Source organism: Halobacillus seohaensis (genome assembly GCF_042663045.1).
GTDB lineage: Bacteria > Bacillota > Bacilli > Bacillales > Halobacillaceae > Halobacillus_A > Halobacillus_A seohaensis.
Map to the genome: position 1 here is coordinate 57,672 of NZ_JBHSZV010000020.1, position 57,671 is coordinate 115,342.

At 38.3% G+C, this 57,671-nt stretch carries 60 protein-coding genes, 1 riboswitch and 1 other annotated feature (2 of these 62 cut by a window edge); of the genes, 14 read left to right on the top strand and 46 right to left on the bottom strand.

The features are described from left to right. From ACFQIC_RS08680 to ACFQIC_RS08735, 12 genes are all read right to left on the bottom strand, one after another. A protein-coding gene (locus ACFQIC_RS08680; RefSeq protein ID WP_204709849.1) for a coiled-coil domain-containing protein crosses the window boundary here: on the bottom strand, window positions 1-2,150 show its 5' portion. The gene continues 175 nt to the left of window position 1, outside the view; only the first 2,150 of its 2,325 coding nucleotides appear in the window; it begins with the start codon at window positions 2,148-2,150; the stop codon falls past the left edge of the window. Between the two features lie 310 nt (window positions 2,151-2,460). Next, window positions 2,461-3,435 (bottom strand): quinone oxidoreductase family protein, encoded by a 975-nt coding sequence (locus ACFQIC_RS08685; protein ID WP_204709847.1) that lies wholly within the window; start codon window positions 3,433-3,435, stop codon window positions 2,461-2,463. A 13-nt stretch (window positions 3,436-3,448) separates the two neighbouring features. Next, a complete protein-coding gene (locus ACFQIC_RS08690; RefSeq protein ID WP_204709845.1) occupies window positions 3,449-4,240 on the bottom strand; it encodes an enoyl-CoA hydratase/isomerase family protein in 792 nt (263 codons plus the stop codon). Window positions 4,241-4,257: 17 nt separating this feature from the next. After that, complete coding sequence (locus tag ACFQIC_RS08695) at window positions 4,258-6,030, bottom strand: acyl-CoA dehydrogenase family protein (RefSeq protein ID WP_204709843.1); 1,773 nt, start codon at window positions 6,028-6,030, stop codon at window positions 4,258-4,260. After that, the gene (locus ACFQIC_RS08700; RefSeq protein ID WP_204709834.1) at window positions 6,031-6,759 is read right to left on the bottom strand and encodes a 2-phosphosulfolactate phosphatase; all 729 of its coding nucleotides are present in this window, start codon (window positions 6,757-6,759) and stop codon (window positions 6,031-6,033) included. A gap of 2 nt (window positions 6,760-6,761) precedes the next feature. Beyond that, window positions 6,762-7,817 (bottom strand): phosphotransferase family protein, encoded by a 1,056-nt coding sequence (locus tag ACFQIC_RS08705; RefSeq protein WP_204709832.1) that lies wholly within the window; start codon window positions 7,815-7,817, stop codon window positions 6,762-6,764. Between the two features lie 12 nt (window positions 7,818-7,829). Then, window positions 7,830-8,228 carry an acyl-CoA thioesterase gene (locus ACFQIC_RS08710; protein WP_204709830.1) on the bottom strand — a complete coding sequence of 133 codons (399 nt, stop codon included), beginning with the start codon at window positions 8,226-8,228 and terminating at the stop codon, window positions 7,830-7,832. Between the two features lie 13 nt (window positions 8,229-8,241). Next, a complete protein-coding gene (locus ACFQIC_RS08715) occupies window positions 8,242-9,114 on the bottom strand; it encodes a 3-hydroxyacyl-CoA dehydrogenase family protein (protein ID WP_204709828.1) in 873 nt (290 codons plus the stop codon). Window positions 9,115-9,176: 62 nt separating this feature from the next. Beyond that, window positions 9,177-9,956, bottom strand: a complete 780-nt coding sequence (locus tag ACFQIC_RS08720; protein WP_204709826.1) for an SDR family oxidoreductase — start codon at window positions 9,954-9,956, stop codon at window positions 9,177-9,179. A 5-nt stretch (window positions 9,957-9,961) separates the two neighbouring features. Continuing rightward, a complete protein-coding gene (locus ACFQIC_RS08725) occupies window positions 9,962-11,173 on the bottom strand; it encodes an acyl-CoA dehydrogenase family protein (protein ID WP_204709824.1) in 1,212 nt (403 codons plus the stop codon). A gap of 218 nt (window positions 11,174-11,391) precedes the next feature. Then, window positions 11,392-11,649 carry a DUF4190 domain-containing protein gene (locus tag ACFQIC_RS08730; protein WP_204709815.1) on the bottom strand — a complete coding sequence of 86 codons (258 nt, stop codon included), beginning with the start codon at window positions 11,647-11,649 and terminating at the stop codon, window positions 11,392-11,394. A 153-nt stretch (window positions 11,650-11,802) separates the two neighbouring features. Then, entirely contained in the window at window positions 11,803-13,278 is a 1,476-nt protein-coding gene (locus ACFQIC_RS08735) for a catalase (protein WP_204709813.1), read from the bottom strand. 271 nt (window positions 13,279-13,549) lie between these two features. Here ACFQIC_RS08735 and ACFQIC_RS08740 point away from each other — a divergent pair, with 271 nt between their 5' ends. After that, the gene (locus ACFQIC_RS08740; protein ID WP_204709811.1) at window positions 13,550-14,650 is read left to right on the top strand and encodes an NADH-dependent flavin oxidoreductase; all 1,101 of its coding nucleotides are present in this window, start codon (window positions 13,550-13,552) and stop codon (window positions 14,648-14,650) included. Between the two features lie 19 nt (window positions 14,651-14,669). Here the strand turns inward: ACFQIC_RS08740 and ACFQIC_RS08745 are convergent, their stop codons facing one another. After that, a complete protein-coding gene (locus ACFQIC_RS08745; RefSeq protein WP_204709809.1) occupies window positions 14,670-14,990 on the bottom strand; it encodes a DUF3817 domain-containing protein in 321 nt (106 codons plus the stop codon). Window positions 14,991-15,134: 144 nt separating this feature from the next. Between ACFQIC_RS08745 and ACFQIC_RS08750 the strand changes: the two genes are divergently transcribed. After that, window positions 15,135-16,094, top strand: coding sequence for a nuclease-related domain-containing protein (locus ACFQIC_RS08750; protein WP_204709807.1), 960 nt, complete (start codon window positions 15,135-15,137; stop codon window positions 16,092-16,094). A gap of 194 nt (window positions 16,095-16,288) precedes the next feature. On the opposite strand, the gene ACFQIC_RS08755 is transcribed toward ACFQIC_RS08750, so the two are convergent. The 4 genes from ACFQIC_RS08755 to ACFQIC_RS08770 form a co-directional block, all read right to left on the bottom strand. Continuing rightward, the gene (locus ACFQIC_RS08755; protein ID WP_204709805.1) at window positions 16,289-17,551 is read right to left on the bottom strand and encodes a glutamate-5-semialdehyde dehydrogenase; all 1,263 of its coding nucleotides are present in this window, start codon (window positions 17,549-17,551) and stop codon (window positions 16,289-16,291) included. A 93-nt stretch (window positions 17,552-17,644) separates the two neighbouring features. Continuing rightward, window positions 17,645-18,778, bottom strand: a complete 1,134-nt coding sequence (gene proB / locus ACFQIC_RS08760; RefSeq protein ID WP_204709803.1) for a glutamate 5-kinase — start codon at window positions 18,776-18,778, stop codon at window positions 17,645-17,647. A gap of 124 nt (window positions 18,779-18,902) precedes the next feature. Beyond that, window positions 18,903-19,745: a pyrroline-5-carboxylate reductase gene (proC, locus tag ACFQIC_RS08765; RefSeq protein ID WP_204709801.1), complete on the bottom strand. Its 843-nt coding sequence runs from the start codon at window positions 19,743-19,745 to the stop codon at window positions 18,903-18,905. A gap of 316 nt (window positions 19,746-20,061) precedes the next feature. Further along, on the bottom strand, window positions 20,062-20,406 hold the full coding sequence (locus ACFQIC_RS08770) for a thioredoxin family protein (protein ID WP_390217038.1): 345 nt from the start codon (window positions 20,404-20,406) through the stop codon (window positions 20,062-20,064). A 75-nt stretch (window positions 20,407-20,481) separates the two neighbouring features. Between ACFQIC_RS08770 and ACFQIC_RS08775 the strand changes: the two genes are divergently transcribed. Next, window positions 20,482-21,015: a hypothetical protein gene (locus ACFQIC_RS08775; protein ID WP_204709797.1), complete on the top strand. Its 534-nt coding sequence runs from the start codon at window positions 20,482-20,484 to the stop codon at window positions 21,013-21,015. A 70-nt stretch (window positions 21,016-21,085) separates the two neighbouring features. On the opposite strand, the gene ACFQIC_RS08780 is transcribed toward ACFQIC_RS08775, so the two are convergent. Then, complete coding sequence (locus ACFQIC_RS08780) at window positions 21,086-21,703, bottom strand: DUF421 domain-containing protein (RefSeq protein ID WP_204709795.1); 618 nt, start codon at window positions 21,701-21,703, stop codon at window positions 21,086-21,088. Window positions 21,704-21,804: 101 nt separating this feature from the next. Continuing rightward, window positions 21,805-22,017 (top strand) — a binding site (T-box leader). Window positions 22,018-22,057: 40 nt separating this feature from the next. Between ACFQIC_RS08780 and argS the strand changes: the two genes are divergently transcribed. The 5 genes from argS (at window position 22,058) to ACFQIC_RS08805 (ending at window position 26,988) form a co-directional block, all read left to right on the top strand. After that, entirely contained in the window at window positions 22,058-23,743 is a 1,686-nt protein-coding gene (gene argS / locus ACFQIC_RS08785; RefSeq protein WP_204709793.1) for an arginine--tRNA ligase, read from the top strand. Beyond that, window positions 23,721-23,939, top strand: a complete 219-nt coding sequence (locus tag ACFQIC_RS08790) for a hypothetical protein (RefSeq protein WP_390217039.1) — start codon at window positions 23,721-23,723, stop codon at window positions 23,937-23,939. Before argS ends, ACFQIC_RS08790 begins: the two co-directional genes overlap by 23 nt. A 399-nt stretch (window positions 23,940-24,338) precedes the next feature. Beyond that, window positions 24,339-25,820, top strand: a complete 1,482-nt coding sequence (locus ACFQIC_RS08795) for an MDR family MFS transporter (RefSeq protein ID WP_204709791.1) — start codon at window positions 24,339-24,341, stop codon at window positions 25,818-25,820. A 298-nt stretch (window positions 25,821-26,118) separates the two neighbouring features. Then, a complete protein-coding gene (locus tag ACFQIC_RS08800; protein WP_204709789.1) occupies window positions 26,119-26,355 on the top strand; it encodes a hypothetical protein in 237 nt (78 codons plus the stop codon). 111 nt (window positions 26,356-26,466) lie between these two features. Next, the gene (locus ACFQIC_RS08805; protein ID WP_204709787.1) at window positions 26,467-26,988 is read left to right on the top strand and encodes a ribonuclease H-like YkuK family protein; all 522 of its coding nucleotides are present in this window, start codon (window positions 26,467-26,469) and stop codon (window positions 26,986-26,988) included. Window positions 26,989-26,999: 11 nt separating this feature from the next. Here the strand turns inward: ACFQIC_RS08805 and ACFQIC_RS08810 are convergent, their stop codons facing one another. The 5 genes from ACFQIC_RS08810 to ACFQIC_RS08830 all read right to left on the bottom strand — a co-directional run bounded on the left by ACFQIC_RS08810 (window position 27,000) and on the right by ACFQIC_RS08830 (window position 31,516). Next, window positions 27,000-27,896: a DMT family transporter gene (locus tag ACFQIC_RS08810; protein ID WP_204709785.1), complete on the bottom strand. Its 897-nt coding sequence runs from the start codon at window positions 27,894-27,896 to the stop codon at window positions 27,000-27,002. A gap of 65 nt (window positions 27,897-27,961) precedes the next feature. Continuing rightward, on the bottom strand, window positions 27,962-28,600 hold the full coding sequence (locus tag ACFQIC_RS08815; protein WP_390217040.1) for a peroxiredoxin-like family protein: 639 nt from the start codon (window positions 28,598-28,600) through the stop codon (window positions 27,962-27,964). An 89-nt stretch (window positions 28,601-28,689) separates the two neighbouring features. Next, window positions 28,690-29,766 carry an ethanolamine utilization protein EutH gene (gene eutH / locus ACFQIC_RS08820; protein WP_204709781.1) on the bottom strand — a complete coding sequence of 359 codons (1,077 nt, stop codon included), beginning with the start codon at window positions 29,764-29,766 and terminating at the stop codon, window positions 28,690-28,692. Window positions 29,767-29,785: 19 nt separating this feature from the next. Beyond that, window positions 29,786-30,304, bottom strand: a complete 519-nt coding sequence (locus ACFQIC_RS08825; protein ID WP_204709779.1) for a DinB family protein — start codon at window positions 30,302-30,304, stop codon at window positions 29,786-29,788. A 951-nt stretch (window positions 30,305-31,255) separates the two neighbouring features. After that, window positions 31,256-31,516, bottom strand: a complete 261-nt coding sequence (locus ACFQIC_RS08830) for a hypothetical protein (protein ID WP_390217041.1) — start codon at window positions 31,514-31,516, stop codon at window positions 31,256-31,258. Window positions 31,517-31,634: 118 nt separating this feature from the next. Between ACFQIC_RS08830 and ACFQIC_RS08835 the strand changes: the two genes are divergently transcribed. The 3 genes from ACFQIC_RS08835 to ACFQIC_RS08845 all read left to right on the top strand — a co-directional run bounded on the left by ACFQIC_RS08835 (window position 31,635) and on the right by ACFQIC_RS08845 (window position 33,827). Then, window positions 31,635-32,189, top strand: coding sequence for a GNAT family N-acetyltransferase (locus ACFQIC_RS08835; protein ID WP_204709776.1), 555 nt, complete (start codon window positions 31,635-31,637; stop codon window positions 32,187-32,189). Window positions 32,190-32,281: 92 nt separating this feature from the next. Then, on the top strand, window positions 32,282-33,277 hold the full coding sequence (gene sppA, locus ACFQIC_RS08840; protein ID WP_204709774.1) for a signal peptide peptidase SppA: 996 nt from the start codon (window positions 32,282-32,284) through the stop codon (window positions 33,275-33,277). Window positions 33,278-33,290: 13 nt separating this feature from the next. Further along, on the top strand, window positions 33,291-33,827 hold the full coding sequence (locus ACFQIC_RS08845) for an RDD family protein (RefSeq protein WP_204709772.1): 537 nt from the start codon (window positions 33,291-33,293) through the stop codon (window positions 33,825-33,827). A 123-nt stretch (window positions 33,828-33,950) separates the two neighbouring features. On the opposite strand, the gene msrA is transcribed toward ACFQIC_RS08845, so the two are convergent. From msrA to nikB, 10 genes are all read right to left on the bottom strand, one after another. Then, a complete protein-coding gene (gene msrA, locus ACFQIC_RS08850) occupies window positions 33,951-34,424 on the bottom strand; it encodes a peptide-methionine (S)-S-oxide reductase MsrA (protein WP_204709770.1) in 474 nt (157 codons plus the stop codon). 120 nt (window positions 34,425-34,544) lie between these two features. After that, window positions 34,545-34,669: riboswitch (SAM riboswitch) on the bottom strand. A 98-nt stretch (window positions 34,670-34,767) separates the two neighbouring features. Beyond that, window positions 34,768-35,457 (bottom strand): AIM24 family protein, encoded by a 690-nt coding sequence (locus tag ACFQIC_RS08855; RefSeq protein ID WP_204709768.1) that lies wholly within the window; start codon window positions 35,455-35,457, stop codon window positions 34,768-34,770. Window positions 35,458-35,524: 67 nt separating this feature from the next. Continuing rightward, window positions 35,525-36,058, bottom strand: a complete 534-nt coding sequence (locus ACFQIC_RS08860) for a chromate transporter (RefSeq protein ID WP_204709766.1) — start codon at window positions 36,056-36,058, stop codon at window positions 35,525-35,527. Further along, window positions 36,055-36,627, bottom strand: a complete 573-nt coding sequence (locus ACFQIC_RS08865; RefSeq protein WP_204709764.1) for a chromate transporter — start codon at window positions 36,625-36,627, stop codon at window positions 36,055-36,057. The genes ACFQIC_RS08860 and ACFQIC_RS08865 overlap by 4 nt, the downstream gene beginning before the upstream one ends. Before the next feature lie 37 nt (window positions 36,628-36,664). Next, window positions 36,665-38,278, bottom strand: coding sequence for a gamma-glutamyltransferase family protein (locus tag ACFQIC_RS08870; RefSeq protein WP_204709762.1), 1,614 nt, complete (start codon window positions 38,276-38,278; stop codon window positions 36,665-36,667). A gap of 93 nt (window positions 38,279-38,371) precedes the next feature. Further along, window positions 38,372-39,346 carry an ABC transporter ATP-binding protein gene (locus ACFQIC_RS08875; RefSeq protein ID WP_204709760.1) on the bottom strand — a complete coding sequence of 325 codons (975 nt, stop codon included), beginning with the start codon at window positions 39,344-39,346 and terminating at the stop codon, window positions 38,372-38,374. Beyond that, window positions 39,318-40,325, bottom strand: a complete 1,008-nt coding sequence (locus ACFQIC_RS08880) for an ABC transporter ATP-binding protein (RefSeq protein WP_204709758.1) — start codon at window positions 40,323-40,325, stop codon at window positions 39,318-39,320. The genes ACFQIC_RS08875 and ACFQIC_RS08880 overlap by 29 nt, the downstream gene beginning before the upstream one ends. Before the next feature lie 9 nt (window positions 40,326-40,334). Continuing rightward, window positions 40,335-41,870 (bottom strand): ABC transporter substrate-binding protein, encoded by a 1,536-nt coding sequence (locus ACFQIC_RS08885; protein WP_204709756.1) that lies wholly within the window; start codon window positions 41,868-41,870, stop codon window positions 40,335-40,337. Between the two features lie 16 nt (window positions 41,871-41,886). After that, a complete protein-coding gene (locus ACFQIC_RS08890; protein WP_204709755.1) occupies window positions 41,887-42,795 on the bottom strand; it encodes an ABC transporter permease in 909 nt (302 codons plus the stop codon). 15 nt (window positions 42,796-42,810) lie between these two features. Beyond that, window positions 42,811-43,752, bottom strand: coding sequence for a nickel ABC transporter permease (nikB, locus tag ACFQIC_RS08895; RefSeq protein ID WP_204709754.1), 942 nt, complete (start codon window positions 43,750-43,752; stop codon window positions 42,811-42,813). A gap of 339 nt (window positions 43,753-44,091) precedes the next feature. Here nikB and ACFQIC_RS08900 point away from each other — a divergent pair, with 339 nt between their 5' ends. Beyond that, a complete protein-coding gene (locus ACFQIC_RS08900; protein WP_390217044.1) occupies window positions 44,092-44,541 on the top strand; it encodes an Lrp/AsnC family transcriptional regulator in 450 nt (149 codons plus the stop codon). Window positions 44,542-44,631: 90 nt separating this feature from the next. On the opposite strand, the gene ACFQIC_RS08905 is transcribed toward ACFQIC_RS08900, so the two are convergent. The 4 genes from ACFQIC_RS08905 to ACFQIC_RS08920 form a co-directional block, all read right to left on the bottom strand. Continuing rightward, a complete protein-coding gene (locus tag ACFQIC_RS08905; protein WP_204709752.1) occupies window positions 44,632-45,081 on the bottom strand; it encodes an NUDIX hydrolase in 450 nt (149 codons plus the stop codon). A gap of 27 nt (window positions 45,082-45,108) precedes the next feature. Then, window positions 45,109-45,534 (bottom strand): GNAT family N-acetyltransferase, encoded by a 426-nt coding sequence (locus ACFQIC_RS08910; RefSeq protein ID WP_204709751.1) that lies wholly within the window; start codon window positions 45,532-45,534, stop codon window positions 45,109-45,111. A 184-nt stretch (window positions 45,535-45,718) separates the two neighbouring features. Next, a complete protein-coding gene (locus tag ACFQIC_RS08915; protein WP_390217042.1) occupies window positions 45,719-46,123 on the bottom strand; it encodes an HIT family protein in 405 nt (134 codons plus the stop codon). Window positions 46,124-46,148: 25 nt separating this feature from the next. Next, the gene (locus ACFQIC_RS08920; protein WP_204709750.1) at window positions 46,149-46,577 is read right to left on the bottom strand and encodes a GNAT family N-acetyltransferase; all 429 of its coding nucleotides are present in this window, start codon (window positions 46,575-46,577) and stop codon (window positions 46,149-46,151) included. A gap of 212 nt (window positions 46,578-46,789) precedes the next feature. On the opposite strand from ACFQIC_RS08920, the gene ACFQIC_RS08925 reads away from it, so the two are divergent. After that, the gene (locus ACFQIC_RS08925; RefSeq protein WP_204709749.1) at window positions 46,790-48,580 is read left to right on the top strand and encodes a M3 family oligoendopeptidase; all 1,791 of its coding nucleotides are present in this window, start codon (window positions 46,790-46,792) and stop codon (window positions 48,578-48,580) included. 45 nt (window positions 48,581-48,625) lie between these two features. Here ACFQIC_RS08925 and ACFQIC_RS08930 read toward each other — a convergent pair whose 3' ends face one another. The 3 genes from ACFQIC_RS08930 to ACFQIC_RS08940 all read right to left on the bottom strand — a co-directional run bounded on the left by ACFQIC_RS08930 (window position 48,626) and on the right by ACFQIC_RS08940 (window position 51,315). Continuing rightward, complete coding sequence (locus tag ACFQIC_RS08930) at window positions 48,626-49,198, bottom strand: hypothetical protein (RefSeq protein ID WP_204709747.1); 573 nt, start codon at window positions 49,196-49,198, stop codon at window positions 48,626-48,628. Between the two features lie 66 nt (window positions 49,199-49,264). After that, entirely contained in the window at window positions 49,265-49,546 is a 282-nt protein-coding gene (locus ACFQIC_RS08935) for a hypothetical protein (protein ID WP_204709745.1), read from the bottom strand. Between the two features lie 1,499 nt (window positions 49,547-51,045). Further along, the gene (locus tag ACFQIC_RS08940) at window positions 51,046-51,315 is read right to left on the bottom strand and encodes a hypothetical protein (protein ID WP_204709743.1); all 270 of its coding nucleotides are present in this window, start codon (window positions 51,313-51,315) and stop codon (window positions 51,046-51,048) included. A 171-nt stretch (window positions 51,316-51,486) separates the two neighbouring features. Between ACFQIC_RS08940 and ACFQIC_RS08945 the strand changes: the two genes are divergently transcribed. Beyond that, window positions 51,487-52,449 carry a bile acid:sodium symporter family protein gene (locus tag ACFQIC_RS08945; protein WP_204709741.1) on the top strand — a complete coding sequence of 321 codons (963 nt, stop codon included), beginning with the start codon at window positions 51,487-51,489 and terminating at the stop codon, window positions 52,447-52,449. 35 nt (window positions 52,450-52,484) lie between these two features. Here ACFQIC_RS08945 and ACFQIC_RS08950 read toward each other — a convergent pair whose 3' ends face one another. From ACFQIC_RS08950 to ACFQIC_RS08975, 6 genes are all read right to left on the bottom strand, one after another. Continuing rightward, window positions 52,485-53,174: a YqcI/YcgG family protein gene (locus tag ACFQIC_RS08950; RefSeq protein WP_204709963.1), complete on the bottom strand. Its 690-nt coding sequence runs from the start codon at window positions 53,172-53,174 to the stop codon at window positions 52,485-52,487. Window positions 53,175-53,312: 138 nt separating this feature from the next. Then, window positions 53,313-54,554 carry a dicarboxylate/amino acid:cation symporter gene (locus ACFQIC_RS08955; RefSeq protein ID WP_204709739.1) on the bottom strand — a complete coding sequence of 414 codons (1,242 nt, stop codon included), beginning with the start codon at window positions 54,552-54,554 and terminating at the stop codon, window positions 53,313-53,315. A gap of 252 nt (window positions 54,555-54,806) precedes the next feature. Further along, complete coding sequence (locus tag ACFQIC_RS08960) at window positions 54,807-55,880, bottom strand: sensor histidine kinase (RefSeq protein ID WP_204709737.1); 1,074 nt, start codon at window positions 55,878-55,880, stop codon at window positions 54,807-54,809. Next, the gene (locus tag ACFQIC_RS08965) at window positions 55,870-56,553 is read right to left on the bottom strand and encodes a response regulator transcription factor (RefSeq protein ID WP_204709961.1); all 684 of its coding nucleotides are present in this window, start codon (window positions 56,551-56,553) and stop codon (window positions 55,870-55,872) included. Before ACFQIC_RS08965 ends, ACFQIC_RS08960 begins: the two co-directional genes overlap by 11 nt. A gap of 16 nt (window positions 56,554-56,569) precedes the next feature. After that, window positions 56,570-57,154, bottom strand: coding sequence for a redoxin domain-containing protein (locus ACFQIC_RS08970; protein WP_204709735.1), 585 nt, complete (start codon window positions 57,152-57,154; stop codon window positions 56,570-56,572). 18 nt (window positions 57,155-57,172) lie between these two features. Further along, a protein-coding gene (locus ACFQIC_RS08975; protein ID WP_204709733.1) for a cytochrome c biogenesis CcdA family protein crosses the window boundary here: on the bottom strand, window positions 57,173-57,671 show its 3' portion. Its footprint extends 248 nt past the window's final position; only the last 499 of its 747 coding nucleotides appear in the window; its start codon lies off the right edge, out of view; it ends in the stop codon at window positions 57,173-57,175.

The following is a 57,671-nucleotide window of genomic DNA, read 5'->3' on the forward strand; positions in this document are numbered from 1 at the left end:
TCTTCAAGTTGAGATATAAAGTCTAGTTCTCCACCCTCTTCTGTCACTTCAGCAAAAATCTCCTTTTCCGCTTCTAGTAACTGATTAACCCTTTTATTTAGCGTTTCATTGTTCTCTTGTAGTAATGTGTTGTTTCCTGTTAACTCTTCTATCGTTTCTTCATAAGCACTCTCATTTTCTTTACTTTTATGAATTTCTTGATCCTTTTCTTCTATTTCTAAAAGCACTTGTTTTTCTTTTTCTAATAACTGATTTAGCTTATCATTTAAGTTTTCGTTATAATCATGTAGTAGTGTATTTTCTCCAGTTAACTCCTTGATCGTTTTTTCATATGCATTCTCATTCTCTTTTATTTCTCGAATCTCCTGCTCTTTTTCTTCAACTACCTTAAATGCCTGACTCTTTGCAGCTACTAACTGTGTTATATCTTCATTTAACTTGTCATTGTGCTCTTGTAATAATGTGTTCTCTCCTGTTAACTCTTCTATCGTTTCTTCATATGCATTTTCATTCTCTTTTATTTCTCGAATCTTCTGCTCTTTTTCCTCCATAATTGATCTTACTTGGTCTTCTTTTTCTTCAACTACCTTAAATGCCTGACTCTTTGCAGCTACTAACTGTGTTATATCTTCATTTAACCTATCATTGTGCTCTTGTAGTACTGTGTTCTCTCCTGTTAACTCTTCTATCGTTTCTTCATATGCTTTCTCATTCTCTTTTATTTCCCGAATTTCCTGCTCTTTTTCCTCCATAATTGATCTTACTTGGTCTTCTTTTTCTTCAACTACCTTAAGTGCCTGATTCTTCGCAACTACTAACTGTGTTACATCTTCATTTAACTTGTCATTGTGCTCTTGTAATAATGTGTTCTCTCCTGTTAACTCTTCAATCGTTTTTTCATATACTTTCTCATTCTCTTTTATTTCCAGAATTTCCTGCTCTTTTTCCTCCATAATTGATCTTACTTGGTCTTCTTTTTCCTCGACTACCTTAAATGCCTGACTCTTTGCAGCTACTAACTGTTTTATATCTTCATTTAACTTGTCATTGTGCTCTTGTAATACTGTGTTCTCTCCTGTTAACTCTTCAATCGTTTCTTCATATGCATTTTCATTCTCTTTTATTTCTCGAATCTCCTGCTCCTTTTCCTCGACTACCTTAAATGCCTGATTCTTCGCAGTTACTAACTGTGTTATATCTTCATTTAACTTGCCATTGTGCTCTTGTAATAATGTGTTCTCTCCTGTTAACTCTTCTATCGTTTCTTCATATGCATTTTCATTCTCTTTTATTTCCCGAATTTCCTGCTCTTTTTCCTCGACTACCTTAAATGCCTGACTCTTTGCAGCTACTAACTGTGTTACATCTTTATTTAACTTGTCATTGTGCTCTTGTAATAATGTGTTCTCTCCTGTTAACTCTTCTATCGTTTTTACATATGCTTTCTCATTCTCTTTTATTTCCCGAATTTCCTGCTCTTTTTCCTCCAGACTGGATTCTGTTTGTCTCCTCATTTCCTCTTGTTCTAAGATAATTTGATCTAAGTCACTAATGTGTTCCTTCAACCCTAGTATTTCTTTCTTGTATGCCGTTGTACTTTCATCAGTCTGACTGTTTACTTCATTTAGTTCCTCTTTTAGTTTTTCTACCTGTTCATAAGCATTCACTTTTGCTATTTTTTCTGTTTCATAATATTTTTTCTGATCCTCAAAGTTCTTTTGTAAATGAATATAACTTGCTTGTAATAACGCCGTATCACTTTGCTGTTGAGCTAATCGTTTACGATTTAGGGTCAATTCCTTTTCTATAGTCTTGATCTCACTAAATAAGCTCTGTTTTTGATTTGTTAAATTTGAAATCTTTTCTTCAAGTGAACCTTTTTCTTTTTTTAACCTCTCTTGTGCTTCCTTATAAACGGTAAACTGTTTATCATTCCCCCTTAATCGTTTGTCTAATTCTCCTTTCGCTGCATTGACTTGAATGACTAAATCTTCTTTTTCCTGTATCAAATATTCGTTTTCTGTTTTAAGCTTTTCTAGCAAGGAGTAGTGATAGTTATCCTGATAATCTTTGACTTTATCCTTGTATTTATCTAATTCAGCTTTAAAGTAAATTAGTCTTTGTTGCATTTGTATAGGATCACTTTTCATACCGTTAACCTCCGATAAATACTTTACTTTTCCTAGGCGAATACATACATTATCTGTATGTTTGAACATAGAGATTGTTACTTATAGAAAACCCATATAAAAAGAACTGCCCCATAGCAGTCCTCGACTAATCCTATTCAATATATCTCTTATAAATTCCTATGAACCTCTAATATTGTTGATTTCTTATACATATTCCCTACGATTACAATGTTATCGTTCTTGAAGCATCCTTCTCTGTAACCTAAAGTGTTTATGTCTCGTGAAGTTATTGCTAAAAGGAAAAGCCGCCCAATAAGGACGGCCACTTCTATGGTTTTAAAATTAATTTACCTTTTGTTTTTCTTCCCTGCAATAATTCATGAACACGAGCAGCATCTTCCAAATCGTAAACACCGCCAACCGTTAATTTTAATTTACCTTGATTAACGAGAGATAAAAGTTCTCCCAAACTTTTTTCAAATAAGACCGGTTTTTTCATAATTTGTGGTAGGAAAAAGCCAATAACCGATAAATTACGGTTCATTAATCCAGATGGATACATTTCTGCTGGATTCCCGCTTGCGACTCCGTAAATAACGACTCGTCCAAATGATCGCATACACTTGATCGTTTCGTGAAAAATATCGCCGCCTACCATTTCTAAGGCGATATCGACTCCTTTTCCTCCTGTAGCATCCATGACGATTTCTCGCCAATTTGGGTTTGTATAATTAACAACATGATCTGCTCCTAATTCTTTAGCTAAGGCTAATTTCTCTTCCGTACTCGCTGTTGCAATCACGTTTCCCGCACCAAAATGCTTAGCTAGCTGAACAGCTAAAGACCCAACTCCACCAGCTGCCGCATGCACTAGTACGGTTTCTCCTTGTTCAATCCTCCCCATGGTCGTCAGCAAGTGATAAGCTGTTAATCCTTGCAACGGGAGAGATACAGCAGTTTCATCATCTAACCCATCAGGTAGAGGAATTAACGTATTTGCTTGCGTCGTAACAAACTCAGCATAACCTCCTGATCCCACTAATGTAACAACACGGTCTCCTTTAGAAAACTGATCAACATACTCCCCCACTTCTTCTACTATTCCCGCAACTTCTGCACCAGGAGTAAATGGTAGAGGCGTGGGTATCACATACTCCCCTTGTCGTCTTGCTGTATCCGCGTAATTAACACCTATCGCAGTAACTTTAACTAAAACTTCACCTTGCTTAGGAACCGGACGTTCTACCTGGTTTGTTTGTAGTACATCAGGTCCGCCATATTCCTTAAATTGAACAGCTTTCATAAATGACCCCTCCTTACTTCCCTAAAAATTCAGGCTTGCGTTTTTCTTTGAAAGCTTGAACACCTTCTTTGTGATCATCACTAGACACCATCATTGTTTGAGTTATTCTCTCTTGTTCAAGAATCGTAGCCAGGTCTGAACGTTCTGATTGATCCACTATTTTTTTCATCATCCCTAGAGCTCTACCTGGTCCCTTCGACAACTTCACTGCATAGTTCAATGCCTCTGTTTCAAGATCAGCAAGTGGCACGACACGATTCACTAACCCCCATTCTCGAGCTGTTTCTACAGAAATCGGCTCAGCATTAAACAGTAATTCCTTCGTACGGTAAGGGCCTAAGATCCTTGATAAGAAATAGTGACCTCCTCCATCTGACACTAGACCCACTTGAGCAAAACTTAAAACAAATTTTGTCTCTTCACCAGCAATGATTTGATCACAAGCTAAAGCCAAGTTAAAAGCTGCTCCTGCAGCATAACCATGAACGACAGCCACAACGGGTTTACTTAGATCCTTTATCATAAGAATTAGCTTATTTAACTCCCCAACGTGATCGTATAAATCACTTGCTGTGGATTCCCCACCCATGGTTTTAACATCACCACCAGCTGAGAAAGCGCGTCCAGCACCAGACAACACCACAACTTTAATTTCATTATTATGTTCAGCTTCTAAAATTGCATCTTGAAGCCCTAAAATCATATGGTCTGAAAAAGCATTCAAACGATCCGGCCGATTCAATGTACAAGAAAGCACAGGTCCGTTTACACTTACACTTAAATGATCATTACCTAATTTACCCATTTCTCTCCACTCCCTATTTAAGAAATATAGTGTTTTTCTTCAATCATCACATCTGCAATTGCACGATTACGTTCAATGGAGTCTTCCCATTGATATTCACTTAATAATACAGCGACACTACGCATAGTCCTTATACGTTCTTCTCCTTTCAGTAAACTAGACAATAAAGTGGTAATGGTTTGTTGTACGTTAAGAGTCTTATTTTCAAGAACGGTATATGAAAGCTTAGTCTTGAGTTCAGCCTCAGGATCAGATGATTGAATAGCCTTAATTGTGCGAAGAACAGTAGATTCACTCTCATAAATCGCAATGGCCAAGTCGGCCAAATTCATTAGTATTTCCTGCTCTGTTTGGATAGCGTTTCCGTATATTCGAAAAGCAGCGCCAGCACAAACCAAGTAGAGGTCTTTAAATAAGCGGACGGCCTCTTGCAATTTTTCCAAAGGACCTTCAACGTTTTTATATGTGCCGTTCTTCAAGGATTGTTCTGCTTTTTCCATTAGCGTTTGGGCATCGAATTGATTTTTTGCTGCTTTTTTGAAAAAGGTTCCGGGGATCAACAGTCGATTGATTTCGTTCGTACCTTCAAAGATACGATTGATGCGCGAGTCGCGATACGCTTGCTCAATCGGATATTCTTTAATGAATCCAGCGCCGCCGTGAAGTTGTAATGATTCGTCGGCGATTTCATCTAAAGTCTCTGATCCGGTGATCTTACATATTGCAGATTCTAGGGCATGTTCATTCATAGCCTTTGCGATTGCCTTATGATCGGTTGAATCGTAATAATCACCCAATGCGGATTCAATGTGCCCTGCTGTACGGTACAGTAGTGATTCGGTAGCATACAGTCGTGCAGACATATGGGCAATTTTTTGTTTGGTGGCATTAAATTCAGCAATGGTGTGACCGAATTGCTTACGTTCGGTTATATGTTCTAACGCTAATTGCAAGCAATATTTGGCTGCTCCTGTAGTGGCGAATCCGAGGTTGAATCGCCCTAAGTTTAAGACGTTCAGTGCAATTAAATGACCTTTACCTACTTCACCGAGCAAATTCTCTTTAGGCACTTCACAATCTTCTAATATAACCGAGCAGGTAGAAGAGCCTTTGATACCCATTTTATTTTCTTCAGGACCTATTGATAATCCTCTGAAATTTCGCTCAACGATGAATGCGCTGAAATGTTGACCATCTACTTTTGCGTAGACGATAAAGGTATCTGAGAATGAGGCATTGGTAATGTAAAGTTTGGTTCCATTTAAAATGTAGTGAGTCCCTTCTTTGTTAAGGGTTGCTTTGGTTTTAGATGATAAAGCATCTGAACCTGCGTCTGGTTCTGTTAGGCAATAGGCTCCAATATATTCGCCACTGGCTAACTTAGGTAAATATTTTTCCTTTTGCTGAATTGTACCAAAGTAAGTAATGGGTAAAGTTGCAATACAAGTGTGATTGGAATGAGCCACACTATAGCCACTGGCGTTTCCTAATGCTTCACCTACGATAGCTTTACTAATTTTATCTAGCCCCAAACCGCCATATTGTTCAGGAATACTGTGCCCTAGTAACCCTAACTCTCCAGCATGCTTCATTTTATTTGAGACTAAATTAAAATCTCCTGCTTCTATTTCCTTGCGATATGGATGTATTTCCTGGGAAATAAACTGTCGAGCCGTGTCGGCTATCATTTTATGTTCTTGTGTTCGATCTTCTGGAGTGAAAATGACTTCTGGAAGCACTTCAGATATTAAAAAGTCTCCTCCTTTAACTACACTTTCTACAGGATTCATCTATTCAACCTCCTTAATTTGCCTAGTGGATGGGTCATACTTTCCAATTGTGTGGAGCACACCTTCTTGTGCCACAAACTTAATCTCCTGTTCATCCAACCCAGCTTTAACTAAAACTTCACCAATCCGTGTTGAACGAAGAAGTTGAAACGGTGAGATGGACAGCCCGTTATAAAAAAGAAGGGCAGTTTGCGCTGCGTCAGAGAGTTCAAAGTTTCCCTTTTCTACTAAGTAAGAGATGAGGCTCCCTGCTCCATAAAAATCCTCCATCGTGTAATGACCACTGCTACCTGAACAGACAAGTACGACCGTATCGTCATTGTGATTCTCAATTAAGTGCTTAGCCATTTCTCTATTATTCAATAAAGAAGAGGTGTAAAGGTGATCTGCCTGGCTTGATCGGTTAATGGCAACTGTTCCATTTGTCGTAGAAAGAATTAGATGTTTCCCTTTAACAATCGGGTTTAAATGGGTCCGAAGAGGGTGATGAAACCCTTCGATAGTACGACCTTGATCCTCTCCTGCTAATACATAAGGTTCCTCAAGCGATTTTGCTTTTTCACGAGCTTGAGATTGATCATATACAGCTATTACTGAACTTGCTCCATCAGCTAATGCTGCTGTTATCGTGGAAGTCGCAAAAAGCACATCAAATACTACAGCTACTTTCCCCTTCATTTGTTCTGGCTGAATATCTTCTTTTTTGAAGATGAGTTGAATTTTCCCCATGATTATAGACCCGCCGTTTCTTCTGCATGTTTGATTAAGTTATTTACAAATACATTCATTTGAGCGAATCGCGGATCATTCGTTTGTCCTTTTTTGTAACGGTAGTAGATCTGTTGTATGATGCCAGCTAGCTTGAAATAGGCAAAGGTGACATAGACGTGGATCTGTTCTAAATCACGACCGCTTTTTTCGGCATACTTCTCAAGAAACTCATCCCGAGTATAAAAACCTTCTTGAGCGGTAAGTGGAACTTTACCAAGTCCTGTTTTCAATAATTCAGGGTCGCCACTTTCAATCCAGTAACTCATTGCAGCTCCAACATCTGCTAGAGGATCGCCAACTGTTGTCATTTCCCAGTCAAACAGCCCAACCATGTCAGCTTGTTCATTGAACATGGCATTATTGAGCTTATAGTCATAATGAATAATTGAAGCTTCCATTGAAGACGGGATATTACTTTTAAGCCAATCTTTTAAACGGTCACCTGTGACAACATCATCTGTTCTCGCCTGATCATATCGCTTAATCCAACCATGAATTTGCCTTTCCATAAACCCTTCTGGCTTCACCATATGTTGGAGCTCTGTTTTTTTATAATCAATAGAATGCAGCTCTACCAATCGATCAACCATGGATTCTGAAAGTCGTTTCCCTAGTTCAGGTGATGCTGCTACCTCTTCAGGAAACTTTGTATCAAAGACGAGACCATGCCTTCGTTCCATAATGAAGAATGGTTTCCCTAGTACCTTTCCAGAATCGAATGCATAAGGTTCAGGGGCTAACGGAAATACAGGGTGAAGCGCTTTCAATATTTTGTACTCACGCTCCATGTCATGGGCTTTAGGAGCAACTGGACCCATTGGCGGTCTGCGTAGTACAGCTTCCCAATCTCCAACTTTTAATTGATAAGTTAGATTGGAATGACCTGTACCAAATTGACGGACTTGAAGTGGCGCTTTCGGGAGATTAGAAATATGTTGATGTAAAAAAGTCTCAACCTTCTCAAGGTCCAACTCTTCTCCTTTTCTTACCTCACGTGTATCCTTCGTTTGTTCCATGGTTAGACCTCCTTAATTTGCTGCCATTTGATGAATTTCTAACTGTTTTCTCATAGTAGCGGTCAATGGTTTACTCGCTTGCTTGTCGAAGTCAAACTGAACAATAACCGAGGTGCCTTTTGCTACGAGTTCACCAGAACGTTCCTCATAAATGTCTTGTTCAATGTGGAAGCTTGAGTTCCCCATCTTAATGACCCCACTTTTAATAAGAAGATTCTGACCATAATAGACTTGACGAACAAAGTCACATTTAATGGAAGCTAATATAAAATTCCAATCGTCATCAACAAGTTGAAGATCATTAAAAAATTGAATTCTTGCATCTTCCATATAAATAAAAAAATTATTGTTATTTACATGTCCGAGCAGGTCTGTTTCACAAAACCGCACTGAAATTTGTGTATCGTGCATAGCTTCCCACCCTTTACCTTTTTGCTTTTGAGTTATAACTATAGAAGCCTTTTCCAGTCTTTCGACCGAACTCTCCTGCTTCTACTTTATCGATGATCGTCTGGGACGGCTTATCATTAGGGTCTCCTGACTCTGCATATTTCTGTTGCATTACATAGTAACCAATATCAATTCCTGATAAATCCATTAATTCGAAAGGGCCAATTGGATGGCGAAGCGCTTTTCTGGTAATTTTATCAATATCTTTAAAGTCAGCATAGCCACCTTCATACAAGGACATCGCTTCTTTTTGAATAGCAAAAAGAATACGATTGGCAATAAACCCTGAGATCTCTTTCTGCAAAAGAACAGCCGTCCGGTTCATTTGTTCACATACACCCATTGCAAGTTGAGCAGATTCGTCGGAAGTGTGCTCTCCTTTAACGACCTCAACACAATCCATCACAAGGGGCGGAAAGAAAAAGTGCATATTACAAACATTACCTGGTCGGCTAGTAGCGTCAGCTAAGAGTGAGCTTACGATTGTTGATGAATTTGTAGCCAACACCGCGTGCCTTGGCGCAACTTCATCTATTTTTGTGAAAACTTCTCGCTTTACGTCTAATTTTTCAACGACTGCTTCAATAACAAGATCAGCTTCACCAGCAGCCTCACGCATATCCGTTGTATAATGAATTCTTTCAAAAGCAAGGTCTCGTTCTTCTACAGAAAGCTTATCTTTGCTTACCCATTTATCCATAATATCCTTAAGCTTAACTTTAGCGTGGTGTAAGGAATCTTCACTAATATCTTGTAAACTCGTCTGATAACCACCAAGGGCACTAAGCATTGCAATCTGATGGCCCATTGCCCCTGCACCTACAACCGCTATATTTTGAACATTCATCATATCTCCTCCTCAATCATTTCTCTATCGCCAATCGCATCGGTTAAGAGTTCCTATGACCATTAACAAGACGCGTGCATCCCTCCATCTACAACAAGAACATCCCCTGTGACGTAATTGGATGCATTTGATGCAAGAAATAAAGCCGCACCTTTTAAATCTTCTTCACTCCCAAATCTTCCAAGGGGCGTACGATCTAGTATGAATTCTCCCCCTTGTTCAAGAAGCCCTTTTGACATTTTAGTAGGGAAAAATCCCGGTGCTAGTGCGTTCACTTGAATATTTTTTTCTCCCAACTTCAAGGCAAGATCTTTAGTAAAGGTGACTACGGCTCCCTTGCTTGCATTATAGCCAATGGTATCCATGAAGCGAGGATCAGTTCCTCCAAGTCCGGCAACTGAAGCAATGTTAATAATTTTTCCTGATTCCTGTTCAACCATCACTTCACCTACTTTTTGCGACATTAGAAACGTTCCGGTGACGTTGACATTCATAACCTTTTGGAAAGCTTCTAACGGCATTTCTAAAGCCGGTGCTCCCCAAGTAGCTCCACTATTATTAACTAATATATCGATGCTGTTGAATTCTTCAAGAGTTTGGTCAATAACTTGTTGAACATCCTCAGGATTCGTGATATCACAACCCAAGGCTAGCGTTTGGATTCCAAGATTATTTTCTAAACGTTCCGCTACTATTTCACATGCTTCTTTTTTCCGAGAACATAAAACAACATTCGCACCAGCTTCCGCTAAACCTTCAGCAATCTGTTCCCCTAAACCACGGCCGCCTCCCGTAATAATTGCGGTTTTTCCTTTTAAATTAAATAGTTCCATAACGTTCAAAATGATCACTCCTTATATTTAGATAGCTCTAGTTTAGCAATTTGCCTGCGGTGAACTTCATCAGGGCCGTCCGCTAATCTCAGTGTCCTTGAGTTAGCCCATTGTGCTGCAAGAGTGAAATCCTCACTTACACCAGCTGCTCCATGAGCTTGAATTGCCCGATCAATCACTTTAAGCGCCATATTTGGAGCAACAACTTTAATCATTGCAATTTCTGTTTTAGATGCTTTATTTCCAACAGTGTCCATCATGTATGCTGCTTTTAATGTAAGAAGTCTTGCCTGTTCAAGCTCAATTCTAGAATCAGCAATCCACTCTTGGATTACACCCTGTTCAGCGAGTGGCTTATGAAACGCGATACGATTTTCCACACGCACACACAAATCTTCAAGCGCACGTTCGGCTGCTCCAATAAGACGCATACAATGATGAATGCGACCCGGTCCAAGCCTACCTTGGGCAATTGCAAAACCTTTTCCCTCATCCCAAATCATATTGGTTGCAGGAACCCTGACATTTTCAAAATCTATCTCTCCATGGCCATGAGGGGCATGGTCGTAACCAAAAACTGAGAGCATTCGTTTAATTGAAACGCCTGGTGTGTCTAAAGGTACTAGAATCATAGATTGTTGCTCATATTTAGTGGCTTCAGTATCGCTCTTCCCCATAAAAATTGCTATCTCACAGCGAGGATCACCAGCTCCAGAAGACCACCATTTCCGTCCGTTAATAACATACTCATCTCCATCTCGTTCAATCCGTGCCTCTACATTCGTCGCATCAGACGAGGCTACATCAGGCTCCGTCATAGAAAAGCAAGAGCGAATCTCTCCTTCTAGAAGTGGCTTCAACCATTTTTCTCTTTGTTCATCACTTCCATATCGTGACAACACTTCCATATTTCCTGTATCCGGTGCATTGCAATTAAAAATTTCAGGGGCAATTAACGATCGCCCCATGATTTCACAAAGTGGAGCATACTCTAAGTTCGTCAATCCAGCTCCATATGTAGCATCCGGATGAAACAAATTCCATAGTCCTTGCTCCTTAGCTTTAACTTTTAACTCTTCCAAAATCGGCGGTATCTCTGTCCATCTTGATTGCTGAGCATTTAACTGCTCCTCGTATATCTTTTCATTAGGATAAATTTGTTCGCTCATAAAATCATTAAGTTTTCGTTGGTACTCTTTAACTTTCTCTGAGTAGTCAAAATTCAATTGATCGTACTCCTTTCCCGCTCAATAACATACCAAATGGTTAGTATGTATATATTCTATTTTATACCGACAATTCTGAAAATTCAAGTGATAACTGAATACTTATTCATTTCAAGAGGGTGTTCACCGTTGCATTACATATCGTTAAATAATAAAGTCGGAATAAAGCAAATTCCAAGTTTAACTGCATCACCTTTTACTGTTTTATTTACTGTGGATTAAGTAAAACTCCAAATAATGGCTACCCCTAGAGAAATTAATAGTATCAGCAACACTTGCAAACATATTCCAACGATACTACATATCTTTCCACCCATTGCCATCCCTCGATAATTTTCACTAGTATCCGTGATTTTTAATGTTTTATTGGCATAGGAAAGACCTAATATACCTAGAATCAAACCCATGAGCGGAAATAAAATCGATAAAACCCCAAGAATAATAGAAGCTTTTGCAGAACTATCCTCATCATTCATTACGCTGCTCCCTTCTTGTTCTTCGACGATGTGTAAACAACCTCGCTTTATAAATCTTCTTACACTCTTTTCTATATATCTTCTTAAAACCCTTCCACGATATAAAACACAAAAGAGCCTTATTCAATAAAGATAAGGCTCTCGTTGCTCATTTTATACTTTGTTACCTACATATTCATCTAAGGTAATATTAGATTTTTCAGCAAGAGTTTTTCCTAGTTGTTCATCGGCATGGTAGAAATTCGCTATTTGACGACCTACAATACTGCGATCCTCAATCTGATCGAAATCCATCATTACATTACGGATTAACGCGTTTTTCTTATCCTCATCAAAGCTTCGATAAATCCTACCGGCCTGACCAAAGTAGTTTGGTTTATCAATAACTTCGCGGCCCGCATCACCTTGTATCGGCTGAGCTGGATCCTTGTAGCCATCAACAGGTGCTGGTTCACCATCTCTACTATTTGGCTCATAGTTTGTATGACGAACACCTGAGTCTCTACCCATAAACCCATCCTGCTGGTTATTGTTCACCTCTACTTTTGGACGGTTAATTGGCAATTGTTGATAGTTCGGTCCAACACGATGACGCTGAGTATCTGAATAAGAGAATAGACGTCCTTGTAGAAGTTGGTCTTCAGAAGGAAGCATGCCAGGTACAAGCACTCCTGGATTAAAACCAACCTGCTCGGTCTCCTCGAAGAAATTATCTACGTTTTTATTTAACGTCATAGTTCCGACAAGCTCCCAAGGAATATCTTCTTCTAACCAATCCTTCGTAGCATCCAGTGGATTAAAGTCAAAGTCATTCAGTTCATCTGGACGTAAAACTTGTACATAAAGATCCCATTCAGGATAATCACCTTTTTCAATAGCATTGTACAAGTCTACGGAAGCATGGTTAAAGTCTTTACCTTGAACTTCTTGAGCAGCATCAGGAGTTAAGTTTTTCATCCCCTGCTTAGTTTCCCAGCGAAGTTTCACATAGAATGTTTCTCCTTGTGCATTATACCATTTGAAAGCATGAACACTAGATCCACGCATGTTTCGGTAAGTGGCAGGAATCCCTTCGTCTGTAAAAAGGTGAAGCATCATATTAGTAGTTTCTGGAGAAAGGGACATGAAATCCCAATAGCGGGCCGGATCCTGAACATTTGTTATTGGATCTGGCTTTAAAGAATGAATAACATCTGGGAATTTAATTGCATCACGAATAAAGAACACAGGAAGAGTATTACCTACGAAATCATAGTTCCCTTCATCTGTGTAAAACTTAACTGAAAAACCACGTGGGTCCCGAGCTGTTTCAGGGGAGTGCTTTCCGTGAATTACGGTTGAGAAACGAGTAAAAAGAGGCGTTTCTTTCCCTGCTTCCTGTAGGAAATCTGCTGTTGTATATTTACTCATACTATTCTTCGTAATGAAGACACCGTGAGCTCCGGCACCACGTGCATGAACAACACGCTCGGGTATACGTTCACGATCGAAGTGAGCGATTTTTTCGATCATTTGATAGTCTTCGATAAGTATGGGGCCATTTCTACCTGCAGTTCTTGAGTTCTGGTTATCAGAAATAGGTACACCTTGATTGGTCGTCATACGCTTCTTATTGTTTTGATCTGACATAATACCCTCTCTTTCATAGGAAAAGTAGATTTGCCCATAACAAGTCAATAGACCCATCAGGACTATAGTAAGTAAATACCCCACAAAAAACATGACAAAACTACTTTTTACTGATTATTATCTGAAAACCGTTAGAATTTTTTCAATAATACTGCCCATCCCTTTTATATGGATAATTGCGACTAACTTCTTTCTTGTATAATTGATAAGCACTTTGTAAGACAGCTATTTGTTAAAGTGGTAAGCTATTGAAATTGGAGGAGGAATACTTATGAAAATTTTTGACGAATATATATTGCCATCGGGCGTTGAATTAAAAAATCGCGTCCTAATGGCACCTATGACAAACTTTTTATCAAATGAGGACGGTTCAGTTTCCCTTAAGGAACTTGACTACTATGCTCGTCGTTCCGGCGGCGTTGGAGCAGTCCTAACCGCATGCGCCAATGTTAACGCCCAAGGAAAAGGATTTGAAGGTGAAATCGGTATCGATCGAGATGAACTGATCCCTGGTTTAAGAAAGTTAGCTGCTAGCATTCATGAACAAGGCTCAAAAGCGATCATCCAAATTTATCACGGGGGTCGCATGTGCCCACCCCACCTTGTACCTGATAACGATACGGTCAGTGCAAGCGCAATTCCCGCTGAGCGTGAAGGAGCAAAAACTCCACGCGCAATGACGGAAGATGAAATCGAACAAACGATTATTGATTTTGGTGAATCCACACGTCGTGCAATTGAAGCAGGATTTGATGGCGTTGAAATTCACGGTGCGAATACCTATTTGCTTCAACAGTTTTTTTCTCCCCATTCCAATCGTCGCAACGACCAATGGGGTGGAGATGTTCAAGATCGTATGAATTTTCCACTTGCTGTAGTAGAATCCGTAAAAAAAGCAGTCACAGTTCATGCGGACAAACCATTTATTATCGGCTATCGTCTATCTCCAGAAGAACGCGAACAACCAGGTATTACAATCGATGATACCTTACAGTTTGCAGATGTGCTAGCAACACAAGATCTAGACTACCTACACATTTCTCTGTCAAAATTCGAACAAAGTTCAATGAGAGATGCGAATGCGACAACGCCAGTAATTAAACAAATCCAGCACCGAGTGGGTCACCAAGTTCCCGTAATGGGCGTTGGTTCACTTTACACTGCTGAACAAGTGGAACAATCCCTAGAAACCGTTCCACTCGTTTCCCTAGGCCGAGAACTTTTAATTGATCCCGACTGGATACAGAAAGTTAAAAGCGAAGAATCCGTACAGACAAAGATGGATCCAGAAAAAAAGGAAGAAGTTATCATACCTGAACCTATGTGGACTAATATTATGAGTGTTCCAAACTGGATTCCTGTGAAAGAATAAAAACAAGCCTGCTTAATTGCTACTTTAGCAAAAGAGCAGGCTTGTATTTTAAAAACTTTTGCTTAATCTGATGATCTAACCAAAGGTTTCCAAATGGAATAAAAGCAACCACAATAGCACTAACAATCCACTTCAACGACCAGCGGATCTTCAATGTCGTGTACGCTATAATTAGTAGATACGCTATAAACAAAAACCCATGTAGAGCTCCAACAACACTTACCACTTCAGGAATTCCCACTAAATATTTTAAAGGCATCGCTATCAATACCAAAAGTAGAAGCGATCCCCCTTCTATTAATCCCGCAATCCGAAAGCCTTGCATAGGTTTAAGTTTCATACAATTGAACCTCCCTCTTAACTCTCAAAACTATAAATTAACATAGACCGAAATATTTTGTGGTGCGATAATAAAAAGAAGACCCCGGTCCCCATCCTATTAATAAGCAAAACCGAAAGAGAGTGATGCTTTATAAAAAGAAATATGACACCAGAACATATCCAACTCGAAGTGCTTCACACCCGCATGCTCCAGGATCATTTTAAACGAAGCGATATCCAAACACAATTGCTCAAACAGTCAGCCGGCCATTTTGGAGAAACAACCACCGATCATTTCCTTCAATATATCACTCAAGAAAACTACCACGTAATGCTAGACCTCCAGCTATTTGATGGGATCAGCTATTTTCAAATTGATGCTTTAGTTGTGACGAGAGAATTTTTGCTCATCCTTGAAGTAAAGAACTTCAAAGGGGAGCTGACTTTTGATTTTGACCATAATCAATTATTTCGGAAAATTGATGATCATCAAGATATCTTTCCAGATCCATTTTTGCAGGTTGAGCATCAATCTTTGCAGTTAACTCGCTGGCTTGGAAGATACGATTTTCCAGAAGTACCGATTCATTCGTTTGTGGTAATTACAAATCCTAAAACAGTGATCAAAACCCAAGGCAGTGATTTAAACGACAGGAAAAATAGGATTGTTCGTGCAAAACGCATCATTCCTGCTATCTATGAATTTGCCTTCTCCACTAACCACCGAGAGTTTTTCAAAGAGGATGAAATGTCGGAACTTGTTTCCCGATTGAAAACTGAAAACACTCCTTATCAGAAATTAGTAATGGAAAAATACGCTCTCTCTATGAATGATTTAATTATGGGAGTTCAATGCGAAAATTGTTCTCGTTTTCGAATGGATCGCAGGCGAGAGCATTGGTTATGCCCTCATTGTGGGATGAAATCGAAGAACGCTCATTTGCGGACTCTGAAGGATTATCAGGTTTTATTCGGCAATGAGATTACAAATGCAGAATTTAGGAGGTTTGCCTGTTTAAGATCACGAAAAGTAGCTTGGCGTTTACTTTCGGATACCTTCCCTCTTAAATCAGGCTCCACAAAAGATTGCAAATACATTATAAATTGGGATAGGGAACAATAATTAGCTGTTAGGGAACAATCTTAATGAGATAGGGAACGATTATTTAGAGTTAGGGAACAATAATCAACAGTTAGGGAATAATCCTAGCTAGATAAGGAACAAAGGAACAATTAGCTCATCCCCCTTACCTCCCACCTCCCGCCGGAAACACAAAAAAAGAAGGAGAAGCAATTTGCTTCCCCTCCCCTTAAATATTATCGAATCTGTCCATTACCCTTCATCAAGAACTTCACTGTAGTTAGAGCCGGCAGTCCCATCGGTCCACGAGCATGCAACTTCTGCGTGGAAATTCCGATTTCTGCACCAAATCCTAGCGCTCCCCCATCAGTGAAGCGAGTAGATGCATTGTGATAAATAGCTGCTGCATCAACAAGGCTTAAAAATGTTCGAGCATTATCAGCATTTTCAGTTACGATCGCTTCAGAGTGTTTCGTGCCATAAACTTCGATATGAGCAATTGCTTCAGATAAGTCACTCACCGTTTTTACAGCAATATCTGTACTTAAATATTCATTAGCCCAATCATCTTCTTCTGCAAGAACTGAACCAGGAATAACGCTCATAACTTTTTCGTCACCATGGACGTGAATTCCAGCCTCTTGCAATGCTTCAACTAATACCGCACTATTTTTCTCAAGCCAGTCTTCGTGAACAATTAGCGTTTCAGCAGCATTACAAACTGCCGGACGATGCGTTTTTGAATTGACAAGAATGTTGATTGCTTTCTCTACATCAGCTTCTTTATCTACATAAACGTGACAATTACCAACGCCTGTCTCAAGAACAGGAACCGTTGCATTTTCAACAACAGCCTTAATCAGTTTGCCGCCACCACGAGGAATCAATACATCAATATGCTCTTTCATAGTGAAAAGTTGATTTGTAGCTTTACGATCTGTACTTGCAATAAACTGAACCGCTTCTTGAGGAATCTTTGTTTCAGCTAAAGCTTTGTGCATGACTTCAACAATCGCATTATTTGAGTTAATCGCAGAAGATCCGCCTTTTAGCACAATCGCGTTTCCAGATTTCAGTGCAAGACCTGTAGCATCCACAGTCACATTAGGACGGGCTTCGTAGATCATACCAATTACGCCGAGAGGTACAGTGATTTGTTCAACTTGAAGGCCATTGTCTAACGTCCAATCTGAAAGAATGTTCCCTGTTGGATCTTCAAGCTTCGCTACTTCACGTAAACCGCTAGCAAAATCGGCAATACGATCTTTCGATAGAGATAAACGATCCATAAACGCATCAGAAAACCCTTGCTCTTTTCCGTTCGCTAGATCTTTCTCGTTTGCCTGTAAGATTGTTTCATAGTCTTTCTCCAATACATCTGCTATATGATTTAATGCTTCATTTTTTTCACTTTCTGAAAGTACCAAAAGTTTCTTTGAAGCTTTTTTAGCTTTGATCGCTTGTTCCTCAACGTTCACATTACTTTTTGTAAGTGTCATCCAAGACCTCCTATAAAATTTGGGTGCTCACCCGATGTGGGAGCATAATAGCTTTGGTTTTCAAATTCGTTTCGCTAACAGGTCTTCCGTTCCTTACACACCAACTGGTAGCTTTACTTCTAGATTGCAGACTAAGTCTTTACTATCTATTGCTGCCTTTTCATAAGACTCTAGTTCTGGATCTGTAAGTCCAATCATTTGTTCCAACTGCTTTGATGAGTAATTGACTATTCCAAGACCAATCTCTTCTCCTGTTAAATCATTAATATGAACAACGGCACCTTTCTTAAAACGGCCATTTACGTGGTGTACGTTCATTGGTAATAGACTTTCTTTCATATCAACAATGGTTTTGCGGGCACGGTGGTCGATGGTAATTTCACCTTCTGGTCCGGAGTTAAAGGCAATCCACTGTTTCTTTTGATCCAAGTCTTCAATTACTGAAGTTGGTTCAAAGTAAGTTCCTACTGCGTTTCTATAGACGGCATCATAGACAATTTGATCTGTACCTGCTTTTCCTAAGAAGGAAGAAATGCCTGAAGCCATCGCAATCTTAAAGGCATCAAGTTTCGACTTCATTCCTCCTGTACCTACAGAGCTGCCTGGATCTCCAGCTGCTGCTTCGATTTCCGGAGTAATTTCGTGGACTGTATCGAGAAGTTGAGCATCCTCATTTTTTCTAGGATCCGCATCGTATAGTCCGTCAATGTCTGAAAGGATAATCAATTCGTCTGCTTCAACTAGTCCAGCAACCTTCGCGGATAGCGTATCGTTGTCACCGAATTTTAGTCGATCTACAGTAATCGTATCGTTCTCGTTAACAATTGGAATAATTCCGCGTTCCAATAAAACATTGATCGTATTTCGCGCATTGTTATAACGGTCTTCATCAGAAAAGTCGCTGCGCGTAATTAAGATTTGGGATCCCATATAGCCATGAGATAGGAATAAATCAGAATAAGATTCCATTAGTAAACCTTGGCCAATAGATGCTGCTGCTTGTTTTTCGGGTAAAGATTCTGGGCGTGTCAAACAACCTAATTTACGGTAGCCTGCTGCTACTGCCCCTGAGGAGACTAACAATACTTCGTGACCATCGTCTTTAAGACGTACGACTTCATCTACTAGTTTTTCAAGCTTACGGCGACTGATTTCCCCGTGAAGACTTGTTAATGAACTGCTGCCGATTTTAATAACTACACGTTTATTGTTCGTGTCGTTAACCAATGTACCACTCCTATTTCCACTTTTTATTCTATGAGTTTGTTCATAATTTATTTAGATAAAGCTACAGTAAGACTCACTTCAATTATTGTGAGTTTAATAGAGTCATACTGCTAATATGCAATGCTTATTTTGATCCAACAAGTAATCCTTCTAATTCTTTACTCATTTCTTTCGAACGACTAGCTGCACCTTTAATTGCATCAGAAATTGCTTCTCCTCCACCGGACTGATGAAGAGCTTCAAGACCAGCGGCTGTTGTTCCATTTGGTGAAGTAACATTTTCTCTTAGTTCAGTTGGACTTTCATCACGTTCAAGCATCATTTTAGCTGCTCCTAGTAATGTTTGTGCACCAATTTCACGTAATGTTTCACGATCCATACCTTCTGCATTTCCAGTTTCTTCGATATTTTCCATTAAATAATAGAAATAAGCTGGACCGCTTCCGGCGATTCCTGTGAAGACATCCATATTTTCTTCATCGATAACAAATACTTTACCGATTGATTGTAGTAATTCTTTTGCAACAATTACGTTATCCATTTGTGTATATTGACCTGGACAAATAGCTGTTGCTGATTCTCTTAACATGCTTGATGTGTTAGGCATTACGCGAATCACTTGTTGTTTATCGTTCAATCGCTCTTCCATATAAGAGGTGGAAATACCGGCTAGAACAGAAACAAGAACTTGGTTTGGGGTGATTTTATATTTTAAATCTTCAAGTACCGCATCAATATCCTTTGGCTTCATAGCCAAAATGAATTGATCTACTTCAGAATAGTTTAAGTCATCTTTTAAGACGGTGCGTACACCATATTTATTTTGAATCTCGTTTAAACGATCTTGATTTTGTCTGTTTGTGACAATTATTTGTTGAGCAGGAATGTTTCCAGATTCAACCATTCCAGAAATCATAGCTTCAGCCATTGAACCTGCACCTAGAAAAGCAATCGTCTGTTTTATCATTTGAGTGACATCTCTCCCGTTCGTATTTTTTGTTCGCTTCTTACAACACGTGTTTCATCATAACACTAGTGAAATCTATATCAAGGGTTATAATACATGTCATGCCTATATTGTCCAATTAATGAGCGTAAGCGTTTTCATGGAGAGTTATATCCATTTCATGAACTCTCATCGGAAATAATGACGTCACACGCTTTTAAATGGAGATTATTTTTCTTTAAAAACAACGACTAAAACGTCTCTTGTAATCTGAATATTCATTCAATTTAGTTATTAAGAAAAAGGCTTCCTCAACTGAGAAAGCCTTTTAAACGAACTATTGTATTAAGTGATTATATTTCGCTAGCTCTTGATTAAGATCACCTATAGGAATAAACCGGGCCATTCGCAAGAGCTCCTTCCCTTCCGAAAATAACATGACAACGGGTACCGTAAACACCGTGTACTCACCAGCAATTTCTTTTACATCTTCTGAGTCGACATGAAGCGGATACACTCGAGGATATTCCTCAAGTAATTCCTCCACTTGTGGCAATAAGGAATGACATACAGAACAGCCTGGCTGTGAAATATAAACGAGTGATAGCATTTCTTTTTGAACATGTTCCTGAACAGCTTCTAATGAATGAGCTTTTCTCACAACAATCACCTCATCATTCATAGTACCAGTTAAGCTCTTATCTCTTCCCTCAAAAAGCCTTCATGATTTATACTAGGTGAGAGGTGAAACGTCCACATGAGCATATTCGGTATATTTTTATTTTTTATGTTACTTCTAATTATCCTATTAATTCTAATCGATTCCGCTAAAAATGGGATCACTCCCACCCCTTCTACAGGAAAAGAAAGAATTGCAGCCATAAAGCTAGCCACTCCCCTTGACCCGAATTCGATTGCTGACTTAGGGGCAGGCTTTGGGACTATGGCTTTTTCATTAGCTAAAGAATTCCCTAAAGCCAAAGTGGTTGCGTATGAAACGGCCTCAGTTCCATGTGTCATTTTGTTTATCAGAAAGATGGTACAACCCAGATCCAACTTAACAATCAAACGAGCAAATTTTATGAATGAAGATTTATCAAAATACGATCTTTTATATACGTATTTGTACCCAAAAGCTATGGAACGTTTACAAGAAAAATTAATTCAGCCAAAAACTACTTTAATTTCTAATGCGTTTGCCATGCCTAAGTGGAAACCTGCATTTATCTGGCCTGTAGAATCAAAAACGAGCTATAGTTCTATTTATTTATATAGAAGAAACTCGTCATAAAACTTCTATTATGTAAAAGGCTTAGGTTATACCATCACCTTCTCCTATGTTTAACTAACCGTTGTTTTCCTTACTTAAGGTTATCAGGTGGTGTCTTGGTATGGCCTTTGTTCTCTACCTCTTTAAATATGTTCTCTCCAGGGGGACTAGGTACTTGTTGGTTCGCTTTATTTGACCCTAACGCTTCTTTTAAAGCAATAAATTCAAATTTCAAATCATTAATTTCTTTTTTAGTTGCCGGTTTTTTATCCTCTTTCAATTCATAGCCTACCTGGCCATTAGGTTCAAGGGTTGCTGATTGGATATCACTAATAGCAGAAACATTTTGCTGCCTCAATTTCATTTCCAGTTGATCCACAGTGAATCGAAGCTTTTTCAAGTTCTTCTCAACTATCACACCATTTTCAATTAAAGAGATTGACTGTCCTGTAAATAATTTTTCAAATGCATCAATTTTCACCTGTGTAAACTCAATGAGTATTAATGTAAGAACTATAACAGCACCCACACCAAACGTAACCCAAATATTTTTCCCTGCAACAGGTTGAATTAATAACGAACCAATCGCAATCATGATCACTGTTTGTGCTAAGGTCATCTGAGAAATCGACTTTCTTCCAGCCATTCTTAAAAGAAAAGTTCCAACCAATATAATTAAAATAGCTTTCCATATCCAGTCCCATTCCAACAGTATCCCTCCTATCTTTCTTTTTAGCTTTCCATATCCATCTCTACATATACAAAATTCTATTGCATTCGTAACTTGATTTCGCTATAATCATTTCAATACCAATTTCAATGACGAAGAGAGTAGCTTATAAATTGCTCCAAGCGATTCAGGGACGGTGGAAGCCTGATAGCCATTTACAAGTGAAACGGACTTTCGAGAAGCCAGTCTGAAACAAAAGTAGGATTAGGTCGGGGATGACCCCCGTTATCAACTTCGAGTGGCTAATATTTAGCTATAAGAGTGGCACCGCGAGCTATAACCTCGTCTCTTCAATGAGACGAGGTTTTTTTATATTACAAAGGAGGCATATCAATGGAAAAACACGTTCTCGCCTTACAATTATCACAACTTCTAGGAGAAGAATTCAGCCGCGAATGGGTCTATTCCCTTATCGAAACCCCGAAGCAGGAAAAAATGGGAGATATGGCGTTCCCTTGTTTCAAACTCTCACCAACCTTTCGTAAGTCGCCTCAAGACTTGGCGAGCGAACTTGCACCGCGTTTGAAGCATGATTTATTTACGCGCGTACAACCAACCGGAGGATATATTAACATATTCCTTAACCAGAGCTTGATAGCTGAACACACGCTTAAAAAAATTCTAACCGAGCAAGAGGATTACGGCAAACATAGTTTCGGCGAGGGGAAAACGGTGGTACTCGACCTATCAGCCCCTAATATCGCAAAACCTTTTTCCATGGGGCATCTACGTTCGACCGTGATCGGAAATGCTCTCTCGAATTTAGCAGAAAACTGTGGATATGAGACTGTAAAAATAAATTACATCGGAGATTACGGCACTCAATTTGGCAAACTTCTAGCAGCCTATAAAAAGTGGGGAGATGAAGAACTTATTCGTTCCAACCCTCTTGCTGAATTAACAAAGATTTACGTGAAATTTCATGAAGAAGCAAAACAAGATCCTAGCTTGATTGATGAGGGACGTGATTGGTTTAAGAAGCTCGAACAACAACATCCTGAAGCATTAAAACTTTGGAAATGGTTTAAGGATGCATCACTTGAAGAATTCAATAAAATTTATCAGCTGCTCGGTATCGAGTTCGACCTTACAAGAGGAGAAGCTTATTATAATGATAAAATGGAAGCTACCGTGGACCTGTTAAAAGAACATTCTCTATTATCAAATTCCGAAGGAGCCGAAGTTGTCCACTTGGATGAGGAAGGGCTACCTCCTTGCTTAATTAAAAAGAGTGATGGTACAACCATTTATGCGACACGTGACTTAACAGCTGCCATTGATCGATACCAAAACTATACCTTCGATCAAGCCCTCTATATAGTCGGTCATGAGCAATCGCTCCATTTCGAGCAAATTAAGCATGTTCTTGGAAAACTTAACTTCCCATGGGCCCAAGATGTAAAACACATTTCATTTGGGATGATGTTGCAAGATGGATCGAAAATGTCTACGCGAAGAGGCAAGACAATTTTACTAGAAAAGGTGTTAGAAGAAGCGATCGATCGTGCGAAAGTAAATATCGAGGAGAAGAATCCCTCTCTAGAAAACAAGGAAGACGTTGCACGACAAGTGGGAGTAGGAGCAGTTATTTTTCATGATCTCAAACATGATCGACGCAATGACGTAGAATTTTCTCTAGAGGACATGCTCACCTTTGAAGGCAAAACAGCACCATACTTGCAATATGCATATGTCCGTGCCCAATCGATTCTTAATAGAGGTGGATTTGAGATAAATTCAGGAACACCCGCTCTCAACGATGAGCAAGCCTGGCTTGTTATTAAACAACTACGCTCGTTCCCTGAGATTGTTGAAAAAGCATACAAAGAATATGACCCTAGTAAAATAGCCAAATACCTCTTAGATGTAGCAAAAGGGTTCAATCAATATTACGCAAGTGTGAAAATATTAAACGAAGACAACCATTTAGACTCCCGTTTAACCCTTGTATACAGCTTCTCACTCGTTATTAGAAAAGGCCTTGAATTACTTGGAATTGAAGCACCTAAAAGAATGTAGCAAAGAGCAGAAAAGATTTACACTTATCGGTATCGAAGGTTTTGGTGGCTCTAGAAAAACTATTCTTACTTTAGAGATTGCTACTCAGCAAACAAGTCTACCATTGTGCGTATGGATGATTTTCACTCACCTTCTTCATTGGCATCGTGTATTCAAACAAGTTATTAAGCCTTTTTCACAAAGGGAAAAGGCTTAACTGTCAACGTTATGATTAGAATGAGGATAAGCTTGCGGAGTGGTACGTCATTGAACCAAGTGATCGAATTATTATTGAAGGCTGTTACAGTACAAGAAATGAAATGCTCGCTTACTAATTTGGGTCGGACTGACCTCGGGATAAGCGACTAGCACGTGGTCTTGAGTGTGACTACGACTCAGCTCCCTCCTGCTTTGGCATGAATAGATGGCAGAAGAAGATCGATTTATGCAAGAACACCGTCTTCACCTAAAATCTGATCGACGAGTTAATCGTTAACTAACTAGAAATTGCTCCATTAAGTCTCTTCTCTAATTTTGAGCAATACACTACATATTTGCGAGTTCTTTCCTATATAATAGTCTATTGTAATTACATACACAAAGGAGACTCACTTATATGGATTCGAATCATACAGGGGAAGAAGAATACGAGTTTTTATCAGAAGATCCAAATTTTAATGTGAAGCCTGTTATGTTTTCATTAATTATTGGCGCTTTTTTTGCTATCCTTAATGAAACATTGCTTAATATTGCACTAACAACATTAATGGATGAATTTAGTATTACTGCACCGATCGTTCAATGGATGGTAACTGGATTTATGCTCGTAATGGGCATTCTAATTCCAGTATCAGCCTTGATGCTGCAAACTTTCACCACTCGGCAAATGTTTATTGGAACCATGACGGTTTTCACGATTGGAACAGTTATTTGTGCGATGGCCCCGAACTTTGGTGTTTTGCTTACAGGACGTCTTATTCAAGCCATTGGTACCGGATTATTAATCCCGATTATATTCAACACCTTTTTACTTATATTCCCACCCAAAAGACGTGGGTCAATTATGGGACTAATTGGACTTGTCATTATGTTCGCTCCTGCTATTGGACCGACATTGTCCGGGTTCATTGTTGAACATTTAGGATGGAGGTTTTTGTTCATTACTGTACTTCCATTCGCCGTTTTTTCTATTTTATTTGGCTATAAGTATTTAAGAAATGTCGGGGAAATCACAAATCCGAAACCCGATATTCTCTCTATTTTACTTTCCACCGTCGGATTTGGAGGAGTTGTTTTAGGTTTTAGTTTTGCAGGAGAAGGAGAAGCGGGATTTCTTGAACCTAAGGTATTCAGTTTTATTTTAGCAGGGATTATCTCCCTCATTTTCTTCACCTTCAGACAGTTAAAACTTGAAGATCCGCTTTTAGATGTGCGGGTTTTTAAATATCCAATGTTTTCGATCGCACTCGTCATGTTTCTTATTGTTATGATGTCGATGTTTTCATCAGAAATTATTCTCCCTATGTATATGCAAGGACCACTTGCCTTATCTGCTGCAACAGCGGGACTTATTTTGTTACCAGGTGCTCTATTAAATGGACTGATGTCCCCTGTCATGGGAAAACTTTTTGATAAATTCGGGCCTAGAAAATTAATCATTCCTGCTGCTGCAGTTTTGACAGCTACAATGTTCTCACTTAGTCTAGTTAGTGAGAACACGCCAATATACCTTATTATTATCAGCTATATGTTCCTAATGCTATCAGTATCGGCAATCATGATGCCCGCTCAAACAAATGGGCTTAATCAGCTGCCTAAGCGCCTGTATCCACACGGAACTGCCATAATGAACACTTTGCAGCCAGTATCAGGAGCTATTGGCGTGTCCGTATTCATTAGTATTATGACCAATAGAAAAGATACAGAGTTACAAAATATGAGCAACCCCACTTCTGAAAGTGCAATTGCCCAGGCTACCGTTTCGGGTGTTGAACTCGTTTACTTCGTGGCATTTACCGTAGCACTTGTAGGATTCATACTTTCATTATTTATTAAACGAGCACAACCTATGGACTTAGCTGATAACACAACTTCATAATTGATACCAGGCCATCCCAAAACGTGTTAAAATTCTAAGTAACGAACCATTGGGCTTATTTAACTAACACCCCAGATTACGGAAGACTCAGCTTCGAGATATTCCGGTGGTTTCCGTTGCAAAGGTTGGCGTTAGAAGATCCGGGAAATCACTCACTTTCCCCAACGCCCCTATCTCTACACAATCATCTCGGAATCGAGTCTTCTACAATACGGCCCGTTTCTTTAAGACTTAGTTATCGAGTATTAAGTATTCTCGTAAACGGTGCTTTATCTGATGTTTAAGAAAGGATGGTCTTATGTATCCTATTTATTATGCAATTATTATTATTGTTTGCCTTATTGCATTAGTTGGTACCATTAGTGTAGCAAGGCAAATGACAAAAAAAGAAAATGAAGAGGACTCCCATGAAGCAGATTTAACAAGCTTGAAAGAGGGCCGACAAGGGAAAGATTCCAGTATACGTATATTAACGATCATCTACAGCATTACATTTTCCATGACGATCTTACTTATTTGGATCTTCATCTTTTAAGGAATGGCGGCTTCGGCCGTCCTTTTTCATAATTTACACACGCCTATACATAAAGTTGAATAGAATATAAAAAGGGGATATTCTTCCCAATTTTGAGGAGTGGCGTTTTAAATGAAACCTATCTCATTTCAAAATATTACGTATAGTCAAATGAACTTTGAACAAGTTTTTTCTCATATTACATCATTTATGAAAGATGATCCCCTTGGGAATTATAAGCTGATGCTAGGCACCGATTCACAAATCCATACTGATCATACGCGCTTTATTACTGGGATCGTCATCCATAGAGTTGGAAAAGGAGCCTGGGCTTGTTTCCATAAAGAAATAATCCCACGCAAGATGAGAGTATTACATGAGCGAATTTCTTATGAAACGACCTTAACAGAAGAAGTTGCTTCCCTATTTACCAAAGACAAAATGGATCAACTTATTGAAATTATTCTTCCAAACATCTATCAGAATGCTAGCTTTACCGTTGAAGGGCATATTGATATCGGTTCTGGAGAAAGAAATAAAACACGGGCCTATGTAAACGAGATGGTTGGACGAATTGAATCATTAGGATTTGAACCAAAAATTAAACCTCATTCGATAACAGCAAGTGGTTACGCAAATAAATATACAAAATAAATTAACCCTCTTTATACACTCGAAGCGATCTTTCCTTTTCTAGGTTTCCTTGTAGCCAAATATACCCCAATAAATATAATCAACAAACCTAAGACTAAATAATTCGTGATCGGTTCCTCAAGCAACACATAACCCCAAATCATCGCTGTAACCGGGATCAAATAAGTTACAGAAGTAGCAAACTCTGCACTACCACTTTTCACCATATAATAAAATAATAAATGTGCTATCCCAGATCCAAAACAACCAAGACCAATAATAGATAACCAAACAAGCGGTTCACTAAATAAGTCCCAACTTATTCTAGAAACAGAACCCGTAAACAGCATCCCAATCAAACCAACAAACGCTGCAATAAAGAGTGAACATGTTGTGATGAGGATAACCCCAGTCTCCTGCAAATGCCTCTTGGTGAATTGAGACGCAACCCCATAGGAGATGGTTGCGAGAATCATTGTGCCTATCCCAATAAAGCTTTCATTAAAAAGCTCTACAATATTAAACTCCATCAATACTAAAATACCAAAGAAACCTAGTACTATCCCACCCCACTGTCTTCTTTTTAGAACGATAGAAAAAAATAAAAAGCCTACCAATCCTGTACAAATAGGTGTTAATGCATTCATTACAGCGGCAGTGCTGCTATGTATTTCAGTTTCACTCCAAGCGATAAACCCCCATGGGACACCAGCGTTAAAAATGCCGACAAATAGTAACGCCTTCCAAGGGATCGGACGAACTATTGATTTTCTTTTTGCCCATAAAAAAGGTAACAGGATAAGACCTCCTGCCAAACATCTCAAAAAAACAGTTCCCCATACTCCGATTGGATCAACCAGCCATTTAATAAAAACAAAGGACAGCCCCCAGATAAGGCTCAACCCTACTAACGCACTATATAATCTCATGTATGTACACCTCATTTGTCAGTAAAACACACCCTCCTTAATTGAGAAGGGTGTGTCTATAAAACCTAAGTTGCTTGCTTTAGTACTTCTAAAACATCTGATGGCTCAGCTCTGTCTTTATAATCTGCCTTTGTATATTCATAGATAATCGTTCCATCTTTATCAATCACATAGGTTGCTGAAACAGGTAGTTCCCATGTTTCATCTCCATTATGTTGATCTACATTTAGTCCTTTATCTTTATAAATATCAATAAGGTAGTCTGGCAAAGGGTACACTAGGTTATACTTTCGAGCTATTTTATTACCAGCATCACTCAACACATGATATTGGAGTGCATTTTTATCAGAAGTGCTAAGAGAATGATCTGGTGTTTGTGGACTAATTGCAATTAGTTCCCCACCGGCCTCATGAATCTCATTTAGAACTTGCTGATATTCTCGAAGTTCCATATTACAATAGGGGCACCAACCTCCACGGTAAAATGTCAGTATAACTGGTCCAACATTGAGTTGGTTCGAGAGGTTAACTTGGTTTCCATTAGGGTCAGGCAGAGAGAAGTCTGGTGCCTTGTTTCCTTTACGAATACCTTCTCCACCATTAGAATTTTGCAAATCTTCGATGGCATTTTTCATTTTCTGTTGAACATCATCAGAGGCTGTTTGCTTGAACTTCTCAATGTACTCATTGTAACGTTCTTTCATTTCAGTCTTCACATGAAAAACCCCTTTTTAATTGAATAATTCAAGTATAATAGACTGCTTTAATCGATTGAAATAAAACGCTCACATAATCAATCATTATCCGTTGTAAACCATGCAATCCAAACAGCTAAAACACCTGCTGTTAATTTTCCAATCATAACAGCTACCATGACGTCTTTCTCTACTCCTGCAACGAAACCTATGTGACTACCAATCGCAAAAGCACCACTTACAGCAAATGCCGAATTCATAATCTTTCCTTTAGGGTTCATATCTTTCATCGTTGCAAACATGGGTAAGTGATGAGCTAAAGACGCAATAAAACCTGCCATAGAGATGGAGTTAACACCTAAACGACCACTCATCCGTTCCCAAACTTTTGCCCCTCGCTGATTTATGAAAGCGACAAGTGGATAAGCACCTGCCAGCGTTACAGTAATCTGACCTACGATAATTATTCCTTCATTCAAAGGAGCCATTCCTGGAATAATCGTGAATTCTGTGAGGGTTTCTATAATAATAGAAACTAACCCTATCATAATTACTAGTTCTATCCCCTTGCCAAACCATGAAAAGATAACAATTGTCATCTTCGTAAATTTCCACAACCCAATTCCTATTAAAATAGCTAAGAGGACCGTTGGAATTAAATTACGAACCATCCATAAGATTTCATATCCTGCAATTGCCCCACCTGTTATACATCCTACTGGAATGGTAATTAAACCAATTAATATTCCGCGAGCAAAGTAAGATTGATCCCCTTTTTCAAGCATCGTTAAAGCAACTGGGATGGTAAATACTAACGTTGGACCCATCATCGTTCCTAAAAAAGCCCATGAAAAAACAGCCGCTTCCTCGCTATTCGCTAATGCTTCCGATAGAGGATAGGCACCCATGTCAATTGCTAGAATCATAGAAGCAAACATAGCGGGATCTGCTCCAAACCATTCAAACACAGGAGTGACTAGCGGGGATAAACCTTTAGAAATAACAGGAGCTAATGAAATCACTCCTACCATAGTTAATGTGAGTGGTCCCATCATTAGGAAAGCTTCATGAAATCGATCCCCCAATCCTAATCGATTATGTAACAGAGTATAATCAAGAGCTCCGATTACCATAAAGGTTGCCATAACAATGAGTATTGCGTCGTTAAGCCACATGTAAACACCTCCCAACTACTTAACTATTTTTTATCTTTCTTATTTGTGATCTTATTTGACCTCGATGATTAATCTCATCTTCCATCACATGAAACCATAAATAGTATTGATTATAAGAGACACCGTTTGGCCAAACACTTTTTTTATAGAGCCAACCGTCACTCTTTTCTTTCAAATTAATTAAAGTATTCTGTCTAACTTCGTTTAATAGATTCAAATAATATGTAACAGGATGATTATTGATTTCTTTTCTAGCATTTTCTCCTAAGTTAATAGCAGTTCCCCACTGTTTCCATTCTTCCGTATTAAAATCTCTGTTTTCAAAAGAGATAAGCTGATGTGCTTTTTCTATCGCTGCAATATGCATAAGCAGAGCCCCGATAGAATTCCCATCTTCTTCATCAACTTTGTCTAACTCATCAATAGTTAATGATGAAACTTCTTTTTTCGTAATTATTCGAGTATGCTCCAACATGAAAATTAATTCACCTATTTTATTTGAAAAACCATCCATTTGGTCAATTTCATATTTAACCATGCAAATTGCCCCTCCTTACCATCTTGTAAAACTATTTCTAAAATTAGATGGGATCTCCTATTTGAAATTATTCCGTTAAAGACAGGATTGTTGAAGACTCAATTCCGAGATGATTGTGTGGTTGTTCCGTCTTCGGTATGAGGAGAAGGTGATCGGGGAAATAACTCGCTTTCCTGCGGGGAACGTGGCACCTCCTCGGTTGGCCTCCCTGTGGTGTCTCGTCGTTTCAAAACCACCCCATTCACCCAACACAATTCTCACGTATGCGGCATTCTGCTCACTTAAAGCAGCGTATCCGATGCTTCCGTTCTCCTCACGAAAGCAAGAAGGTCCGGGAAATTGCGAGACTCCTCCTTTAAAAGCGGAGGCGCCTTGGTCAGCGGCGTATGGACTGGACTGAGCTGTCGGAGATAAAGGAAACACGAAGAACATCGTGATTCGATGTTGACTTATCGTACAGAAGCGAGGGAAGTCTCACTAGCCGCTAGGCGCTGGAGCTGGATAACGCCGATGTGATTGATGAACTAGATGTAGCCTTCGTCCTATAAAACGTAAGAGCTGGGATGAACATGATCGGTGAGATCCCGCAAGGCGTAGCCTGAGGAAACTCACCACATGCCCACGGAAAGCGACTGATTTCCCGGACCTTCAAACGCCATCTTTTGTAACGGAAACCACCGGAATCTCTCGAAGCTGAGTCTTCCACAATTTGGGGCTAAACGTAATAATATAAGCAATTTTCCTAGTAAAGAAATCAATATTTTTTGTTCAACATAGTTAAAATGTAATATCTATACTATCATTTATTTCATTCATTAATTCAGGATGTTGCTCAGTGGATTGATAACTGATCCTTCCTCCATCTGTTGAACTACCTGGCATTAAAAAAGTCCCATCTTCTAGTATAGCAAAAGAATAATCAGGATTAGTACCCGATGTAAAGTTATCATCTTAAGAGAAACTATATACATACGTATTTTGTGACTCCAGTTTTTCCAATAACTTTCCCTGACCTTTTCTTTCAATTTCCATTCCATCGATTTTATCTAATATTTCCTTATTATCTTCGGCATTTCGCCGTAATGCCCTTAAACTATCTGAGGACTTATTATTCTCCACTTTTTGAATAGAGAGCACATGAGAAACCCTTCCATCTGATACATCAACTTCTTTCATCTCTTGCCCACAAGCTGTTAGAATCGTCAAAGCCATAACACAAAGTATATAATAATATTCAATAGTTATCCTTCTTCCTCATTTTAAATTTATAGATTCATTACATAGTTTTTATTGGTTTCCGTCAAGCATTATAAGAAAGGTGGAATAAACAATGATTAAATTACAAGCTTTTACTGAACATGATTTTGCTCAATTAATTAGCTGGGTCAGTTCCCCAGAGTTTTTGTTAAAGTGGGCTGGTCCTAACTTTACTTATCCTCTTACACATGAGCAACTGTATGAGTATATTAAAGGGGCAAACCAAAATAATTCCAATATGCTGGTCTATAAGGTGATCGAGCATAGTACTAATACAACTATTGGACATATTGCTTTAAAAAATATCGACCTTGAAAATAACTCCGCAAGAGTCGGGAAAGTATTAGTCGGGGATCATGCACGGGGACAAGGTTTTGGTTTACTTATGATGGAAGAAATTTTAAAAGTAGCTTTTCAGGATATGAAATTGCATAAGGTAACTTTAGGTGTGTTTGATTTTAATGAACCTGCTGTAAAAACGTACAAAAAAGTTGGATTCCAAGTGGACGGATTGCTTAGGGACCATCGTAAATTTGATAAAGAATATTGGAACTTAATTGAAATGAGCATCCTATGTTCTGAATGGCATGATCACCTAAAATTGAAAAAAGATTCATCTAAAAGTTAAACCTGTGTGAAATCCATTTCTTCATCTATATAATATTAACTGTTTTTTTGCTACGATTGATACTTAAAGACTATTTGAAAGGACAGATGCAAATGACGAAGCGACTTGTAGCGATTGGAATTGCCGGTGGGTTATTACTAATCGGTATTCTCATACAAAGTATTGGGTTTCTAACATCAAATACTTTCAGTGAAACCTCTCAAGGAATGTTCTCAAATAAAGTTGAAGGTCCAAGAGAAGAAATCATAGAAAGTGGATCGTCCTCAAAACGTATTGCACGTCTATCCGTTGAGGGAACAATCATGAGCGGACAAGGCTCAAATATTTTTAGCGGTGAAGGATATAATCATGAGGACCTTCTTGAGCAATTAGAAGTTATTAAAGAAGATCCTACCATCAAAGGTGTTCTTTTATACGTTAATTCTCCAGGTGGAGGAGTGTTTGAAAGTGCAGAAATCCATGATAAATTAAAAGAAATTAAAGAAGAGAATAAGCAACTATATGTCTCTATGGGAGGAATGGCCGCTTCAGGAGGATATTACATATCAACTCCAGCTGACCAAATCTTTGCATCTAAAGAAACATTTACAGGCTCTCTTGGGGTCATCATGGAAAGTGTGAATTATGAAGAACTAGCTGAAGAATACGGCGTGAAGTTCAATACTATAAAAAGCGGCGAGTTTAAAGACATTATGAGCCCTAACAAAGAAATGACTGAAGAAGACCGAGAGATTTTGCAAACACTTGTTGACGAATCTTATCAAGGTTTTGTTGATGTGATTAGCGAAGGCCGAGATATGACAGAAGACAAAGTTAAAGATATTGCCGACGGTCGTATTTATTCAGGACAACAAGCCGTTGAAAATGGGCTAGTTGACACCATTGGTTTTGAGGAAGATGCCTTAAATGCACTGAAAAAAGAAATAGGTAACAATCCCGAAATCATTGAGTATAGTCCGAGTGGTGAAAGACTATTCGGTATCCCAATTGACGTAACATCTTTCCTACCTAACAGTGAAATTAAATGGGTTAATAAAATGATTGAAAAACGCCAAGGTCCTAGAATGATGTATATGTATTCAGAGTAAAGGAGGAGATTAGATGGATACAGTAGAATCAACACAAACGCCGAACCATTTAAACAAGGCTGTGACAGCGAACTTAAATGAAATTCACCGTATCGTATATGCGGGTTTCATTCCTCGGTTCTTTGCTTATATCATTGATCTTCTCGTCATTTGGAGCCTGAATTCTATCATCACAAGACCATTACTCCAATTAACGAACTTATCGGATGCTAAGCTTTGGATCGACCTGTTAAGTGCAGCTAATATAACTCAATCCCTTGTATTCTTTCTCTACTTCATCTTAATGACCTTCTTTTTTAGAGCCACACTAGGAAAAATGAGTTTAGGTTTATCTGTTGAATCGCTAAAAGGTGATAGCCTCTCTACAAGTCAAATTATCTTTAGAGAACTTATCGGAAGGTACATCAGTATGGCTGTTTTGGGTTTGCCATATCTCGTTGTTATTTTCACAAGAAAACATCAAGGTATTCATGATTTATTTGCCGATACCTCTGTAATCAAAGATAAAATGAAACGGTTAAATCGAGAAGTTAACTCGGCCTTGGATTAAAAATTTAGAAATCCAGCACCTTGACTAGAAGAGGTGCTGGATTTTTCATTTTCCATACATTCACTATTCCTATAAACTCAAAAAAATCTCTCCTCGTTAAAGGAAAGATTTAATTTAATTCAATTAACCGATCCCACAAGCAAAGGATCCATTCTTTTGTGAATATTTTTGATGATACTCTTCTGCTTCATAAAAAGTACTGGCAGGTGTAACTTCTGTAACAATTGGACGCTTAAATATCCCTTTATTTGTCCACTGATTAATTTTTTCGTTGCTGATAGCTTTTTCTGTTTCTTCCTGATAAAAAATTGCAGAGCGATACTGATGACCTTCATCAATCCCTTGTTTGTTTCTTGAAGTTGGATCATGAGCTTCAAAGAAGATATTCACAAGTCCACCATACGTTATAATATTAGGGTCATACTCTATACGTATAGCTTCTGCATGTCCAGTGGCTCCAGTTTTCACCTGTTCATAAGTAGGGTTTGGCAAGTGTCCCCCGATATATCCAACTCTTGTATGATTAATTCCTTCGAATCTTTCAAAAAAAGCTTCGACTCCCCAAAAACATCCTGCTCCAAAAATTGCTGTTGCCATTGTCATCTTCCCTTTCTTGTTAACGCAACTTCTTCCTAAGAGAGTTTGACGGTTTTTATAAACCAAAGACCCCTTTTCTTATCCAGTATAAGAAAAGGGGTCGTAATATTCCGTACGATCCTCTCATCTCTTAGAATGTTTAACCATTCTACAGGAATTGGCACCGTTCTTTTTCAATCAATAAAGATTGAATCGATGGTTGCCGGGCATCAAAGGGCCAGTCCCTCCGCCTCTCTGGATAAGAAGTTTCCGTTATTAATTTTTAAGTTATTATATATAGTACAACGTTTTGAACTCGAAGTAAAGATGAATGTTTCATTTTTTTAAAAAATATTTATAATGTTCACTTACCTGATGTGTACACTTCTTCAAATGGTTGGACAATAACAAATCCTTCACCTTTGAATTCCATTTGAATCGACTCTCCGCTACCACGGCCAATAAACGTTTTAAAACTAATATCTGTGCGGAATTCCGGCTGTAAATGGCCAGACCAAGCTACGGTAGCGTTAGGATCAGTTATAATTGAATCCCCTGGACGAACAAGTAACGTAAGGGGCTCATAGTGGGAAGTGATAGCTACCTTTCCACTGCCTTCCAACGTCACGTTAAACAATCCCCCCGACATCATCCCCGCAACTTTCTTCATTAATTTAATGTCCCAGTTTATCCCTGGCTCGAAAGCTAATAAATCATTTCCATTCACTGTGAGCGATTCATTGTCTAAATCAAAGATGGTAATTTTTTTGCCTTGATCCGCTAAGTATAATCGACCGGTTCCTGAGGCTTTCATAAGAGAACTGCCTTCACCAGAAAACGCCTTTTTGAACATTCGTCCAACACCGTGCTCTAGTACCCCTTCGCGTTCAAACTTTATTCCACCATTATAAGATATCATCGAGCCTGCTTTGGCCCATACTTGATCCATTAGATTAACTTCTAATATACGCGGTGTTTCTAATTCAAAATAGTCATTTTCTGTTGCATCTTGTTTCGTCTGTCTTATGAATTCATCAATAGAATAATTGCTCACAAAAAGTCCCCTTTCGATTCTTGTATTTATTTATATACGAAAGGGATGAGCAAAATGTTTCAATCAACTATCTTCCAAGAAAAACAGCCCCATATAGTAGGGAGCCCGCAATTACGAATGCAGGATGTACCTTCACTTTTTCCAAAAGAATGAAGCTAGCCACAATTAGAAAAATAGTTTGAAGCATACCCGCTGACACATAGGATGATTGAAAAAATTGATATGCCATTACACCTAACAAAATAGCGATAGACGGACGGATCAACGCTGTCATCGTTTTCACACGTGGTGATCCTTTAAACTTATTTAACAAACTAAGTAAGGCGATCATAAGAATAAGAGAAGGGGCGACTGTCGCAAATACTCCAATAAAAGCACCAAGTAATCCAGCTTGTTCATAACCAATAAAACCGGCCATCTTTGTAGCAATAGGACCCGGCAAGGCATTAGCCATCGCTAACATTTCACTAAATTCATTCACAGATAACCATTCAAATCGGCCAACCACCTCATTTTCTACAAGCGGAATCGAAGCAGGCCCCCCACCATAACCAACAATTCCCGGGATGAAAAATGCTACGAATATTTTCCAGTAAATCATAGGGAAGACTCCTTACTTTTAGGTTGTGTACCAGACTTCTTCATCGGCCTTAGTAAGGCAAACAGTAATAGGGCAAAAATGACAATTCCGGGGTGTATACCCACCCACTCAATTAATAGTAGTGAGGCTAAACCTAAAATGATGGTCATCCATATCCCGAGATTTGCTTTAGACTTTTTCAGAAAATCATACGTTAAGGTAGCTAACATCACTCCTACTACAGGAACAACAGCTTGAGTCATTCCATTAACCCAAGCCTGATTACGGAAGCTATTTAAGAATGTTAATAGCAGAATTAAAATCGTGATAGATGGTATAATCGTAGCTAGAATTGCATTAATCATTCCTACAATACCTGAAACCCTATAACCAATATAACCTGCCATTTTTGTAGCAATAGGACCTGGTAGCGAATTCCCTAGGGCAAGGACATCAGCAAAATCATCATCCGACATCCATTTATATTTTTCAACGACTTCTTTATGAACTAGAGGTATAGAGGAGGGGCCTCCTCCATACCCAAATATCCCTACTCTAAAAAAGGCAAGGAAGAGATTCCATTGTTGCATATCTTTCACCTCTCTCGTGGCGTTCGTCAATCATTAATTAATACGCTGAAATCGTTCCATCTGTTCGAGATTCTGTTCCTCCATATAAAGAACCTGTATTCTCATCTCTCCATATTATTTGTCCTCGTCCAAAAGATCCAGTTTCCAATTGTACTTCAATATTATGTCCTTTTCTACGTAATGCTTCTGCTACATGTGTTGGGAAAGTCGGTTCTACCCAAACCGTTTTATCATGCATCCATTGCCAACGAGGTGAATCGAGAGCAGCTTGAGGATTTAAATGAAAATCAATTGTGTTCATAGCAACTTGTAAATGTCCTTGTGGCTGCATAAATCCACCCATAACACCAAATGGTCCCACAGGAGAGTGATCTTTAGTCATAAATCCTGGGATAATCGTATGATAGGATCGCTTATTTCCTGCCAGAGCATTTACATGTTCAGCGTCCATCGAGAAGTTATGGCCACGGTTTTGCAGACCAATTCCTGTCCCTGGAACTACTAGCCCCGAACCAAATCCCATATAATTACTTTGAATGAAGGAAACCATATTTCCTTCTTTATCAGCCGTTGCTAAATAAACTGTACCACCTTTAGGGGGATTACCAGCTTCAGGAGTAAGAGCTTTTTCATTGATTAAGTTTCTTCTTTGCTCCCCATACTCTTCACTTAACAAGTCATTGACACTTACATTCATATGCTTAGACTCTGCTATGAATTTTTGACCATCAGCAAATGCAAGCTTCATGGCTTCAATCTGTTGATGATATGTCGAGATTTCTTCTTTGCCGTGCATAGTAAACCCTTTTAAGATATTCAAAGCAGAAAGTGCAACCATTCCTTGACCATTAGGAGGGATCTCCCAAATATCGTACCCTCGATAATTTACTGAGATTGGGTCCACCCACTCGGGTTTAAAATTTTGCAAATCCTCTTTTCTAATAAAACCATTATATTTTTTGGAAAACTGGTCAATTTGATCTGCGATTTCCCCATTATAAAAGTCCTCGGCATTTGTTTCGGCTATTCTTCGCAACGTTTTCGCATGGCCAGGAGATTTCCATACCTCACCGATTTCTGGCGCCCTTCCCTTTGGAGCAAAAGTATCGAACCAATGTGAGAATTCTTCTCCTTTAAGTACCTCTTTAAACTTTTCAACCCCCGCACTCCAAAATTTCCCTAATACAGGTGATATAGGAAAACCTTCTTCAGCATACTGAATGGCTGGTGCTAATACTTCAGTTAACGGAAGTTTTCCAAAACGGCTAGAGAGTTCTGCCCAAGACCCTGGGATTCCTGGAACGGTAACAGGAACAAAACCGAATTTTGGTATTTCATCATAACCACGTGACTTAAGTTCATCAATGGAAATAGAGGAAGGTGAGTGTCCACTACCATTTAATCCATATAACTGGTCTTTCACCCACACAAGCGCAAAAGCATCTCCTCCAATGCCGTTAGAGGTTGGTTCGACAACCGTTAACGTAGCAGCCGTAGCAATCGCTGCATCGATAGCATTTCCGCCTTTTTTCAAAATATCTAGCCCAACTTGAGAAGCAAGTGGTTGTGATGTCGCTACCATTCCATTATTAGCTATAGTTGTCATTCGCTTTGAAGCAAAAGGTTGATTTAAATAGTCGGTTGTATTCATATGTATATAACTCCTCCTAAAATTGTATTTAAACAAATTTGTCCTTCACCACCAGCCTGATTATTTTAACAGGGAGGTAAAGGACAAACTCCTTCAAACTTCGTGACAGGCTACGTAATGCCCTGGATTTACTTCTCTCCACTCAGGCTTTTCTACTCTACAACGCTCATGAGCCAGAGGACAGCGGGTATGAAATGGGCAACCCTTGGGATAATCAGCAGGATTAGGCAAGTCCCCTTCAAGTTTCACCCGTTGCCGCTTTGCACCTAGCGTTGGCCTTGGTATAGCTGAAAGCAGTGCTTGAGTGTATGGATGAAGTGGATTGGCATATAATTCATCAGAGGAAGCTAGTTCAGCTGTAGCTCCTAAATACATAACAAGCACTCGATCACATACGTGACGAACAACCCCTAAGTCATGAGAAATGAATAAATAAGTCAATTGATGAGATTTTTGTAACTTTTTTAATAATTTTATAATTTGAGCTTGAACAGATACGTCAAGCGCTGAAACAGCTTCATCACATATAATCATGGAAGGATTCAATGCAATTGCTCGAGCAATGCCAATTCGCTGTCTTTGGCCCCCACTAAATTCATGAGGATAACGATCTGCATGCTCCTCTTTTAATCCAACTTCAACTAATAGTTCCTTCACGCGCTTCTCTCTTTCATTCTTCTTTATATTGGTGTGAATAATATACGCTTCCTCTAACGCATCTCCCACTCGTTGCCGTGGATTTAAGGAAGCATAAGGATCTTGAAAAATCATTTGCATATCCTTCTTATATTTCTTGAGATTACGATCAGAAAGCCCACCTATTTCTTCTCCGCGAAATTTAATAGAACCTTCTGTAAGTTCTTCTAACCCAAGAATTGTTCTTCCAAATGTCGATTTTCCACAACCAGATTCTCCAACAACTCCTAACGTTTCACCTTCTAAAACTTTAAGAGAAACATCTTCAACGGCTTTCACATTCGCTTTCGTTTTCTTCATGAAGCTACTTTTAATTGGGAAATATTTCTTCAAGTGAGTCACTTCAATAAGTGGCTGTGGCTCGGTCACCATTAACACTCACCTCCTCATCCTCGTGTAACCAGCACTTAGAATTATGGCTTTTTGATAATTTAAAATTAGGTGGATCTTTTTCTAAACATTGATCCATTGCATGTGGACATCTTGGATGAAATCGACAACCAGATATTTTTTCGTTTAAATTGGGTAAGGAACCAGGAATAGCTTCAAGTGTATGTTCAGCATCATCTACATTAGGAACAGAAGCTAGCAATCCTCTAGTATATGGATGTTTTGGAGCTTTAAAGATTTCTTCAACAGTTCCTGTTTCCACTACCTTCCCGGCATACATCACCATCACACGGTCCGCAACTTCAGCTACGACTCCCATATCGTGAGTTACCATCACAACTCCCATGCCTAGCTCATGTTTTAATTCATCGATTAATTCCAGGATTTGAGCTTGTATAGTCACATCTAAAGCTGTAGTTGGTTCATCAGCTATCAGTAATGAAGGGTTACAAGCTAATGACATAGCAATCATAACCCGCTGTCTCATCCCTCCACTTAACTCATGAGGGTATTTTTTAAGACATTTCTCCGGATCTGGTATACCGACTTGATTTAATAAATCGATCGCTTTTCGCTTAACTTCTACTTTTGAAAGGCTCGTGTGTAGCTTTAAGGGTTCCATTAGTTGGTATCCAACAGTAAAAACAGGATTTAAAGCAGTCATAGGCTCCTGAAATATCATGGATATATCATTACCTCTAATTTTTCTCATCTCTTCTTCTTTTTTATCAGTCAGATCGTCCCCATTAAAAAGAATAGAACCATTAGTTATCTCTCCATTTTTAGGTAATAATCCCATAACAGATAACGTCGTGATGCTTTTCCCACAACCTGACTCACCTACGATACAAAGTGTTTCACCTTGACTGACTGAAAAGGAAACCCCTCGCACAGCAGAAAGTTTCTCCCCCGCTGTACGAAAAGATGTAACTAAATCCTTTACCTCTAAGAGTTGTGACATTTAAAATCCCTACTCTCTATGAACGTTATATAGTAACCACTGGCCTGTAGGGTCTAGTTGTAACCCTTGTACAGATTCATCATAAGCTGCCGTAACTACTCCGTGGTGCATCGGTACCCATGCAGCATCTTCTACTGCGATCAAGTTCGCCTCTTGTAATTTTTCTTGACGAACATCTTGATCTACCTTTGTTCTAGACTCTTCAACTAGTTGATCAAACTCACTATTATCATATCTAACCCAGTTAGAAGAATCGATGTTGTCTGAATGTAAGTTCGGATACACAAGTTCACTACCATCTGCTGTACTATTACTCCAACTGGTGAAAGTCATATCAAATTCTCCTGTTGGTGTTGTATCTAGGAACGTTCCCCATTCCATAGATTCAATTGAAACCTCTAGACCTACTTCAGTTAATTGTGCCTGAACAACTTCCGCCATTCTTGTGTACGCTTCACGATTGGCAGTTAATAAAGTGATTTCTTCATCCCCATAGCCATTTTCCTCGATAATTTTTTCTGCTTCCTCTGGATCAAAACTATAACCCGCATCAGCTGCGTCTTCACTATAACCGAAAACTTGAGGCCCTATAATACTTTCATTTTCAATACCCAATCCATTTAATTGACCAACATAAGCTTCACGGTTAATTGCATGGGAAACGGCTTTTCTAAATTCAAGTTCATTATAGGGTTCTTTATCAAAGTTAAAACCGACAGAATAAACAGGAGTACCCTCTTGTTTCTGAATTTCAATATTTTCAATAGATTCTACTCGGGATAGGTGTTCTGTTGGAACTGCATCAATAAATTGGACTTCTCCTGTTTCTAACATCGAAACAGCTGTTGAATACTCTGGAACAACTTTCATAGTGACACGCTCTAACTGAGCAGGCTCTTGCCAGTAATCTTCATTTCTTAAAAGTGAAACTTCTTCACCTTGGGTCCAGTTTTCAAAGACAAAGGGACCAGTACCTACAGGTTCTTCATTAATATCTTGATTCTGATCAGCTTCTGGACTCACTATAGAAGCATTAGTGTGAGAAAGTGCAGCTAGTAGTGCCCCATAAGGTTCTTCTGTGTTAATAACAACGGTATGTTCATCTTCTACTTCTATCGATTCAATTGGTTCAAGTAGTGAAGCACGAGGTGCCGCTCTTTCTTCACTAACAAACTCTTCGAATGTGTATTTTACTGCCTCAGCATTAAATGGTGTACCGTCCTGAAACGTAATATCTTCTTTCAGTTTAATAATCCAAGTTGTATCATCCGGGGTCTCATAGGATTCTGCCAATAGTGGTTCTACTTCCATCGTTTCCGCATTTCGAGTAAACAGTGTTTCGTATACTTGTTCAATCATAGCAGCCGAAACCGAATCATTTGTATCAATTGGGGACAAACCAACAACATCAGAAGTCGTTGCATAAGTAAGTTCTTGTTCTACATCACCATCTGAACCACTGTCTCCCCCAGCTGAATCATCACTACACCCCGCCAAAGTAATACCCAAAAATAATAAAGCTGACATCCATAGTTTTTTTCTCATTAGTTTCCTCTCCTTTTTAAGTATCTAGATTCATATTAGGATCAAGAGCATCTCTTAGTCCGTCTCCAACAACGTTAAATGCGAAAACTACTAGCATAATGGCAATTCCAGGTACAATTGTTAGATGGGGCGAGGAATACATATAGTCCTGCCCTGCTGCAATCATTGCTCCCCACTCAGGTGTGGGAGGTTGCGCTCCAAGACCTAAGAAGCTTAAAGCAGCTGTAGATAAAATAGCTGTGGCCATTCTCATTGTGGCAAAAACAATAATAGGCGCAGTACAGTTAGGCAAAATATGCTTGAATATTATCCGCATATTACTTGCACCAAGTGATCTCATCGCTAAAATATACTCTTCTTTCTTGGCAGACAATACGCTTCCTCTAACAATTCTGGCACAGGTCGGAATCGACCAAATACTTATGGCAATAACAACATTGACTAAACTCGTACCAAGCATAGCAATGATTAACATAGCTAAAAGGATACCTGGAAAAGCAAATAGTAAATCAACAAATCTCATAATCGGTCCATCCAATTTTTTATAGTATCCGGACATTAGACCAAGTAAAACCCCTCCTACTAAACCTAAAGCGACCGAAGAAACTCCCACAAGTAACGAAATACGAGCTCCGAAGACTAAACGAGTCCAAACATCACGTCCGTAATTATCTGTACCTAACCAGTGTCCTTCAGAACCAATTCCAAGCTCACTGTTTACTAAATCCTGTTCACCAGGCCCATATCCTGCAAACCATGAAGCAAATACTGCCATAATAACTTGCACAAAAATGATAATAAGTCCAAAAACAGCCAATTTATTTTTCAGAAGGCGTTTAAAAGTTTTAACTAACATTTTTTCCTTTTTCTTACTTTGGGAATGAGATTGTTCATTCTTTGGACTAATAGCTTCTGAGCTAGACATTTTCGCTCCTCCTTTCTAGTCGTAGCTGATTCTTGGATCGATAAATGCATAGACAATATCAACCAGTAAGTTAACTACTACAAACAATGTAGCTACTAAAAGAACAGTCCCTTGAACAACTGGGAAATCCCGCGCTGCAATGGCGTCAATCATTAAACGGCCCACTCCATTAATAGCAAAAACTTGTTCAGTTATGATAGTGCCTCCCAGTAAGAAACCGAAATTCAAACCAATGACAGTAATAACAGGAATCATGGCATTTCTAAGAGCATGTATCCAAGTAACCGCCCAACTTTTTACTCCTTTAGCTTTTGCTGTACGGATATAATCCGCTCGGATAACCTCCAGCATTGCTGAGCGACTCATCCTTGCAATCATCGCAGCTGAAGCAGTACCAAGAGTTATCGCTGGGAGTATTAATTGTTTTATTCCTTCTATCGTCCAGAATGGAGCACTTAAACCTCCAACAGGAAGCCATTGTAATTCAACAGCAAAGAATAAAATTAGCATCGTTCCTAACCAAAAGTTAGGTATAGATACCCCTACCAATGCAACCGTTGTACTTGAAATATCAAACCAGGAATTTTGCTTAATGGCCGATATAATCCCCGCAGGTACTCCAATTAGTACAGCTACAAACATACTTGCAATAGCTAAGTTTAATGTTTGAGGAAATCGTTCAATAATAGCGTGAGAAACTTCTTGATTGTTTTGAAAAGAAAAACCTAAATCTCCTTGTACGACACCTGCTATGTAGTCAAAGTATTGAAGAAGTACAGGTTGATTTAATCCAAGATCTTCCCGAATGGCCTGAAGATCAGATTCTGTAGCAGTAGGACCTCCAATAATCGTAGCTGGATTACCGGGGGCAATATGCATACTCATAAAAACTAAAAATGAAATACCTATTAATAAAAGAATCAATTGTATAATGCGATTCGCAATTAACCCAAGCAAGTTATCCCCCCTCATCTAACTAAATTAATTTCTGAAAGCATTCGTATAACAACATTTAACTTTCAGACATTAATTACCTCCTTTTTTTCCATTCGTTAAGTAAATAGATAAATTAGATTAACAAATGTTTTGTATTGTTGATGATTATAATCGAATATTCTAAAAATTAAAACCCCTTTTTTAAAAAAATTTGAATTATTGTGTATTTTCGCGACAAAATTTGAAAATAGTAAATGCTTCATGCTAATATTTCTACAAAAGTATAATTCTAAAAAGTTTGAGAACATTCAAGACCTACCCTGTAAAGTTAGGTGGTTGTTTATGGAAAAAAGCCAGAATTTGAAAATTGATGATACAGATAAAAGAATACTAGAGTTATTAATCGAAGATGGACGCTTATCTTACGCTGATATCGGAAAAGAACTTGAACTGTCTCGAGTTGCTGTACGTTCGAGAGTAAACCAGCTTATAGATTGTGGTGTCATTGAAAAATTCACCACCGTTGTTAATAGTGAGAAGATTGGTAAGGAAGTTTCTGCATTTTTCGAAGTAGATTGTGAACCTAGAGCACTTGTAGAAGTGGCTGAAAATCTAGCTAACAACCCATATGTAGCAAGTTGCTACCAAATGACAGGCCCTAGCACGTTACATATGCACGTACTAGTCAATGATTTCACAGAATTAGAATCCTTTGTGAATGAAGAGTTATATGCTCTTCAAGGAATTACGAGAGTCGAAAGCCATATTTTGCTAAGACGTTTTAAAAGCAGAAGTGGCTTGAAACTATAAAAAGGACAAGAACTCCATCTTGGAAGTTCTTGTCCTTTTTATCCTTTAAATACTAGATGCCGCAATCGAAATCAATCATTTCCCTTAACCTCAAAGTTTTAAAAAATCCATTATAATCTCTCTATGGGTTCCTATCATTTCTGTCGGCAATTGGTCAGGAGAAATGAATTTACATTGATAAGACTCTTCTTGGTTCGCTACCATTTCACCTGAGAAATCACTTGTATAATAAGCAGTCGTAACCGAATAAAATTCATCTCCATTTTGAGCAACAGTAAAATAATTGGCACCTGAATAAACGTTAATCAATTTAAGAGAATCAATGTGCAAATTAGTTTCCTCAAGAACTTCTCGTTCAGCTGCATCTTCTGTAGATTCACCAAGTTCCATCAGTCCCCCCGGAAGTCCCCATACACCCTTAGGGAAAGTACGTTTTTGCAATAAAATATTACCATTGGCATTCGTTATAATCACAACAGAACCGACCAGTATTAGTGGACGGTGTCCCACTAATTCCCTTACATCCTCCACATATCCCAAACAATCTTCCTTCCTAAAAAGATTTCTTCAAAGTATAAAAATAAGTTCCTGGTATGTAATGTAATCTTTAATTTCTCCCACCACTTTGTAGCCATTCATTTCATAAAAGTTTCGAGTTTGATCTTCAAATGTAGTTAACATGGAGTAATCAGCACCTCTTTTACGAGCCATTCTTTCAACGGTTCGAATTAGCTGTGTTCCAATTCCATTATTACGATAGTGTTCATTCACCCAGCAATTGTTAATTTCCAGCCAATTCCAATATAATTCTGATGATATACCACCCATCGACTTTTGCTCACTATTTGAAACCATCATGTTAAGGGGTTGGACTGCTTTTTGAATTCTAGCATAATTCGTTGAATCTTCTTTTTTGCACTTTATTATTTCTTGGTAAAGCGAATCGCTACAATTATCAATTCCAGCCACATCAATTGTTACATTATAATTCAATTTTCTAAGTCACCTCTAAATTTCGATTGACCTATAATAGGTCTTATTGAATAAAATTATATTAACATAATCAGGAAACCTTTTTACCTTATATTCATCCCTCTAGAAATAATAACCTTAAATATTTCCACTCTACATTCGACGATTGAGAAACGTTAAAAGTTTGTTTTAAATCCATCTATTATTATTTCAATACCTCACGCTTATTTTCGAACTGTTTAATCCAGTAGCGTATTCCGCGTCCAGCATAAGGTTCGTCTTTAAATCTAGGGATCACATGCAAGTGGGCGTGAGGTATCGACTGACCTCCTGCTTCCCCTGTATTCCAACCAACACTATATCCATCTGGAAAGTGCTTCTCTTCCAAATGTTTCTTTGCTTTAAGCAATAAATCTCTTGAATCTTTCCATTCCTGTTCTGACAAAGAAAATACGTCTTGTTTATGTGCTTTAGGTATGATTAGACCACTGCCTTCTAAAACAATTTGTTCTGATTCTTTTTGAATATAAACACATGTCTTATTTTCAAAAATGACATGTTGAGCGGGTTTTTCATAAGGATTACAGAGCATACATGTTGAATAATCCACTGAACTCTCCCCCTTTTATAAAGTATTACATCGTTTTCTTAAAAACATAGCTTGCGCGACTATAACCCATTTTCTCTTCGTAAAATCGATGAGCCTCATCACGTTGTAATCCAGAAGATAAGGCAACACTTTCATATTCATTTTCTCTAGCCCACTCTTGAACAAAAGACAGCAATTGTTCCCCAAAGCCTTCAGAGCGCATATCCTTCGCTGTTACTAAGTCACAAACCCAAACAAATCTACCATAGTAAAGAGTAATCATAGGTTTAAATCCAGTGACAGCAACAATTTCACCTCTATCGAACAAAGCAAATAGTCTATACATATCCTTCTCTTTTGCTTCTTTAACTATTTCCAAATAACTAGTTTCGTTATGCTGGGCTCTTAATTGCTTTATAACAGGAAAAGCCTGAATAATTTCTTGATCACTATGTAATTCATGAATCTCTACCATAATTTTCTTTCTCCCTTTCCGTAAATAATTGAAGTAATGTTTTCTGGGATTATTACCAAAAACAGAATCATGGTCCCACCGTTAAAACAGAGAAAGCAGTTCAGATGAATGTTTCGATTTCTATCCAGTCAACATTTATAAATTTTACTATATAATGAAATAAATTCCTATTCAGTATATACTGAAAACATTATTAATTCAGGAGGGAAATTATGAAACAACTAATTAATGAAAACTGGAACTTGGAAAACCTTTACCCTGGTGGGAAGAACTCTGAAAAATTAATTTCATTAATAAACTCTCTGCCTCAGCAAATTAATAACCTTAACGAACAAATTGACGGACTAAATTTAGCTGATCACTCAATAAGTACAAGTAACCTACTACATATTATTGATGAACTGCAGTACCTTACTAATGCCATCCTTGAAATTGATGATTATTTAATTTGTTTAGCCTCTGACAAATCTGATGACATCGAAGCTGCAAACCTGTTAGCTCATAGCTCTAAACTCAAATCACAGTTCGAGACTGTACAAAGAGCTTTTGATCAGCTCCTCAAAGCTCTTTCACAAAAAACATGGGCTACGCTCATAGAACATGAACAAGTACAACCTTACCAGTTTTATTTGAAAGAACGCAGACAACGTTCTACTGATAAACTTTCTTTATCTCATGAAAAAATAATTAATAGTCTTGCAGTTGATGGGTTCACAGGTTGGGAACATCACTATGACCAACTAATGTCAAACTTTAAAGTTAAAGTAGATGATAAAGTAGTTTCCATTAATGACGCGCTATTTCAGGCAGGATTCTCAAGTGATCATTACCACAGAAGACAAGCCGCCCATGGTTTAGAGGAGGCTTGTTATAAGCATGAAAACACATTTGTTTCAATACTAAATCATATAGCCGGTTTTCGTTTAGAAACTTATAAACAACGAGGGTGGACGAATCTTTTAAAAGAATCATTAGATCAGAATAGGATTCAACAAGCAACACTGAATGCTCTGTTAAAAGCTAGAAATGAAAATAAAAGCCTCATCGAATCTTTCCTCAAACGAAAGACCGAACTTGCTGGAATCAAACAAGTAGGCTGGTATGATTTATTAGCTCCTAGTTTTTCGTCAAAAGAACACATTTCATATAAAGAAGCCCGAAGAATCATTATCGAACAGTTTTATGAATTTAGTAAAAAACTTGGTATGTTTGCAGAAAGAGCCTTTAATGAAGGATGGATTGAAGTAGAGGATCGTGAAAATAAATCGTATGGCGCCTTTTGTGCATCCCTACCGTTATCCAAAGAAAGTCGTATTTTTCTAACCTTTAAAGGAAATTATCAAGATGTCGTTACCCTTGCTCACGAACTCGGGCATGCTTACCATAATTACATATTACATGAGGAACCAGCCTTTGCCCAGCAGAAAGGAACTAGTCTGGCGGAAACTGCATCAACGTTCATGGAAAATTTAGTGTTAGATGCTACCATCAAGCAAGCACCTACAGATAAGGAAAAACTAGCGTTATTGGAATTGAAAATTACGAACGGTTTAAAATACATTGGTCTCATCCCCTCCATGTTTGAATTTGAACAAAAATTTTACGAAAAAAGAAAACATGGACTTGTTACAGCAGAAGAAATCAATGGTTTAATGGAGGATACAGAAAATGCTCTTTACGGAAATGTAGTAGATCAAGTAGATAAACATCGATGGATGACAATTCCACATTTCTACAGTACAGAGACCCCCTTTTACAACATCCCATATACAATCGGCTTTCTTTTGAGTAATCGCATTTATGCAGCAGCACAATTGCACGGAAAAGACTTCGTTTCTACTTATGATAAACTATTGCGTCACTCGGGAAAAATGACTGTCGAGCAATTAGCCGAAAGTTTTCTAGATGAAGACCTCCGTCATAAAGGTTTTTGGCAAAGTTCAATTGAACCTATTACAGAAGCAATTAACGAATATATCTCTATCACAAATAAGCTTCTCTAAAATCGTCAAAACCTCGCCATTTTTAAAAAGCGAGGTTTTGATTGATTATGTTGTTGTAACAATGTAGAAAACAAGAAGTGAAACTAGGACGAGAGCGATAATGAGACCCACCGCTATACCTAATATATTAAACTTCCTTGTAAACCTTTTGAGATCTCTTGGATTATCCCAGTTATCAACTCTTCTAATATGAAAATAAAGGCTACCATTAATAATCAAAATAAACACAAGGCATAGCACCAATAATATTTGAGGTTCGATGACAAACTCACCATTTGATTTACGTGTCCAAAATGCTTGTAAGAACATAATTCCACTTAAAAAAAAGTTCCAACCAAGACTTGTTCTTTTCTTAATTTTCCATTCAGAGCCTAACTTTTTTTGTTCATATCGCTCAATTCTTGTGAAAAAAGGAAACAGAGATGAAGTCGAATCCCTCTTACTTAATTCATAAAAAGATTGAAGAAGCAGGAAAACCCCTGAAGCCATAAAAACTTGTGGAAACGTAATAGCTAAACCATTTAAAATCAGAAAGAAAATGACCATGGATAAGATAAATAATACATTTACAACTAAAAATTGTTTCTTTCTCATTTTCGTGATTTCAGTAGCTACCATTTTATCCCCCCCATCAAGCGTTCTTAAAGATAGGTTACAGATAAATTAAACAAACGTGATTCATCCTTATAAAGAACTCAATAAAAAAATAGCTAATACAACAAAGGGAAATACAAAGGTGAACGCATTAATTGCTTGCAAAACACTTAATCCCCTACTAACCTTTTTTCGCTTACGTTGTTCAAAGCGAATAAATTGAAAAGACAGAAGCGAAAGTAACGGAACAAAAAATCCTAGTCCACCACGGTTAGCAGAGATCACGCCAATAATTTCCAACATTAAAGTGCTTAATAAAATGGTATTCATTACAAAAATGATTAACGGGAAAATGTATGAGCGAATAATCATGCGGGTCTCTCCTTCTCTATGATGATAACCATACCATTATGTACTACAAATTCTTTTTCAACTTTATCATAGCCATTGGATAAATTTCGATTACGATTGTTTTACAAAAATAAAAACAACCCAAACAATTAAGGTAATGGGTTTCTGGTTTATCATTATTCTGTAGAGGCAATTGCTGTTGTTGAAGATCCTCATGAAGAACAGTAGAAGATTAAAACTCCCGATTGTTTTAAGAAGGGATAATGGTTGATGGGGAGGAAATTAGTTCGCTTTCCGCGGACGAACCATTTCCCTGCCCTCCCTCTTTTTCACGAACGGATCCGAATAGTGGGCCTTCCTTTATAATGAAAACAGATTTATAAACATGCTGTTATATCAACGATTATCGGTATTTAATATATAAATTAGCATACAAAATCAGAGATTGTGCTTGAATTCGAGATGTTTGTGTGAATATAGGGGCTGCGGGAAACGGATCGCTTTCCCTCCGCCCCTTTACCATATAAGTGTCTCAATACCCCTTCAAGAAAAGGTAGCCATTCCTAAGTTTGCATGCAAATCTTGATAGCGAGTGATTTCCCGGACCTCCAAACGCTTTCAACCATAACGGAAACAACATCTCTCTAAGCTGAGTGTTTTTTCCTGTCAAAGTGGAGGATTAAGTCCAATTTACCCCTAATTTATAAACTGAAAATGGGGATAGAATTTTTAGGGATTTGCTTTTCTTAAAATTTACCGGACTTTTTCAGTGGCCTCGACGAAGTCCAAGGAGGCTCACCGTACGCCCACGGAAAGCGAGCGACCACCTTCTCCTCATACCAATGACGAAACAGCCACACAATTAGGGAATAGAGTCATCAACACTACTTCTGTATAACGGAACCTGTCTAACTCTTAGGATAAGCTACTTCACGTGAGCAGAACGCCTCACGTATGAGCATCGTGTGGGGTTAGGCATTATCTTATAGCATAGATAAGACGCATTCTCCTATGCCGGGGTTCGTTCATTTCCATGTCGAATGGGGTGGTTTTGAAACGACGAGACTCCCGCGGGAGAGGGAGCTAGGCGAGACCCCACAGGGAGTGTCAACGACCGAGGAGGCTTGCCAGTTTCCCCGCAGGAAAGCGAGTTGTTTCAAAGCCACCCCTATCCCTTATGTGGTAACGAACCCCATTATCTCAAATTAGATTCTTCAACAATCCTGCCCTTTAACGTAATAACAATTACTTCAACCCCTCCATAATTTCCGCAGTTACTTACTCAATTATATCGGGGTCATAAATACCCAATCAACTAAAAATGAAGTACAAGTTCTTACCATACAATGACAATGGTAAGAACTTGTACCTCACTCTAAACCAAGTATTTTCAATGTATAAACCTTGCTAAATCAACAAAAAGAAGCAGTCCAATTTACATACCAAATGGACTGCCAGAAACTTTATTCCTTGTACTCTTAAACCTTTAACAATTAATTAAGTTAGCTTTATTCAATGAATTATTTTGCCTCAGTAAATTTTCGATACCTGCGCTCATTCATCGACCATGTAATTAATCCAAAGAAAATACCGCCGATCACGGCAATATAAATCTTTTCCATGATAATTGAACCTGTAATACCATCACCGAAAAACACGTCCATTAATAAAGAAAATATAAAAAACACTGTCCCATAAGCTATAATGCCATAAAAACCAATATATTTTAATTTGCCCATTTCACGAGTTCTTTCCCAACGATCATTTAAAAGCTTTTGTCTTTCGTTCATAATATCTCCTCCACTCTAAAAATATTCTCTCATGAACCTATGTAAAAATAAATATAAATGTGTGGCCAAAAAGCGACTTCTTTTCATTTTTTTCTACAAAATACATGTGAGATTTTTCTGAAAACATTGTATAATCAAAAAATGCATTAAATAATGAAGGAGGATCCATGTATGAAGTCGTTAGAAAAAATCAGTAACTTTGTAGGAAGTACATTTGCTATTTGGGTTTTATTATTTGCACTCTTATCTTTTATTTACCCATCAGGTTTTGAATGGATCGTCCCATACATTGTCCCACTTTTAGGAATCATAATGTTTGGCATGGGACTAACTTTAACGAAGGATGATTTTAAAGAAGTCTTTCGGAGACCTAAAGATGTGGCTATCGGTGTAGGTGCACAATTTTTGTTAATGCCTCTTCTGGCCTTTTTTCTAGTAACAGTTTTACCAGTATCACCAGAGGTAGCCGTAGGTGTTATATTAGTGGGTTGCTGCCCTGGAGGAACTTCATCTAATGTGATGACGTATTTATCTAAAGGAGACACGGCTCTCTCTGTAGCGATTACATCCGTTTCTACATTGCTTGCGCCAATCATAACCCCTGCCCTTATGTTATTGTTCGCTAGTCAGTGGTTACCTATATCAGCAACTGATTTGTTCTTCTCAATCGTTAATGTTGTACTGATTCCTATTATTCTAGGGTTAGTTGTAAGAGCTGTATTAGGAACCAAAGTAGAGGCTGGGGTTAAATCTGTACCCCTTATTTCAGTAATAGCTATTGTTGCTATAGTCACTGCAGTAATTGGAGCTAATCAGCAACAAATCATGGAAACAGGTGCTGTTATATTCGCCATTGTAGTCCTTCATAATATCTTGGGCTATTTAGCTGGATATGGTCTCGGCAAATTATTTAACATGGAACCTGCCAAGCAGAGAGCTGTATCAATTGAAGTAGGCATGCAAAATTCGGGGCTTGGTGCTTCACTAGCTGCTGTTCACTTCAGTCCTTTAGCTGCCGTTCCTAGCGCCATTTTTAGTGTCTGGCATAATATATCCGGGCCTTTAATTGCATCCATTTATCGTAAACAGAAAGAGAAAGAAACAAAGTCATCAACTATTGATAAAGCTTCTTAGAAAATAAAGCCAAGATCCTTTTCAGGATTTTGGCTTTATTTATAGTGAAAAGGACATTTTCCATGAATCGGCTCCACATCATCACCTATAAAGTATTGCTTCCACTCTCGATGCTCTGGATCTCCATAGTGACTTATGTTTGGATGCTTAGGTAGGTGATCCCATTTTTCCACACGTTCACGTACCTTTTCTCGAGACATCACTCCTCCTTCTGATGTCCCTTCTAACCCCTTAAAAATTCGACGAGGTTGAAATCCTATAACTAAACTATTACCTAGATCTCTTGTCTTTCTTTGCTTATAAGCCGGAGCGTTTCCGAAAGCAAAAAAGGGTTCTTCAGCAAAAGAAAAAGCCCAAAGGTGGTGGTCAGGATCCTTAGGATAATCACTTGGCCAAGGTTTAGTATCTTTGTTATGCAAATACTGCAAAATGTCCCAGAAATAGTTACGATAGTAATCAACCGATTTTTCTTCAAGTTCTGGCTCCACAAAAAGGAAAAACCCGTGACGAATCATGCGCTTTTGATTATCAAATAAACGGATAAAAGCTTCTATCGTTTCAGGAAGGTGGGACCAATTATCATGGGTAATGTAGGAATAGCGAAGTTCTCCACGTTTCTCACCAGACATACCAAAGTAGCAAGGGAAAGTTTGATCAGTTACTATATCACGAAACGTTTCATACTCCTCTTTAACCCAATTTGGTACTTTTTCTAGGTTGACCATATCTTCTTTAGTAAAGAGCAAATCAGAATGCGACACGTCGACATCTCCTATTTCATAGTTTGTCTTTTTGTACCCTTTTACACAATTAGTTAAACAATAAAGGAAGGAGCTTACCCTTCATAGGCAAGCTCCCTTAATCTATACTGCTTCTTCAGCCGGCTTATCTTTTTCATTGCGACTTTCTTCTGATTTATCAATAGCAACGGCAACAGCGGCATCCCCTGTAATATTGACAGCTGTTCGTGCCATATCCAACAAACGATCAATACCAAGAATAAGGGCAATACCTTCAACTGGAAGAGATACTTGGTTAAGAACCATAGCTAACATAATCAGGCCAACACCCGGCACACCTGCTGTTCCAACACTTGCAAGCACAGCTGTTAAGACAACCATAACTAACTGAGCGATGGATAGCTCTGCACTGTATACTTGCGCTATAAAGATAGTAGCTACCCCTTGCATAATCGCGGTACCATCCATGTTGATCGTTGCGCCTAACGGCTGAACAAAACTACTTACTGGCTTAGATACTTTTAATTTTTCCTGTGCTAACTTCATAGAGACAGGTAAAGTTGAACTACTGCTAGAAGTACTAAAAGCAACAGTCATCGCTGGGAAGAAATTCTTGAAAAACGTCAATGGATTCATCTTACCTATGAAATATACAATAGAACCATAGAATAAAGAACCGTGTATGATTAGTGCAAGAATAACGAGGGTCATATAGGCAAACATTGCTTCTAGTCCATCAAGTCCCATTTCACCAACAGCTGATGCTAGTAAACCGAACGCACCATAAGGAGCAAAGCGCATAATCAAGTTAACAAGATACATTAATACGTCATTACCTTGTTCCACTAGATTTAAAATTGCTGATGTCTTTTTACCAAGCATAGCAAGTGCTAAACCAACAAAGATAGAGAAAGTAATGATTTGTAGCATATTTCCTTCTACCATTGACTGAATAGGGTTGGTAGGAATAATACTAGTAAACGTATCTACTACTCCAGGTGCTTCATCTTGTTGTTCATAAGACGCACCAGACGTATCAATATTGGAGTTGCCTGGCTCAAATACATAAGCAAGACTTAATGCTATGGTTATAGCTACGGTAGTAGAAATAAGAAAGAAACCAATTGTCTTTCCACCAATACGACCTAATTTCTTTGGATCACCTAAAGAAGCAGTACCAAGAGTAATAGAGAAAAACACAATCGGAACTACAAGCATTTTAATTAAATTAAGAAAAATTGTCCCTAGGGGATTAAATATATAACTATCCAACGTACCGAATAATTCAGGTGAGTTCAAATTTAATACTAAACCTATCACAGCACCTAAGATTAAACCTATGAATATTTTAAACGTTAAGTTCATCCAATCGCCTCCTTTACTTTTATTAGTTAAAAGATAACTTTAACACCTTATAATAGTAGATTACAAATCTTGATATGCCTGAAAATTCAGCAAAATTAAAAGAGTTTCATACCTTTTCATTAAATGACGCTTTTTAAATTTATCAAATTAAAGGATAGATGAATATAGAACTAAAAGCCTATATTACAACTCATCAAACTTTGCAATTATCAATAAAAAAGGTCTCAGGTACTATAAATTCACCTAAGACCTTTATTTTAAAGGAAGCTTTATATAAAAAGAATGATAAGAACCGTCTGTTTCTAACCAAAGCATTCCCTTGTGATGCTCTACAATCTCTTTACTTATTGCCAACCCTAATCCAGTACCGCCCTTAGGTCGACTTCGTGATGGATCTACTCGATAAAATCGTTCAAATACTTTTTCTTTATCTGATAGGGGGATAGGCAAACCTTTCCCTGACACAGAAACTAAATAACCATCATTTTGCAAACGCCCTACAATGCTTATTGGTTCACTGCCGATGTTATAGTTAAGAGCGTTATCCACCAGATTGGTAAAGACTTGCTGAATACCTTCCTGATGCATGAAAACGGTAGATGGAACAACATCGAGATCAAGTTTGATTTGATACCGTTCAAATTCTAATTCAAACAGACGTACGACTTGTTGAATTAACTCATCTATCCGCACTCCAGCATTTTGTACCATTGAGTCGGAAGCAGACGAACTCCATACCTTAACCTCATCAACTTGTTGAACTAAACGGTTCACTCGCTCCGTTTCTTCTGCTAAAGACTTATAAATTTCTTGGTCTCCTTGAATGACACCTTTTGTTAAGGCTTCTAAATACCCCTGTAAGTTAGATAATGGAGTTCTTAACTCATGAGAAAGATCGCTTAGCATCTGATTTCTCTCATTCTCTTGCTTTTGCAACAACAGAGTTAAATGATTAAAGTGATGTACTAACTTACTTACCTCATCGTTAGATTTGGATGTTATCAACCTAGGGTAGTGACCCGATTTTAAAGTCTCCATAGCACTTGTCAATTGTTTAACTGGTAATAGCATTCGCCTCGTAATCGTTGTATATAATAAACCGCCTATGATAATAAACACAATACTTATGATCCAAGAATAACTTAGTAATGAAGAATTAAACGAAAACTGTGTTTGTCCTTCAATCCCTCCTATGTTTGAAGCTAAATAACATGCGGTATTATAAATCGTTAAACAAGTAAAGAGTACAATGAATATAAGAAGGGAAATATTAATAACCGTCAGCTTCACCCATAATTTCGGAGGTAGAATGTTGTTAAAACGCATAATATTTATACCCCATCCCTCTTACTGTTACAATACGTTTAGGTTGTGAAGGGTTTTCTTCTATTTTCCTGCGCAACTTTTTAATATGGGCATCGATCGTACGGGACATAATTTCTCTATCATCATAAGGATGAATTTGATTAACTAACTGTTCTCTTGTAAAAACTTGATCAGGGCTTTCCATTAAGAACAACAGTAAATTGAACTCATAACTCGTCAACTCGATAAGTTCTCCGTCGAGTAACACTTCTCCCTTACGCGGTTTAATAACAAGTCCCTCATGAGCAATTTTTTCACAAAAATGACCAGTTCTTCTCAAAACCGCTTCAACGTGAGCAATTAGCTCCTCAGGGCTGAATGGTTTCGTCATATAATCATCTGCACCAATCCTAAGTCCACTAATTTTATCATCTGTTTTTGCTTTAGCTGAAAGCATAATGACAGATGGATCATCAGAATCTCCTTTTTTTACCCACTTACAAAATTCTTCCCCACTTACTTTTGGAAGCATAAGATCTAGAATAATTAGGCATGGAAAATGCTGTTGGTAAACATACTTAGCCTCTTCACCATCATAGGCTTGAACTACACCATAGCCGTGATTCTCTAGGTATAACTTAATTAAGTTAGCAATTTTCACATCATCTTCTACAATTAAAATGGTTGATTTCATCACTTTATAGCAACTCCTATAATTCCTCCAGACGTTGGAGCATCATATCGTAATTCATTGCTCCCATCATAACAGACTGAACTCTCCCCTCTTCATCAATAAAAACAGAAGTAGGTACTGGATTAATTTCATATTTTGTGGCAACCTCGGATCCTTCATCTTTCAAAATTGAAAAAGACAAATTAAATTCTTCGACGAATTCTTCTACATCCCCTAATGACGATTCTGTAGATGTTAAATTAATAGCTAATATTTCCACATCTTCATTTTGATGAAATTTCTCCATATCAGGCATTTCTGCTCGGCACGGTGGACACCACGTAGCCCAAAAGTTAATCATTACTTTTTCGCCGCGATAATCCGATAACTTAACTTTCTCGCCATCTAAACGTTCCAACGAAAAATCTGGAGCTTGTTGACCTTTTTCTAATCCAGTTTCTGGAGAATCTGTAGCAGGCCCCTCTGCTACCGCTTTATCGTTATTTTCTTCACTACTTATATTATCCTCTATTTCTACGGCCTCATCTTCTGGATCTACAAAATCGTAGATCGTCCATGCAAACATAGCAGTTACTACAACTATTACTCCCCATTTTTTCATAGATAATCTCCTCTCATTTTAAAAAATAACACCTAAGTTTGAAAGCCATGTGTCTTGTACGAGTTTCAATAACATCGAAGAAAAACGAGTCATATACCCTGTATATAAAAATGCACCTGCAATAATCATGGTCAATCCGCCAATTTTCATAAGACGTTCACTATATTTCAGGATAAATTTAGTGGAACCAATAAAGAACGAAAAGGCTAGAAACGGTAGAGCAAAACCAATGACGTATACAATCGTATATATGATTCCTTGTGTAGGGTTACTAGCAGACAACATTAGTATCGAAGCAAAAATCGGACCAATACATGGTGTCCAACCAGCAGCAAATCCCATTCCTGCAAAAGCTGTTCCTACATAGCTAAACGATGTCCTTGGTTTGAAATTCATCCTTTTTACTTTCATTAACCATCGGAAGTTCAGCCATCCACCTACAAACAGCCCCATAATGATGATGAAAATCCCTGCAATACGTTGAATAAACAATCCAGTCTCTCCTGTTAATAATCCT

Bases quoted from the DNA above. Each gene is read 5' to 3' on its own strand.
- ACFQIC_RS08920 (WP_204709750.1), bottom strand. From the start codon at position 46,577: ATGGTAGAGATTCATGAATTACATAGTGATCAAGAAATTATTCAGGCT.
- ACFQIC_RS08945 (WP_204709741.1), top strand. From the start codon at position 51,487: ATGAAGTCGTTAGAAAAAATCAGTAACTTTGTAGGAAGTACATTTGCT.
- ACFQIC_RS08730 (WP_204709815.1), bottom strand. From the start codon at position 11,649: ATGAATGATGAGGATAGTTCTGCAAAAGCTTCTATTATTCTTGGGGTT.
- ACFQIC_RS08800 (WP_204709789.1), top strand. From the start codon at position 26,119: ATGTATCCTATTTATTATGCAATTATTATTATTGTTTGCCTTATTGCA.
- ACFQIC_RS08815 (WP_390217040.1), bottom strand. From the start codon at position 28,600: ATGAAAGAACGTTACAATGAGTACATTGAGAAGTTCAAGCAAACAGCC.
- ACFQIC_RS08740 (WP_204709811.1), top strand. From the start codon at position 13,550: ATGAAAATTTTTGACGAATATATATTGCCATCGGGCGTTGAATTAAAA.
- ACFQIC_RS08965 (WP_204709961.1), bottom strand. From the start codon at position 56,553: ATGAAATCAACCATTTTAATTGTAGAAGATGATGTGAAAATTGCTAAC.
- ACFQIC_RS08880 (WP_204709758.1), bottom strand. From the start codon at position 40,325: ATGTCACAACTCTTAGAGGTAAAGGATTTAGTTACATCTTTTCGTACA.
- ACFQIC_RS08755 (WP_204709805.1), bottom strand. From the start codon at position 17,551: ATGACACTTACAAAAAGTAATGTGAACGTTGAGGAACAAGCGATCAAA.
- ACFQIC_RS08795 (WP_204709791.1), top strand. From the start codon at position 24,339: ATGGATTCGAATCATACAGGGGAAGAAGAATACGAGTTTTTATCAGAA.
- ACFQIC_RS08835 (WP_204709776.1), top strand. From the start codon at position 31,635: ATGATTAAATTACAAGCTTTTACTGAACATGATTTTGCTCAATTAATT.
- ACFQIC_RS08830 (WP_390217041.1), bottom strand. From the start codon at position 31,516: ATGGCTTTGACGATTCTAACAGCTTGTGGGCAAGAGATGAAAGAAGTT.
- ACFQIC_RS08970 (WP_204709735.1), bottom strand. From the start codon at position 57,154: ATGAAAAAATGGGGAGTAATAGTTGTAGTAACTGCTATGTTTGCATGG.
- ACFQIC_RS08705 (WP_204709832.1), bottom strand. From the start codon at position 7,817: ATGGAACAAACGAAGGATACACGTGAGGTAAGAAAAGGAGAAGAGTTG.
- ACFQIC_RS08735 (WP_204709813.1), bottom strand. From the start codon at position 13,278: ATGTCAGATCAAAACAATAAGAAGCGTATGACGACCAATCAAGGTGTA.
- ACFQIC_RS08955 (WP_204709739.1), bottom strand. From the start codon at position 54,554: ATGAACTTAACGTTTAAAATATTCATAGGTTTAATCTTAGGTGCTGTG.
- ACFQIC_RS08875 (WP_204709760.1), bottom strand. From the start codon at position 39,346: ATGGTGACCGAGCCACAGCCACTTATTGAAGTGACTCACTTGAAGAAA.
- eutH (WP_204709781.1), bottom strand. From the start codon at position 29,766: ATGTGGCTTAACGACGCAATACTCATTGTTATGGCAACCTTTATGGTA.
- proC (WP_204709801.1), bottom strand. From the start codon at position 19,745: ATGATAAAACAGACGATTGCTTTTCTAGGTGCAGGTTCAATGGCTGAA.
- ACFQIC_RS08860 (WP_204709766.1), bottom strand. From the start codon at position 36,058: ATGATTTACTGGAAAATATTCGTAGCATTTTTCATCCCGGGAATTGTT.
- ACFQIC_RS08810 (WP_204709785.1), bottom strand. From the start codon at position 27,896: ATGAGATTATATAGTGCGTTAGTAGGGTTGAGCCTTATCTGGGGGCTG.
- ACFQIC_RS08715 (WP_204709828.1), bottom strand. From the start codon at position 9,114: ATGAATGTTCAAAATATAGCGGTTGTAGGTGCAGGGGCAATGGGCCAT.
- ACFQIC_RS08685 (WP_204709847.1), bottom strand. From the start codon at position 3,435: ATGAAAGCTGTTCAATTTAAGGAATATGGCGGACCTGATGTACTACAA.
- ACFQIC_RS08890 (WP_204709755.1), bottom strand. From the start codon at position 42,795: ATGTCTAGCTCAGAAGCTATTAGTCCAAAGAATGAACAATCTCATTCC.
- ACFQIC_RS08845 (WP_204709772.1), top strand. From the start codon at position 33,291: ATGGATACAGTAGAATCAACACAAACGCCGAACCATTTAAACAAGGCT.
- ACFQIC_RS08940 (WP_204709743.1), bottom strand. From the start codon at position 51,315: ATGAACGAAAGACAAAAGCTTTTAAATGATCGTTGGGAAAGAACTCGT.
- ACFQIC_RS08825 (WP_204709779.1), bottom strand. From the start codon at position 30,304: ATGGTTAAATATGAAATTGACCAAATGGATGGTTTTTCAAATAAAATA.
- ACFQIC_RS08690 (WP_204709845.1), bottom strand. From the start codon at position 4,240: ATGGGTAAATTAGGTAATGATCATTTAAGTGTAAGTGTAAACGGACCT.
- ACFQIC_RS08960 (WP_204709737.1), bottom strand. From the start codon at position 55,880: ATGCGTTTTAACAACATTCTACCTCCGAAATTATGGGTGAAGCTGACG.
- ACFQIC_RS08745 (WP_204709809.1), bottom strand. From the start codon at position 14,990: ATGAAACTTAAACCTATGCAAGGCTTTCGGATTGCGGGATTAATAGAA.
- ACFQIC_RS08950 (WP_204709963.1), bottom strand. From the start codon at position 53,174: ATGGTCAACCTAGAAAAAGTACCAAATTGGGTTAAAGAGGAGTATGAA.
- ACFQIC_RS08930 (WP_204709747.1), bottom strand. From the start codon at position 49,198: ATGGTAGCTACTGAAATCACGAAAATGAGAAAGAAACAATTTTTAGTT.
- sppA (WP_204709774.1), top strand. From the start codon at position 32,282: ATGACGAAGCGACTTGTAGCGATTGGAATTGCCGGTGGGTTATTACTA.
- ACFQIC_RS08935 (WP_204709745.1), bottom strand. From the start codon at position 49,546: ATGATTATTCGCTCATACATTTTCCCGTTAATCATTTTTGTAATGAAT.
- ACFQIC_RS08775 (WP_204709797.1), top strand. From the start codon at position 20,482: ATGAGCATATTCGGTATATTTTTATTTTTTATGTTACTTCTAATTATC.
- argS (WP_204709793.1), top strand. From the start codon at position 22,058: ATGGAAAAACACGTTCTCGCCTTACAATTATCACAACTTCTAGGAGAA.
- ACFQIC_RS08695 (WP_204709843.1), bottom strand. From the start codon at position 6,030: ATGAATCCTGTAGAAAGTGTAGTTAAAGGAGGAGACTTTTTAATATCT.
- ACFQIC_RS08870 (WP_204709762.1), bottom strand. From the start codon at position 38,278: ATGAATACAACCGACTATTTAAATCAACCTTTTGCTTCAAAGCGAATG.
- ACFQIC_RS08885 (WP_204709756.1), bottom strand. From the start codon at position 41,870: ATGAGAAAAAAACTATGGATGTCAGCTTTATTATTTTTGGGTATTACT.
- ACFQIC_RS08700 (WP_204709834.1), bottom strand. From the start codon at position 6,759: ATGGGGAAAATTCAACTCATCTTCAAAAAAGAAGATATTCAGCCAGAA.
- ACFQIC_RS08770 (WP_390217038.1), bottom strand. From the start codon at position 20,406: ATGAATGATGAGGTGATTGTTGTGAGAAAAGCTCATTCATTAGAAGCT.
- ACFQIC_RS08750 (WP_204709807.1), top strand. From the start codon at position 15,135: ATGACACCAGAACATATCCAACTCGAAGTGCTTCACACCCGCATGCTC.
- ACFQIC_RS08710 (WP_204709830.1), bottom strand. From the start codon at position 8,228: ATGCACGATACACAAATTTCAGTGCGGTTTTGTGAAACAGACCTGCTC.
- ACFQIC_RS08805 (WP_204709787.1), top strand. From the start codon at position 26,467: ATGAAACCTATCTCATTTCAAAATATTACGTATAGTCAAATGAACTTT.
- msrA (WP_204709770.1), bottom strand. From the start codon at position 34,424: ATGGCAACAGCAATTTTTGGAGCAGGATGTTTTTGGGGAGTCGAAGCT.
- ACFQIC_RS08925 (WP_204709749.1), top strand. From the start codon at position 46,790: ATGAAACAACTAATTAATGAAAACTGGAACTTGGAAAACCTTTACCCT.
- ACFQIC_RS08865 (WP_204709764.1), bottom strand. From the start codon at position 36,627: ATGCAACAATGGAATCTCTTCCTTGCCTTTTTTAGAGTAGGGATATTT.